The 53,874-nt window shown below is 72.0% G+C and carries 45 protein-coding genes and 1 pseudogene; 22 read left to right on the top strand and 24 right to left on the bottom strand.

Annotated elements, in window-relative coordinates:
• Positions 1-145: 145 nt before the first annotated feature.
• Entirely contained in the window at positions 146-1,294 is a 1,149-nt protein-coding gene (locus ACWGJY_RS27925; RefSeq protein ID WP_453263617.1) for a glycerate kinase, read from the bottom strand.
• A 212-nt stretch (positions 1,295-1,506) separates the two neighbouring features.
• On the opposite strand from ACWGJY_RS27925, the gene ACWGJY_RS27920 reads away from it, so the two are divergent.
• Together ACWGJY_RS27920 and ACWGJY_RS27915 are read left to right on the top strand one after the other, a co-directional pair.
• Entirely contained in the window at positions 1,507-2,040 is a 534-nt protein-coding gene (locus ACWGJY_RS27920; RefSeq protein ID WP_453263616.1) for an NUDIX domain-containing protein, read from the top strand.
• An 88-nt stretch (positions 2,041-2,128) separates the two neighbouring features.
• Positions 2,129-2,938, top strand: coding sequence for a nucleotidyltransferase domain-containing protein (locus tag ACWGJY_RS27915; protein WP_453263613.1), 810 nt, complete (start codon positions 2,129-2,131; stop codon positions 2,936-2,938).
• Positions 2,939-3,391: 453 nt separating this feature from the next.
• Here ACWGJY_RS27915 and ACWGJY_RS27910 read toward each other — a convergent pair whose 3' ends face one another.
• The 8 genes from ACWGJY_RS27910 to ACWGJY_RS27875 form a co-directional block, all read right to left on the bottom strand.
• Positions 3,392-3,982: a methylated-DNA--[protein]-cysteine S-methyltransferase gene (locus ACWGJY_RS27910; protein WP_453263612.1), complete on the bottom strand. Its 591-nt coding sequence runs from the start codon at positions 3,980-3,982 to the stop codon at positions 3,392-3,394.
• A gap of 10 nt (positions 3,983-3,992) precedes the next feature.
• A complete protein-coding gene (locus ACWGJY_RS27905) occupies positions 3,993-5,465 on the bottom strand; it encodes an AlkA N-terminal domain-containing protein (protein ID WP_453263611.1) in 1,473 nt (490 codons plus the stop codon).
• Positions 5,466-5,567: 102 nt separating this feature from the next.
• Positions 5,568-6,527, bottom strand: coding sequence for a prolyl aminopeptidase (gene pip, locus ACWGJY_RS27900; RefSeq protein WP_453263610.1), 960 nt, complete (start codon positions 6,525-6,527; stop codon positions 5,568-5,570).
• 220 nt (positions 6,528-6,747) lie between these two features.
• Entirely contained in the window at positions 6,748-8,061 is a 1,314-nt protein-coding gene (locus tag ACWGJY_RS27895; RefSeq protein WP_453263609.1) for a diacylglycerol/lipid kinase family protein, read from the bottom strand.
• 54 nt (positions 8,062-8,115) lie between these two features.
• Positions 8,116-8,628, bottom strand: a complete 513-nt coding sequence (locus tag ACWGJY_RS27890; protein WP_453263608.1) for an O-acetyl-ADP-ribose deacetylase — start codon at positions 8,626-8,628, stop codon at positions 8,116-8,118.
• A gap of 44 nt (positions 8,629-8,672) precedes the next feature.
• Positions 8,673-10,085, bottom strand: a complete 1,413-nt coding sequence (locus ACWGJY_RS27885; RefSeq protein ID WP_453263607.1) for a phytoene desaturase family protein — start codon at positions 10,083-10,085, stop codon at positions 8,673-8,675.
• A gap of 49 nt (positions 10,086-10,134) precedes the next feature.
• The gene (locus ACWGJY_RS27880; protein WP_453263615.1) at positions 10,135-10,950 is read right to left on the bottom strand and encodes an inositol monophosphatase family protein; all 816 of its coding nucleotides are present in this window, start codon (positions 10,948-10,950) and stop codon (positions 10,135-10,137) included.
• A 384-nt stretch (positions 10,951-11,334) separates the two neighbouring features.
• Positions 11,335-13,212, bottom strand: coding sequence for a gamma-glutamyltransferase family protein (locus tag ACWGJY_RS27875; protein WP_453263606.1), 1,878 nt, complete (start codon positions 13,210-13,212; stop codon positions 11,335-11,337).
• A gap of 511 nt (positions 13,213-13,723) precedes the next feature.
• On the opposite strand from ACWGJY_RS27875, the gene ACWGJY_RS27870 reads away from it, so the two are divergent.
• Positions 13,724-14,500 carry an SIR2 family NAD-dependent protein deacylase gene (locus ACWGJY_RS27870; RefSeq protein WP_453263605.1) on the top strand — a complete coding sequence of 259 codons (777 nt, stop codon included), beginning with the start codon at positions 13,724-13,726 and terminating at the stop codon, positions 14,498-14,500.
• A gap of 21 nt (positions 14,501-14,521) precedes the next feature.
• Here ACWGJY_RS27870 and ACWGJY_RS27865 read toward each other — a convergent pair whose 3' ends face one another.
• Positions 14,522-14,968: an MmyB family transcriptional regulator gene (locus ACWGJY_RS27865; RefSeq protein ID WP_453263614.1), complete on the bottom strand. Its 447-nt coding sequence runs from the start codon at positions 14,966-14,968 to the stop codon at positions 14,522-14,524.
• A 6-nt stretch (positions 14,969-14,974) separates the two neighbouring features.
• Positions 14,975-15,331 (bottom strand): helix-turn-helix domain-containing protein, encoded by a 357-nt coding sequence (locus ACWGJY_RS27860; protein WP_453263604.1) that lies wholly within the window; start codon positions 15,329-15,331, stop codon positions 14,975-14,977.
• A gap of 122 nt (positions 15,332-15,453) precedes the next feature.
• Here ACWGJY_RS27860 and ACWGJY_RS27855 point away from each other — a divergent pair, with 122 nt between their 5' ends.
• From ACWGJY_RS27855 to ACWGJY_RS27840, 4 genes are all read left to right on the top strand, one after another.
• Positions 15,454-16,308 (top strand): oxidoreductase, encoded by an 855-nt coding sequence (locus ACWGJY_RS27855; protein WP_453263603.1) that lies wholly within the window; start codon positions 15,454-15,456, stop codon positions 16,306-16,308.
• Complete coding sequence (locus tag ACWGJY_RS27850; protein ID WP_453263618.1) at positions 16,305-16,523, top strand: hypothetical protein; 219 nt, start codon at positions 16,305-16,307, stop codon at positions 16,521-16,523. The genes ACWGJY_RS27855 and ACWGJY_RS27850 overlap by 4 nt, the downstream gene beginning before the upstream one ends.
• A gap of 1,034 nt (positions 16,524-17,557) precedes the next feature.
• A complete protein-coding gene (locus tag ACWGJY_RS27845; protein ID WP_453263602.1) occupies positions 17,558-18,400 on the top strand; it encodes a DUF5753 domain-containing protein in 843 nt (280 codons plus the stop codon).
• On the top strand, positions 18,397-18,606 hold the full coding sequence (locus ACWGJY_RS27840) for a DUF397 domain-containing protein (protein ID WP_453263601.1): 210 nt from the start codon (positions 18,397-18,399) through the stop codon (positions 18,604-18,606). Before ACWGJY_RS27845 ends, ACWGJY_RS27840 begins: the two co-directional genes overlap by 4 nt.
• 223 nt (positions 18,607-18,829) lie before the next feature.
• Here ACWGJY_RS27840 and ACWGJY_RS27835 read toward each other — a convergent pair whose 3' ends face one another.
• A complete protein-coding gene (locus ACWGJY_RS27835; protein WP_453263600.1) occupies positions 18,830-19,882 on the bottom strand; it encodes a trypsin-like serine peptidase in 1,053 nt (350 codons plus the stop codon).
• A 225-nt stretch (positions 19,883-20,107) separates the two neighbouring features.
• Positions 20,108-21,109 carry a TIGR03842 family LLM class F420-dependent oxidoreductase gene (locus ACWGJY_RS27830; RefSeq protein WP_453263599.1) on the bottom strand — a complete coding sequence of 334 codons (1,002 nt, stop codon included), beginning with the start codon at positions 21,107-21,109 and terminating at the stop codon, positions 20,108-20,110.
• Between the two features lie 815 nt (positions 21,110-21,924).
• Between ACWGJY_RS27830 and ACWGJY_RS27825 the strand changes: the two genes are divergently transcribed.
• Positions 21,925-23,184 carry an MFS transporter gene (locus tag ACWGJY_RS27825; protein WP_453263598.1) on the top strand — a complete coding sequence of 420 codons (1,260 nt, stop codon included), beginning with the start codon at positions 21,925-21,927 and terminating at the stop codon, positions 23,182-23,184.
• Between the two features lie 294 nt (positions 23,185-23,478).
• On the opposite strand, the gene ACWGJY_RS27820 is transcribed toward ACWGJY_RS27825, so the two are convergent.
• The 3 genes from ACWGJY_RS27820 to hydA all read right to left on the bottom strand — a co-directional run bounded on the left by ACWGJY_RS27820 (position 23,479) and on the right by hydA (position 27,682).
• On the bottom strand, positions 23,479-24,633 hold the full coding sequence (locus tag ACWGJY_RS27820) for an ABC transporter substrate-binding protein (protein WP_453263597.1): 1,155 nt from the start codon (positions 24,631-24,633) through the stop codon (positions 23,479-23,481).
• A gap of 615 nt (positions 24,634-25,248) precedes the next feature.
• Positions 25,249-26,271: a TIGR03842 family LLM class F420-dependent oxidoreductase gene (locus tag ACWGJY_RS27815; RefSeq protein ID WP_453263596.1), complete on the bottom strand. Its 1,023-nt coding sequence runs from the start codon at positions 26,269-26,271 to the stop codon at positions 25,249-25,251.
• Positions 26,272-26,290: 19 nt separating this feature from the next.
• Positions 26,291-27,682 (bottom strand): dihydropyrimidinase, encoded by a 1,392-nt coding sequence (gene hydA / locus ACWGJY_RS27810; protein WP_453263595.1) that lies wholly within the window; start codon positions 27,680-27,682, stop codon positions 26,291-26,293.
• Between the two features lie 588 nt (positions 27,683-28,270).
• Here hydA and ACWGJY_RS27805 point away from each other — a divergent pair.
• Positions 28,271-29,155 carry an ABC transporter substrate-binding protein gene (locus ACWGJY_RS27805; RefSeq protein ID WP_453263594.1) on the top strand — a complete coding sequence of 295 codons (885 nt, stop codon included), beginning with the start codon at positions 28,271-28,273 and terminating at the stop codon, positions 29,153-29,155.
• Between the two features lie 76 nt (positions 29,156-29,231).
• On the opposite strand, the gene ACWGJY_RS27800 is transcribed toward ACWGJY_RS27805, so the two are convergent.
• Together ACWGJY_RS27800 and ACWGJY_RS27795 are read right to left on the bottom strand one after the other, a co-directional pair.
• Positions 29,232-30,554, bottom strand: a complete 1,323-nt coding sequence (locus ACWGJY_RS27800; protein ID WP_453263593.1) for an aspartate aminotransferase family protein — start codon at positions 30,552-30,554, stop codon at positions 29,232-29,234.
• A complete protein-coding gene (locus ACWGJY_RS27795; RefSeq protein ID WP_453263592.1) occupies positions 30,551-31,393 on the bottom strand; it encodes a nitrilase-related carbon-nitrogen hydrolase in 843 nt (280 codons plus the stop codon). Before ACWGJY_RS27795 ends, ACWGJY_RS27800 begins: the two co-directional genes overlap by 4 nt.
• A 182-nt stretch (positions 31,394-31,575) precedes the next feature.
• On the opposite strand from ACWGJY_RS27795, the gene ACWGJY_RS27790 reads away from it, so the two are divergent.
• From ACWGJY_RS27790 to ACWGJY_RS27780, 3 genes are all read left to right on the top strand, one after another.
• Positions 31,576-32,007: a MarR family winged helix-turn-helix transcriptional regulator gene (locus ACWGJY_RS27790; protein ID WP_453263591.1), complete on the top strand. Its 432-nt coding sequence runs from the start codon at positions 31,576-31,578 to the stop codon at positions 32,005-32,007.
• Entirely contained in the window at positions 32,004-32,171 is a 168-nt protein-coding gene (locus ACWGJY_RS27785; RefSeq protein WP_453263590.1) for a hypothetical protein, read from the top strand. Before ACWGJY_RS27790 ends, ACWGJY_RS27785 begins: the two co-directional genes overlap by 4 nt.
• A 136-nt stretch (positions 32,172-32,307) precedes the next feature.
• Positions 32,308-32,862 (top strand): isochorismatase family protein, encoded by a 555-nt coding sequence (locus ACWGJY_RS27780; RefSeq protein WP_453263589.1) that lies wholly within the window; start codon positions 32,308-32,310, stop codon positions 32,860-32,862.
• A 32-nt stretch (positions 32,863-32,894) separates the two neighbouring features.
• On the opposite strand, the gene ACWGJY_RS27775 is transcribed toward ACWGJY_RS27780, so the two are convergent.
• A complete protein-coding gene (locus ACWGJY_RS27775) occupies positions 32,895-34,382 on the bottom strand; it encodes an amidase (protein WP_453263588.1) in 1,488 nt (495 codons plus the stop codon).
• A 220-nt stretch (positions 34,383-34,602) separates the two neighbouring features.
• Positions 34,603-36,444, bottom strand: a complete 1,842-nt coding sequence (gene ggt / locus ACWGJY_RS27770; protein WP_453263587.1) for a gamma-glutamyltransferase — start codon at positions 36,442-36,444, stop codon at positions 34,603-34,605.
• 229 nt (positions 36,445-36,673) lie between these two features.
• Between ggt and ACWGJY_RS27765 the strand changes: the two genes are divergently transcribed.
• Entirely contained in the window at positions 36,674-37,417 is a 744-nt protein-coding gene (locus tag ACWGJY_RS27765) for a hypothetical protein (protein WP_453263586.1), read from the top strand.
• A 90-nt stretch (positions 37,418-37,507) separates the two neighbouring features.
• Here the strand turns inward: ACWGJY_RS27765 and ACWGJY_RS27760 are convergent, their stop codons facing one another.
• Positions 37,508-39,457 carry an APC family permease gene (locus tag ACWGJY_RS27760; RefSeq protein ID WP_453263585.1) on the bottom strand — a complete coding sequence of 650 codons (1,950 nt, stop codon included), beginning with the start codon at positions 39,455-39,457 and terminating at the stop codon, positions 37,508-37,510.
• A 582-nt stretch (positions 39,458-40,039) separates the two neighbouring features.
• Here ACWGJY_RS27760 and ACWGJY_RS27755 point away from each other — a divergent pair.
• Complete coding sequence (locus ACWGJY_RS27755) at positions 40,040-41,488, top strand: SWIM zinc finger family protein (protein WP_453263584.1); 1,449 nt, start codon at positions 40,040-40,042, stop codon at positions 41,486-41,488.
• Entirely contained in the window at positions 41,485-44,142 is a 2,658-nt protein-coding gene (locus ACWGJY_RS27750; protein ID WP_453263583.1) for a DUF7824 domain-containing protein, read from the top strand. The genes ACWGJY_RS27755 and ACWGJY_RS27750 overlap by 4 nt, the downstream gene beginning before the upstream one ends.
• Positions 44,143-44,331: 189 nt before the next feature.
• Here the strand turns inward: ACWGJY_RS27750 and ACWGJY_RS27745 are convergent, their stop codons facing one another.
• Positions 44,332-45,069 carry an SDR family NAD(P)-dependent oxidoreductase gene (locus ACWGJY_RS27745; protein ID WP_453263582.1) on the bottom strand — a complete coding sequence of 246 codons (738 nt, stop codon included), beginning with the start codon at positions 45,067-45,069 and terminating at the stop codon, positions 44,332-44,334.
• A 369-nt stretch (positions 45,070-45,438) separates the two neighbouring features.
• Between ACWGJY_RS27745 and ACWGJY_RS27740 the strand changes: the two genes are divergently transcribed.
• From ACWGJY_RS27740 to ACWGJY_RS27720, 5 genes and pseudogenes are all read left to right on the top strand, one after another.
• Entirely contained in the window at positions 45,439-45,777 is a 339-nt protein-coding gene (locus ACWGJY_RS27740) for a hypothetical protein (protein WP_453263581.1), read from the top strand.
• Between the two features lie 79 nt (positions 45,778-45,856).
• Positions 45,857-46,063 (top strand): annotated as a pseudogene (locus ACWGJY_RS27735) (hypothetical protein); the annotation flags it as partial.
• Between the two features lie 99 nt (positions 46,064-46,162).
• Positions 46,163-47,134 (top strand): non-homologous end-joining DNA ligase, encoded by a 972-nt coding sequence (gene ligD / locus ACWGJY_RS27730; protein WP_453263580.1) that lies wholly within the window; start codon positions 46,163-46,165, stop codon positions 47,132-47,134.
• Between the two features lie 142 nt (positions 47,135-47,276).
• Positions 47,277-48,425, top strand: a complete 1,149-nt coding sequence (locus ACWGJY_RS27725; protein WP_453263579.1) for a glutathione S-transferase family protein — start codon at positions 47,277-47,279, stop codon at positions 48,423-48,425.
• Between the two features lie 289 nt (positions 48,426-48,714).
• Positions 48,715-49,014, top strand: a complete 300-nt coding sequence (locus tag ACWGJY_RS27720; RefSeq protein WP_453263578.1) for a hypothetical protein — start codon at positions 48,715-48,717, stop codon at positions 49,012-49,014.
• Between the two features lie 19 nt (positions 49,015-49,033).
• On the opposite strand, the gene ACWGJY_RS27715 is transcribed toward ACWGJY_RS27720, so the two are convergent.
• Positions 49,034-50,362, bottom strand: a complete 1,329-nt coding sequence (locus ACWGJY_RS27715; protein WP_453263577.1) for an aminotransferase-like domain-containing protein — start codon at positions 50,360-50,362, stop codon at positions 49,034-49,036.
• A 105-nt stretch (positions 50,363-50,467) separates the two neighbouring features.
• Here ACWGJY_RS27715 and ACWGJY_RS27710 point away from each other — a divergent pair, with 105 nt between their 5' ends.
• A complete protein-coding gene (locus tag ACWGJY_RS27710) occupies positions 50,468-51,295 on the top strand; it encodes an alpha/beta fold hydrolase (protein ID WP_453263576.1) in 828 nt (275 codons plus the stop codon).
• Positions 51,296-51,325: 30 nt separating this feature from the next.
• Here ACWGJY_RS27710 and ACWGJY_RS27705 read toward each other — a convergent pair whose 3' ends face one another.
• Positions 51,326-51,775, bottom strand: coding sequence for a hypothetical protein (locus ACWGJY_RS27705; protein ID WP_453263575.1), 450 nt, complete (start codon positions 51,773-51,775; stop codon positions 51,326-51,328).
• A gap of 426 nt (positions 51,776-52,201) precedes the next feature.
• Between ACWGJY_RS27705 and ACWGJY_RS27700 the strand changes: the two genes are divergently transcribed.
• Complete coding sequence (locus ACWGJY_RS27700; protein WP_453263574.1) at positions 52,202-53,806, top strand: CocE/NonD family hydrolase; 1,605 nt, start codon at positions 52,202-52,204, stop codon at positions 53,804-53,806.
• Positions 53,807-53,874 lie beyond the last annotated feature (68 nt).

The raw sequence follows: 53,874 nt of genomic DNA, 5'->3' as shown, positions 1-53,874 counted from the left end.
GGCGAGGAAGAAGAGCAGCAGGTCGAGGACGGCGAAGGTGGCGAGGGTGCCGGATTGCAGGACGAGGACGAGGGCGGTGAACGCCTTCGGTGAGGGGCCCGCGGCGTTGTGGTGGGTACGGCCCCACGGCGGGCCGCACCTCGCCTCAGAGCAGGAAGTCGCGCGCCAGCTGCTCCGCCGCCCGCTCCAGGAGCGGGCCCGCCCCGGCCATGCAGCGGGCCGGGTCGGACTCCAGATCCGTCAGGGCGTAGGCCCGCAGGATCCCGGCCGCGCCGAGTGCCTCCGGCGTCAGCTGGAGCCGGCCGCAGACCGCGACCACGTCCAGGCCGGCCGCACAGGCCGCGGCCGCCACGCCGGCCGGCGCCTTGCCGTGCAGCGTCTGCGTATCGAGCGAGCCCTCGCCGGTGATGACGAAGGTGGCCTTCGCCAGTGCCGGGGCAAAGCCCAGGACGTCGAGCATCACGTCGATGCCCGGCCGGAACGCCGCGTCCAGACCGACCAGCGCGCCGTAGCCGATCCCGCCCCCGGCGCCCGCGCCGGGCGCCTGGGCGTACTCCGCGGCCTTCGGGCCCACCGCGCGCCGCAGCACCTCGGCGTAGTGCGCCAGCGCGGCGTCCAGCGTGGCCACGTCCGCCTCGCTCGCGCCCTTCTGCGGGCCGTAGACGGCCGGGGCGCCCTTCGGGCCCGTGAGCGGATTGTCGACATCGCCGGCGAGCACGATCCCGGTCTTCGCCAGCCGCGGGTCCAGTCCCGACAGGTCGGCCGTGGCCAGCTCGCCGAGCGGGCCGCCGCCGGGGGCGACCGGCTCGCCGTCCGCGTCCAGGAACCGCGCGCCCAGCGCCGCGAGCATGCCCGCGCCGCCGTCGGTCGTGGCGCTGCCGCCGACGCCGAGGACGATCGAGGTCGCGCCCGCGTCGAGGACCGCGCGCAGCAGCTCACCGGTGCCGTACGTGGTCGCCGTCAACGGTGCGAAGACGCCCTCCGGAAGGTGCTGGAGCCCGGAGGCCTCCGCCATCTCCACCACCGCGGTGCCTCCCCCGGCTACCGCTGGGGATGCCCCCTCGCGCAGCGCGAAGGTGGCCGTCACCGGCACGCCGGTGGGGCCGGTGACCCGGGCCTCATGGCGGGTGAAGCCGGCCGCGAGGGCCGCCGCGACCGTGCCGTCGCCGCCGTCCGCGACCGGGACGGCGGCCACGTCCAGACCGGGGACCACCCGCCGCAGACCTGCCCTGACATGCCCGGCGACCTCGACGGCCGTGAGCGAACCCTTGAATTTGTCCGCGGCGATCAGCACCCGTGCTGTGGATGTCCTTGCTGCGTCCGCCACCGTGTTTCCCCTTGCTTTCGAACTGGCAGTCGCGCCGCTGTGACCATATCCGGCGCACGACCCGGCGAACAGGGCACTTGGGCGGGCGCGCTGCCGAGCGCCCCCGGGGTGCGCCGCCAAGATCCACCGGGCCGGCGTGGCAGGGCACCCTTTCCGTCTAGGCTCGCGCCGTGACCACCATGGACTACGCCACCTACATCGCCGGTCTGCCCCGCGTGCTCGCGGGCGCGGGCGTCATCTTCCGCGACGCGGAGGGCCGTCTTCTGCTCGTGGAGCCCAATTACCGCGACACCTGGATCCTGCCGGGCGGCACCGTCGAGTCGGACCGGGGCGAGTCGCCCCGTCAGGCGGCCCGCCGCGAGACCACCGAGGAGATCGGCCTGGACGTGGAGCCCGGCGCGCTGCTCGCCGTCGACTGGGTACGCGGAAAGGACCGGCCGCCGCGGGTGTCGTACCTCTACGACGGCGGCGTGCTGGACACCGCGCAGCTGGCCGCGATCCGGGTGCAGGAGGAGGAACTGCTCTCATGGCGGATGGTGCACTGGGACGAGGCCCAGACCCTGGTGAACCGGGAGATGGCCCTGCGCATCGGCGGCGCGTTGCAGGCCCTCGCGGACGGCCGTGGGCCGGCGGAACTGGAGGACGGCGTTCCACCGGTGGGGGCGGGCGGTACGCCGGAACAGGCCGGGCAGCGGGCGTACCGCGCCACCTGAGGGCTGTCCCGTAAACCCTCGTCGTGCGCCCGCCAGGGATCAGTCGTGCGCCCGCCACGGATCGCGGGAAAACCCTTAGCCTGCCGGGATGGATGACATTGCCGCGAAAGTCGCGCAGGTGCCGGGAGTTGTCGGGGTGATGCTCGGGGGCAGCCGGGCACGGGGCACACAGCGGCCGGACTCCGACTGGGATCTGGGCGTGTACTACCGGGGCGAGCCGGATCTGGCGGCGCTGGAGGCACTGGCCGCGGAGGTGACCGGCGGGCCCGTCGAGGTGTACGGGCCGGGTGCCTGGGGCACGTGGGTCAACGGCGGGGCCTGGCTCGTCCTGCCCGACGGCCGCCATGTGGACTGGATCCTGCGGGACGTCGACCGGGTGCGGCAGGTGTGGGACGAGTGCCGCGAAGGCCGCTACGAGATCGGCCGGCAGACCGGTCACCCCCTCGGCTTCTGGTCCCCCGCCTACCCGGGCGAAGCGGCGCTGGGCCGGGTGCTCGCCGACACCGACGGGGAACTGGCCCTCCTGCGGCAGGAGACCCGCACCTATCCCGAGGCCCTGCGCAAGGCGCTGACCGGCGGCGCGGTCTGGGACGCCGGGTTCTCGGTGGCGATGGCGGGCAAGTCCTCCGGCGCCGCGGACGTGCTGCATGCGGCCCTGTGCCTGTCCCTGGCCGTCGGTGACCTGGTCCAGGCGCTGCACGCCCATCACCGCATCTGGTGCCTCAATGAGAAGGGCGCGCTCGCGGCGGCCGCGGCGATGCCGGAGACACCGCCCGGCTTCGGTGCCCGAGCCACCGCGCTGCTCGGCGGCATCGGGCGCGGGGAGGCGGAGTTGACATGTGCGCTGGAGACGGCGGCGGAGCTGGTCGACGCGGTGCGCGGCGTCGTCGGGGGCTGATGCCGGTGGTGGCCCGGCGGGACGGCGTGTGGCGGACGGAACCAGGACGCGTATCCGTGCCGGGTCACCGGAGGGACGGCCTCAGCGGCTGATGCCGACCGCACGGCCGAAGGTCCGCGCGTCGATGACGAAGCCGGGCATGGCGTGGGCCACGTCGGCGCGGGCGAGGACGTCGCCGGCCCCGGACCGGCCTCGACGGCGTGGGGGTGGCGGCCCTCGCCCGGCGTGCCGACGAGGCGGGGCGGGCGGACCGCCGTCCGGCCGAGCCCGCTGTCGCGCAGTACGGTCCACAACCGACCTGTTCTCCGGCGCCGAGGCACCGGCCGGTGCGCTGCTTCCGGCGAGCGCGACGGACTTCGCGGCAGAGACCGTACCGGCCCTGTTCGACGGCCTCGCCCCTGCGGCGGGGCGGCCCTGAGGTCTTCCCCTCCGGACCTCGGCCTCGACGGCCCGTCACCCGCAGCCCTCCACCGGGAACAGGCCGTCGTCCTCCGTGCGCTCGAAGGCGAGCAGCCGGCGCTTGCGGTCGAGGCCGCCGCCGTAGCCGGTGAGGCTGCCGTTGGCGCCGACGACACGGTGGCAGGGGACGATGATGCCGACCGGATTGCGTCCGTTGGCCAGGCCGACCGCGCGGGACGCCGCCGGGACGCCGATGCGTGCGGCGAGCTGCCCGTACGAGAGGGTCTCGCCGTACGGGATCGTGCACAGCGCCGCCCAGACGCGGCGCTGGAAGGGCGTGCCGCGCAGGGCGAGCGGCAGGTCGAAGGTGGTCAACTCACCACGGAAATAGGCCCGGAGCTGGGCGATGGCCGCGGCGAACGGCGGGTCGCCGGGGTCCGCCGGGTCGCCGAAGGTTTCCTGGGGCGGGCGGTGACGCTGGTCGGTCATGTAGAGGCCGGCGAGCGCATGACCGACGGCGACCAGGGTGAGCGGCCCCACCGGGGTGCCGTCCAGGACGGTGTGGGTGACGGGGGCATCGGGCGCGGGCGCGGGTGCAGGTGCGGGTGCGGGTGCAGGTGCAGGTGCGGGCGCGGGATCAGTCATGACTGCGGGCTCAGTTCGTCGGAAGGTGATTGATGGGGTGGTCGTCGGTCGCCCAGAGGTACTGGACGGCGTAGGCGCGCCAGGGGCGCCAGCGCGCGGAGTGCCGGGTCAGGGCCGCCGGGGTGTGCGGCAGCCCGAGCCCGGCGGCCGCGCGGCGCAGACCGAGGTCGGTCGGGGTGAAGGCGTCCGGGTCGCCGAGCGCACGCATGGCGATGCATTCGACGGTCCAGGGGCCGATGCCCGGCAACGAGGCGAGCTGTGCGCGGGCCTCGTCCCGGTCGCTGCCGACGCCCAGTTGCAGCGCGCCGGAGCAGAGCGCGGCGATGACGCCCGTAAGGGTGGCCCGGCGGGTACGGGGCATCGCCAGCGCCTCCGGGTCCAGTCCGGCGAGCGCGGCGGCGGAGGGGAAGAGGTGGCTGAGGCCGCCGCCCGGGTCGTCGACCCGCTCGCCGTGCGCACGGACCAGCCGTCCGGCGTGGGTGCGGGCCGCCGCGGTGGACACCTGCTGGCCGAGGACGGCGCGGACGGCGAATTCCTCGGCGTCGACCGTGCGCGGGACCCGTCGTCCCGGCGCCTTGTCGACGAGCGGCGCCAGCAGCGGATCCTCGCGGAGCAGCCCGTCGACCGCCTCCGGGTCGGCATCGAGGTCGAGCATCCTGCGGCAGCGGGCGATGGCCCCGGCCAGGTCGCGCAGATCGGTGAGGGAGAGGCGGCAGTCGATGTGCTCGGGGCGGGGGGAGAGCGCGACGATGCCGTGCCCGTAGGGGAGGCTCAGGGTCCGGCGGTAGGCGCCGTCCCGCCACTCCTCGACCCCGGGGACCGCGGTGGCGGCAAGGTGTCCGAAGAGGTTGTCGGGGTTGAGCGGCCGGCGGAAAGGCAGCCGCAGCGCGAGCGAGCCGGGCACCGCGGCACGGGGGCCGGGCCGGGCGCGCTGCCGCAGCTCCGTCGGGGACAGCGCGAAGACCTCCCGCACCGTCTCGTTGAAGGTACGGATGCTGGCGAATCCGGCGGCGAAGGCGGCATCGGCCATCGGCAGGGCGGTGGTCTCCACCAGGAGCCGGGCGGTCTGTGCGCGCTGGGCGCGGGCCAGGGCGAGCGGCCCCGCCCCCAGCTCCGCCAGCAGCTGGCGCTCTATCTGCCGGGTGCTGTAACCGAGCCGGGCCGCGAGTCCGGGCACGCCCTCACGGTCGACGAGGCCATCGGCGATCAGCCGCATGGCACGCGCGACGAGGTCGGCCCGCTCGTTCCACTCGGGCGACCCCGGGCTGGCGTCCGGGCGGCACCGCTTGCAGGCCCGGAACCCCGCCTGCTGGGCGGCGGCCGCACTCGGGTAGAAGCGCATGTTCTCCGGCTTGGGTGGCACCACGGGGCAGCTGGGACGGCAGTAGATACGGGTCGTGACCACGGCGGTGTAGAACCAGCCGTCGAAGCGGGCATCCTTGGACTGCACGGCCCGCAGACAACGCTCGGTGTCGGTGTGCATGACCTCAGGATTCCTCAGTCGGCGGCATCCGGCTGGCGAGAATCCGACATCAACGTCGGGCCACCAGGGACGGCGCGGGTCACCTCAGCCGCCGCTCGGTACTCACCCGTCGGCGAACCGGTCGAGCGCCCCGATCACCTCGTCACGTGTCGCCTCGCTCCCCTTGTGCCCCGCGTCGGGGATGACGGTCAGCCGGGCATCGGGCCAGGCGCGGGCCAGCTCCCAGGCGGTGTACGGCGGTCCCCCCATGTCCTGACGCCCGTGGACGAGCACTCCCGGGATACCCGCCAGCCGCCCGGCGTCCCGCAGCAGGGCGCCCTCCTCCAGCCATGCCCCGTGCGCGAAGTAGTGCGAGCAGATCCGGACCAGGGCCACCCGGGCGTCCGGGGGGCGGTCGCCGTAGGGGCGGGGGGCACCGTACCGCTCCAGGGAGAGCACCGTGTCCTCCCAGGCGCACCAGTCGGCAGTGGCCCGCTCGCGCACCCCGGGGTCGGGGTCCGCCATCAGGCGCGCATAAGCCCCGACGATGTCACCGTCCCGCCCCACCCCCGGAGCGCCGGCGAGGAAGCGTTCCCACGCCTCCGGGAAGAACCGGCCGACACCCCGGTAGAGCCAGTCGATCTCCGAACGCCGGGTCATGGTGACGCTGGGGATGACGATCTCCGACACCCGAGCCGGGTGCCGCTCCGCATACGCCAGGATCAGCGTCGAACCCCACGATCCGCCGAACAGCAGCCAGCGGTCGATGCCCAGGTGTACCCGCAACTGCTCCATATCGGCGAGCAGATGACCGGTGGTGTTGTGCCGCATGTCCGTGGCCGGGTCACTGGCATGCGGGGTACTGCGCCCGCAGCCGCGCTGGTCGAAGAGGACGACGCGATAGCGGTCCGGGTCGAAGTGCCGCCGCGCACCCGTACTGCATCCCGACCCCGGCCCGCCGTGGACGACCAGCGCGGGCTTCCCCTCGGGGTTGCCGCAGACCTCCCAGTACACGCGGTTGCCGTCGCCGACGTCGAGCAGCCCGGTGGCGTACGGATCGATTGCCGGGTAAGGCTCCGTCATCTCGGTTCCCCTCTCGTTGTTTCACCTGACGGGCATGCTGCCTCCTTCCTCCGGTCGATGTGCTGGGTTCTGCGTACGGGGCTTCGGTCCGCGTACGGGCTTCGTGCCGCCCTCAGAGCTTCGGGCTCCTCCAGGGCTTGGGGTTCTTCCTGGGCTTGGGGCTCCTCCGGGGCTTGGGGCTGCTGCCTCCGGGGCTTGGGCGGGCCGGGGCGGACCGTACTCAGCCGGCGGTGCGCCCCCGTGCCGCCCGTCCCATCCGTACCGCCAGCCGCCGTACCCGCCGCCAGTTCATCGTCGGTGCGCTGTGCGGCACTCCGGGGCGGTGGCGGGGCACCCGTACCCGCAGGGCGCCGGCGGCGATCCGGCAGCGGACCGGCGTGGGCAGGGTGAGGGCCTCGCCGTCGACACCCGCCTGGACGACGGACGCGTCGGCGTCGATGACCACCTCCGGGGCGGTGAACGAGGTCAGCCCGGGGCCGCGGCGGCCGCGCAGCATCCAGGCCGCCTGCGCCGCGTTGTCGACGTGCACGCCCAGCACGCCCAGGAGGCCGGAGTCCAGCCGCTGCCGGCGTCCCAGGCCCGCCGGATCCCCCATGCGGTAGGGGTTGTTGCTCACCAGTACGGCCTGCGGCCCGTCGAGGGCCGTGGTACCGGCGCGGACGGTCAGTCGTGGGCCGCTGTGCCGGGTCAGCAGGTCCGGCAGCATGTCGAGGATCGTACGGGCCTTGTCGTCGCGGTACGCCGGGCTCTGCACCACCGCGGCATAGGCGCCGAAGGAGGCGTTGTTGACGAAGACGCGGTCGCCGACGTAGCCGAGGTCGACCCGCAGTTCGGCGCCGTCGGTCAGCGCCTCCAGGCAGGTCGAGGGGTCCTCGCGGTCGAGGCCGAGGTCCAGGGCGAAGTGGTTGCGGGTCCCCGCGGAGATCACCAGGAACGGGATGCCGCGCTCCGCCGCCACGCCCGCGACCAGCGCCTGGGTGCCGTCACCGCCGGCCACCCCGAGCAGGTCCGCGCCGTCGTCGGCGGCCCGGCGGGCCAGGCCGGCCACGTCCTGCGGGTGCGAGGGATCCAGCACCACGACCTCGGCGCCCAGCGCTTCCGCCTTCCGCACCAGCTCGAACTTCCCGACCTTCCCGCCGCCCGAGCGCGGGTTCATGATCAGGAAGGGGCGTGCGGGGGGCTCGGCCGGCGCCTCCCGCGGGCCTGCCCGGCCGGTCTCCCCCGCCAGCGCGGCCCGGCCCGCGGAGACGGCCAGCGCCCACAACCCGAGCGAGACCAGCACCACCCAGAGCAGCCCGGCGGCGACGTAGAGCACGAGGACGGCGAGCGGCGCCGCCACGACCAGGACGAGAGCGAGCGCCCGCACCACGCCCCTGTGCGAGAGCACCCACCACACGCCGATTGCGGTGACGGCCAGACCGGCCGCCCCCACGCCCACCAGGACGATGCTCCGCAGCCCGGCGAACAGCAGCAGGACCAGCACCGCCACCGTCCCGGCCACCAATGACAGGCGGGCGAGCCAGCGTCCGTCCATGGCCTCGAACCTCCCTCCGCTCAGCTGCCGCCGGCCGGCCCGCGCGGTCCGCGGTCAGCCGGTCTGCGCGGCGAACGCCGCGTACGCACGGTCGTCGAAGAGGACAAAACGCACCTCTTCGACGGTGGTGTCCGCGTCGCGCACCGTCTCGACGGCGATGCGCGCGGCGTCGTCCATCGGCCAGCGGTAGACACCGGTGGAGAGGGCCGGGAGGGCGACGGTCCGCGCGCCCAGTTCATCGGCCACCCGCAGCGCCTCGCGATAGCAGGAGGCGAGCAGCTCACTGCGGTCCTCGCTCTCGGAGTGGACCGGGCCGACGGTGTGAATGACCCAGCGGGCCGGCAGCCGGCCGGCGGTGGTGGCGACGGCCTGGCCGGTGGGCAGGCCGCGGGCGTAGCGGGAGTCGCGCAGGGCGCGGCACTCGGCGAGGATCTCCGGGCCGCCGCGCCGGTGGATCGCGCCGTCCACGCCCCCGCCTCCGAGCAGCGAGGAGTTGGCGGCGTTGACCACGGCGTCCACCGCCTGTTCGGTGATGTCGCCCTGGACGAGGGCGAGGGAGGTGCTCATGGTGTCCGAGCCTAGGGAGGGGCGGACCGGGCGGCCACTCGGATTCAGCGGCGGTTCGCGCGCAGCCGCCGCCAGACGGTCCTGGCGGCGTAATGGCCGGACATGCCGTGGACACCGGGGCCGGGCGGGGTGGCCTGGGAGCAGAGGAAGACGGCGGGGTGGGCGGTTTCGTAGGGGACGCGGGCGAGCTTGGGGCGGATGAGCAGCCGCAGCCCGGCCGCGGAGCCGGTGGCGATGTCGCCGCCGACGTAGTTGGCGTTGCGGGCGGCGAGTTGGGGCGGGCCGGCCACCGCGCGGGCCAGGACGAGGTCGCGGAAGCCGGGGGCGAAGCGCTCGATCTGTCGCTCGATGACCTCGGTGGCGTCGCCCTCCCAGCCGTTGGGGACATGGCCGTACACCCAGAAGGTGTGCTTGCCCTCGGGGGCGCGGGTGGGGTCGATCAGGCTGGGCTGAGCGGTGATCAGGAAGGGTACGGAGGGGGCCTGGCCCCGTGTGGCGGCATTCAGCGCGGCGGAGATCTCGCCGCAGGTGGGGCCGATGTGGACGGTGCCGGCGCGGTGGGCCTCCTCGGCCGTCCACGGCACCGGGCCCGACAGGGCGTAATCGATCTTGAAGACGCTGGGGCCGTACATCACGTCACGGTAGGCGTTGCCCAGGCCCGCGATCCGGGCGAGCGCGGTCGGTGAGGTGTCGAAGACATAGGCACGGGCCGGCGGCAGGTCGTCCAGGCGCTTGACCTCGAAGTCGGTGTGCACCGCGCCGCCGTGGGCGCGCAGCAGACCGGCGAGCGCGTCGGAGATGGCCTGGGAGCCGCCGCGCGGCACCGGCCAGCCCTTGGCATGCGCGGCGAGTGCGAACATCAGGGCCATGCCGGAGGTCCCGAAACCGCCGAGCGGAGCGTTGGCGTGCGCCGCGAGCCCGGCCAGCAGTCCGCGGGCCTTCTCGTCCTGGAAGCGGCGGTTGAGGAGGGTGACGGGCTGGGCCGCGACCAGGCCGAAGCGGGCGTAGGTCAGCGGGTCCTGCGGCAGACCGAGCCACTGTGTGCGCAGGAAGTCATGGGCCATCGCCTCCCACTTGCCGGTGAAGGGCTCGACGAGCCTGCGGTAGGTGCCGGCGTCGCGGGGCCCGAAGGACATGGCGGTCTCGCCGACGGAGTGGCCGAGCACGGCGGCCGTGCCGTCCGGGAAGGGGTGCGCCATGGGGAGGTCGGCGTGCAGCCATTCGAGGCCGTAGCGGTCCAGGGGCATGGCGTTGAAGGCGGGCGAACCGATGCCGGTGGGGTGCACCGCCGAGCAGGGGTCGTGGCGGAAGCCGGGGAGGGTCAGCTCTTCGGTACGGGCGCCGCCGCCGATGGTGTCGCGGGCTTCGAAGACCTCCACGGACATACCGCGGCGGGCGAGTTCGACCGCCGCCGTCAGGCCGTTGGGCCCCGCCCCGATCACCACGGCATCGAGCATCCTCGGCACCTGCGCCACTCCCCTCAAGTCCGACCCTCGTCGGTGAGGGTCAGTTGGCGGCTGCCAGCAGTCCGAGGATACGCCGCGCCGTTGCGGTGTCCCGCGCCGCTGTGAAGGGCAGCGCATTGCCGCCCTCGATACGGAACGGCTGTCCGGCGACCGTGCCGCTCGCGCCGCCCGCCTCATGGACCAGCAGCAGCCCCGCCGCGTGGTCCCAGACGTTTTCCCAGCTGAAGGCCGTGGCATCGATCTCGCCGCGGGCGACGTACAGATACTCCAGGCCCGCCGAGCCGCAGGGGCGCGGGGCGATACCGCCGGTCTCCAGGGCGGCGAGCACCCGCTTCTCGTCGTCGGTGGTGAAGTCGTAGTGCGAGGTGGCGACATCGAGGACCGCACCGGACGACGGGCTGCCGGCCCGGAGCGGTATGCCGTTCAGCTCGGCGCCGGCGCCGCGGCGGGCGACGGCCATCAGGCCGAGCGCGGGAGCATAGGTCCAGGAGGCCAGCACCTCGCCGCGGTGGGCGAGCGCGACGAGCGTGGCGAATCCGGGGTCGCCGTGGACGAACTGGCGGGTGCCGTCGACCGGGTCGACGATCCATACGGGGGCGTCGCCGTGCAGCGCGTCGAGCACGCCGGGGTCGGCGTGCACCGCCTCCTCGCCGACCACACGGGAGCCGGGCAGCAGGTCCGTGAGCGCGGCGGTGAGGTGCTCCTCGGCGAGCCGGTCGGCGACCGTGACGAGGTCGTGCGGCCCGCTCTTCTCGACGATGTCCTCGGCGGCGAGCTGCCGGAAGCGAGGCATGATCTCGTCGGCCGCGGCGCGGCGGACGGCGGCCTCGACGGCGGCCAGGTCGAGCGTCGACATGTCGAACGACAGAGCCTCGGGGGCACCGGACGGGGTCGCGGCGGCCGGAGTGGCGACAATCGGGGAATGCGGGGTGACCGGGGCATCCGGGGTAATCGCGGAGTCTTCCGAATCGTGAGTACGAAGTGCTTCGAGCATGTATCCATCGAACCACGAGCCACTGACACGACAGCTGGACTCCGGGTGAACTCCGGATGCCGCGGAAGGCACGGGGCAGGGCGGGCCGCCCTCGGTCCCCGCGGGCGGCCGGCGGGATGGCTTCCCTGCCCGCGCCTCGCACGCCGGCTTCCGCCCGCCTCTCAGCACCCGGACCCGCCCGGCCCCGCCTGTCGCCACCGGCCCGCCCGTCAGCCCCCGACCCGCCCTTCGGCGCCCGGCAGGCCCTCAGCGGCCGACCGCGTACCCCTGCATCCCCCGGGGATTCGCCGCGGCGGACAGCACCCCGGTCTCCGGATCGCGCGCCACCGCACAGAGCCGCCCCTCGGACCAGGCGTCACCCACCGTGACGTGATGCCCACGCCGGCGCAGCTCCCCGATCACGCCCGCCCCGATGCGGGACTCCACGGTCACGCTCCCCGGCCGCATCACCCGGGGGAAGAACGAGCCGGGGAAGGAGTCGTTGTGCCAGTTCGGGGCGTCGACGGCGCCCTGGAGGTCGAGGCCGCCGCGGACCGCCGCGCGCAGCGCCACGGCCAGGAAGAAGTGCACCTGCCACTGGTCCTGCTGGTCGCCGCCCGGGGTGCCGAAGGCCATCACCGGGACGCCGTCGCGCAGTGCGAGGGACGGGGTCAGGGTGGTGCGGGGGCGGCGTCCCGGGGTGAGGGAGTTGGGCAGGCCCTCCTCCAGCCAGGCCATCTGCAGCCGGGTGCCGAGCGGGAAGCCGAGCGCCGGGACGACGGGGTTGGACTGCAGCCAGCCGCCCGAAGGGGTGGCGGAGACCAGGTTGCCCCAGCGGTCGACGACGTCGATATGGCAGGTGTCGCCCCGGGTGGCGCCGTTGCGGTCGGTCTCCGGCGCGGCATCCGCGGAAGTGCCGCCGGGCGCGGCCTGCGTCGTCGCGCCCGCCCCGGCACCGCGCGCGACGGTCGGCTCGCCCGCTCCGCTGCCGGAGATGCCCATGGCTCCGAAGCGCTCCTCCCCTGCCGCTGCCGCCCTCGCATGCTTGCTCAGCCGCGGGGTGCGGCCGTCCGGGCTGCCGGGCCGCAGCTCGTACGAGGCGCGCTTGCCGACGAGGGTGCGGCGGGCGGCGTTGTACCCGTCGCCGAGGAGAGTGCCGAGCGGTACCTCGGCGGCATGGCCGTACCAGGCCTCGCGGTCGGCCATCGCCAGCTTGCAGCCCTCGATGAGCAGATGGACGTAGTCGGCGCTGCCGTACGCGGGCAACTCCGGTGGCAGCAGGGCGAGTTGCTGGAGGAAGGCCGGACCCTGGGACCAGCCGCCGGCCTTGGCGACGGTCCAGCCGTTCCAGTCGTGGGTGACCGGTGCCTCGTACGTGGCGCAGAAGGCGGCCAGGTCGTCGCCGGTGAGGGTGCCCGCGTGGCGTTCGCCGGAGGTGTCCATGGCCGGGCGTGCCGCGAAGCCGGCGAGCGCCGCGCCGATGAAGCCTTCGCGCCAGATGCGGCGGGCGGCGTCGATCTGCGCCTCACGGCCCGCCGAGGCGGCCTCCGCCTCCGCGAGGAGCCGGCGCCAGGTGGCCGCCAGCGGCCGGTTCCTGAGCAGTCCGCCGGGAGCGACGGACTTACCGTCCGGGAGGTAGATCTCCGCGGAGGAGACCCACTCCGTCTCGAAGAGTTCGCGCACCGTCTCGACGGTCTCACCGATCCGTTCGACGGCAGGGTGGCCGTGCTCGGCGTAGCCGATGGCGTAGCGCAGCACCTCGGCGAGGGACTTGCTGCCATGGTCGCGCAGCAGCATCATCCAGGCGTCGAACGCGCCGGGGACCGCGGCGGCCAGCGGCCCGGTGCCGGGCACCAGGTCGAGGCCGAGCGAGGTGTAGTGCGCCACGCTCGCGCCGGCCGGGGCCGGGCCCTGCCCGCACAGCACCTGCACGGGCCCGCCGGCGGGCGCCAGGATGATCGGCACCTCGCCGGCCGGACCGTTCAGATGCGGCTCCACCACGTGCAGCACGAACCCGGCGGCCACGGCCGCGTCATAGGCGTTGCCACCGTCCTCCAGGACGGCCATCGCGGACTGGGACGCCAGCCAGTGCGTGGTGGAGGCCATCCCGAAGGTGCCTTGGAGGGTCGGGCGGGTGGTGAACACGGAGGACTCCTCTGTGGTGCGACGGGAGCGGGGTGCGGGTGGCGCGGGCGGGTCGACGGGACAAGTGGCGCGGGCAGGAGGGCGAGGCGGGTGGCGCGGGCGGTTGGGCCAGGCGGGTGCGGCGTGCGATGTGCGGTGGGGACCGCGGCGGCCCGCCGGGCTGTGCGCGGTCGTCGTATGGCTTACGGAGTCGGCCGACCGTATGCCGCATACGGCCCACCAGCAAGTGGCCGTCCGGGTCTTGGCCGTACCCCCCTGCCATGGTGAGCGGCTCGGTGCCCGCAATCCCCTGCAGAACCGGGGCGGAACGGCATGAGGACCGGCCCGCCCGCGGCTACCGGCCGAAGTCACCGACGGGCGGCGGCTGGTGCTCCTCCAGGGAGACCGGGTCGTACCGCCGACACGGCAACGCGTCACCGGCCGGCAGCCGGACACCGGCAGCTGACGGACCACACCTCCGCATCGCCCGAATCCCTTCGCGCCCGCCGCCCCCGCTGCATACGCTCACCCCATGACCGGCACCGACGCCTCCCCCGACCGGCCGACCCGCCGCCCCCTCGTCGCGATCCTCACCGGAGCGGGCATCTCCACCGACTCCGGGATCCCCGACTACCGCGGGCCGAACGGGCTGTGGCGGCGGGATCCGGAGGCGGAGAAACTCGTCACCTATGACACATATATGGGCGATCCGGAGATTCGGCGGCGGTCGTGGCGGATGCGGCAGGAGAGCCCGGCGTTCCGGGCCGAGCCGAATGCCGCGCACGAGGCGGTGGCCCGGCTGGAGCGGTCCGGGACGCCGGTGCGGGTGATCACTCAGAATGTGGACGGGCTGCATCAGCTCGCCGGGATGCCCGAACGCAAGGTGCTCGAACTGCACGGCACGGTGCGGGCCGTGACCTGCACCCGCTGTCATGCCCGTTCGTCGATGCAGCAGGCGCTGGCGCGGGTGGCCGCGGGCGAGGCCGATCCGCCGTGCCTGGTGTGCGGGGGGATCCTCAAATCGGCAACGGTGATGTTCGGGGAGCGGCTGGACCCGCAGGTGCTCGGTACGGCGCTGGGGGTGGCGAAGGCGGCGGAGATCTTCTTCGCGGTCGGGACGACGCTGCAGGTGCAGCCGGCGGCCTCGCTCGCCGGGGTGGCCGCGGAACACGGCGCACGGCTGATCATCGTGAACGCCGAGCCGACGCCGTACGACGAACTCGCCGCCGAGGTGATCCGCGAGCCGATCGGCAGCGCACTGCCGAGGCTGCTGGCCCTTGAGGAGTACCGGAACGGAAGTGAGCGGTAGCCGATGGGTACGGCCGGTCCGTCAGGCAAGGCCGCGCAGCGCTTCGTCCTCTGTGCTACCGGGCCGGGGGAAGTACACGTACAGGACATGGCCCTCGGGGCCGGCGAGCCCGAAGGTCTCGAAGCTCAGGCGGAGGATGCCGACGCCGTCGACATACAGCCGCTTCTCGCCCATCACGCGCTCGTAGACGTCGTGCGAGTCCCACAGAGCACGGAACGTCTCGCTGCGCTCGCGCATGTGCGCCACGAAGCCGTCGAGTTCCGCGCGGCGCGTGGCGGCGGTGGCGCGCAGACCTGCGACGGCCTGCAGGCTGATCGCTTCCCAGTCGGGATAGACAATCCGCGCACGCGGATCGAGAAACGTGAACTCGATCAGGTTGTGCCCCGTGCTCCAGGCAGGGTTCACCCGGGCGGCGAGCGCGGTCCCGGCCAGTACGTCGCGCCCGGGGCCGACGACGAACGCGGGCAGGTCGGCCTATCGCTCCAGCAGGTGCAGTACCCCGGGCCGCACAGGAGCGGCGGCCGGTGCGGTGCCGTTGTCCGCCGGTGCCAGCGGCGGCATCGCCAGGGACCACAAGTACGCCCGCTCGGTGTCGTCCAGTCGCAGCACACGGGCGAGAGCTTCCATGATCTCGCGGGAGGGATGCCGGTCGCGGCCCTGCTCGATCCGGGCGTAGTAGGACGGGCTGAGCCCGGCGAGCAGGGCCAGTTCCTCACGGCGCAGCCCTTTGACCCGCCGTCTCGTGTTGTCGACGACACCGGCGGAGGCAGCGTCGATCTTCTCCCGGCGAGTGCGCAGAAAGGAACCGAGCCGTGCGTCGTCAGGTGTCATGCAGATCGACTTTACCGCCGCCCACTCGCGCGACGGCTCCGTCCCGCACGCGAAGCTGACCCTTGCAGAGACTGCCTCAAGGGGGTGTGGCACGTCCGTCGGCCTGCTGGTGCCATGGAGGCATGTCGAACGAAACGAATGCATCGCCGGTTTGGCTGATCACCGGGTGCTCCAGCGGCCTGGGCCGGGCCTTGGCCGAGCACGCCTTGGAGCGAGGCGACCGAGTCGCCGTCACCGCCCGCAGCCGCGCCACCGTGACCGGCCTCGCCACCGAGTACGGCGACCGAGCCCTGGCTCTGGAGCTGGATGTGACCGACCCCGCGTCGGTGACCACAGCCGTCCAGGCGTGCGAGCGGAAGTTCGGGCGGATCGACGTACTCGTCAACAACGCCGGATACGGCTACCTGGCGGCGATCGAAGAGGGCGAAGAGGCCGCTGTTCGCGCCTTGTACGACACCAATGTGCACGGTGTGGTGACAGTCCTCAAGGCCGTGCTGCCCGGCATGCGGGCCCGCCGCACGGGGCGCATCGTCAACGTCTCCTCCTTCGGTGGCCTGGCCGCCTTTGCCGCGACCGGCTACTACCACGCCACGAAGTTCGCCTTGGAGGGGCTGTCGGAGTCGCTGGCCGCGGAACTCGCCCCGCTCGGCATCACGGTGACGATCGTGGAACCCGGCGGTCTGCGCACCGAGTGGGCCGGGGCCTCGATGCGACAGTCTCCGATACGCCTGGACGACTACGAGCAGACCGCCGGCAAGCGCCGTGCGGCCACACTGGCCGTGTCCGGCCGTCAGCCCGGCGACCCGGTCCGGGCTGCGGCGGCCATCGCCGCGGCCGTGGACACAGAGGTACCTCCGCTGCGGCTGCTGCTGGGCTCCGACGCGCTCGCCGGAATCCGCGCCCGCCTGGAACGGACGCGTACTGAGACCGATGCCAACGAGGCACTGACCGTGAGCGTGGACCTGGAGGAAAGGTGAGCGGCAAGGGCGCGTTCGTGGTGGTCGGCGCCGGACCCGGTCTGGGTGCCGCGGCGGCCCGCCGGATCGGCCGCGAGGGACATGACGAACAGCGAGTCGCGCCGCGTGCCGGGCACCACCACCCCGCCCAGCCCCCTCACCTGATCGTTGGTCACGTTCAGCAGGCCTCTTGCTCGACGGACTGGGCTCAACTGACCTGCGAGGACCCGATATGACGCTATGACCAGCAAAACACTGTCGTCGTCGAACCAGGCTTGCCCTGGATCCGCTCCCGCATCCGGTCCAACAGGCTGGCCCTTTCAGCGCGTTGCCTGCCCGCGTTCCGGTCATCCCTGGTCACGGCCTTGGTCTGCTTCCCGTCGCCCCGCGGCTTGCGGGCGCTGCGAGGCCTACTCATTTCGTGCCACCTGCCTTCCGGGCACGTGTACCGGACTCCACGGGTACGTCGTCGTGTTGCGGATGGCGTCGGAGCAGGACGCGGCAGTCCACGGCCCGGGACCAGTCGTCCGCCTTTTCGGCCGCCCGCAACTCCCGTTCCAGATCGGCACACTTCGTGCAGCTCACGGCTTACCCCGCAGTACGGCCATCATGTCGGCATCCCGGTCGGGGACGACGGACCCCACCGTGATCTGTTCGGGCGACGAGTAGCACGCGGAGGGTGCCTTCGTCCTGGTCACGCCCGTACCTCCCTTCCGTGGGGATGGCCCGCGATCACGCCGTTCAGGCTCCGGACCTCCAGTGCATGACCCGCCTGGCGGGCCGACTCCCGCTCCTGGCCACAGGGTTCGCACACATCGCACCCTGGCACCGGGACAGGCTCCAGCTTCGAACCGGCCAACGCCGGGCCTCCGTTCTCACTCCGACTCATCGCGCATCCGCTCCAGTCCGGCAACGTGCCGCTTCAGGAGTTCATGGTTCGGCCGGGTGTACGGGCCCCGCGGGATGCCGGCGGGAAGCGGAATCCACGGAGCGAACGTCACGGTGTCCGGCGTCGGCTGCCCGGGTTCCCCTTCAACTCCGGCCACTCCCCGGTCCGCCACGTCGGTGGACGCTGATACGCAATGCCCAGCCATCCGAACCCCTCACTTTCTGCGACTGATTGGTGACAAGAGTGGGGTAGAAATCGGTACGGTGAGGAGAGATTCAGCGCCCAACCTGGGCGTTGGTCAGACTGGCATATGCGTACGCCATTGACCGGCGTAAATGACGCGACGACCACACGTGACCAGGTCCATGGTCAGGGGGAGTTATGGACTCCAACGGAGACGAAACAGAGGGCGCAGAGGGCTCATACGACCCGCGCCGGCAGTTCGCGGAAGAGTGCCGGAGCGGCAGAGAGCTGCACCTGCAAGGGCCCTTGAACCAGACTCAACTGGCCAAGCTGGCCAGCACGTCAAAGAGCGCAATCAGTCGCGTGGAGACGTGCGCGGGACCCATCCCGTCGGGCCTGCCTGCCCGGTTGGACCAGGTCTTTTCGACAGACGGACTGTTCAAGCGGCTCTATGAGGAGATCACCGCCCAGTCGTTCCCGGTGCACTCCCGCCGACGGATTGAGCTGGAGCCGAAGGCGGTCAGCATTGCGGCGTGGTCGCCCACGGTGGTGCCTGGACTCCTTCAGACGGCGCCGTACGCGCGGGCTCTTCTCCGGGAGGGTGACCCGCGGGCCAGTGACGACGAAGTGGCCACGCTGGTCCGGGCGCGAATGGCGAGACAGGAAGTGCTGAAGGGCACTTCCCCGCCGGACTTCTCCGTGGTCATCTGTGAGTCCGTGCTTCGGCGGAACGTCGGGGGCCCCGACGTGATGCGGGAACAGCTCTCCGCGTTGCTCGCCCACGGTTCCCAACGAACCACCGTGCTACAGGTGATGCCGCTATCTGCGGAGACTCACGGACTCATGGACGGTTCCATGTCCATTCTGACCACCGCGGACAGCCCGCCCGTGATCTACACCGAGGGCATCAGGTCAGGAACGATTATCGAAGATCCCTCCACGGTGCGGCTCCTCGCGCGGTCTTACGATGTACTCACCGCTTCAGCTCTCTCGCGTGACGCGTCCGCCAGCATGATCCGCAAGCTTATGGAGGCATCGTGACCGCCCTAACTCACCCCTGGGTCAAGTCCAGCTACAGCAGCCAAGATGGTGGCGACTGCCTGGAGTGGTCCCCGGCGCATGTCTGCGCCCACGGCATCGTTCCCGTCCGAGACAGCAAGGACCCCCACGGCCCGGCCCTGATGTTCGAGCCGGCAGCGTGGTCGGCGTTCGTCACCGGCGTACAGGCCGGCGACTTCCCCGCGTAAGCGCGCACACCGAAACGCACACCGCCCGTCCCGCATGCTTGAGTTCTAGTGGGTGCTGGAAGCCCATGATCACCGGCTCAGGGTTCAACCGCTGTACCGACGTCCCCCGAGGCCGCGGTCAGTGGTGGGCCGGGCCACTCCCGCCGCAGTCGTCCTGGGCGGCCTGCTCGGCGAGCAGGCCGCCGGCCCGCGCCCTCCACCGCGGCGGGGGCTCGGCAAGAGGTCAGGCCTGGCGCGCCTGTGCCCAGTCGTAGAGGCGGTGAGCACTGTCGCCCAGGCGTGTGGCGTAGAGCGTGCTGGGCTCCCCGCCGGCGAGATCCTCGGCGGTGGTCGTGACGCCCACGACGGTGCCGGTGCCCGTCCGGGTGTCGAACTTCGCGAAGTGGGGGCCGCCGCTCGCCCCGTGCGACATGTCGCAGGACTCACCCCACAGGAGGGGCGCCTTGGGGCCGGGCTTGGCCGGCCCGGCGCAATGGATCATGCGTGATCCGGCGTACTTGGCGCTGGGGTCGTTGAGCCGGTCCTTCGGATACCCGAAGGTGTGGATGAACTCGCCCTCGGCCGGCTTGGTGAACGCGATCTTCTGGCTTCCCGTGACGTCCGCGATCCGCCGTCCCCCGGCTGAGGGATTCGCCACGAGGACTCCCGTGTCGTAGCCGGCGACGGCCACTTCGTCCGAGGACGTCTTGCTCGCATCGGCGTCCCAGCGGGAGGAGGTGGCCATGGTCTTGATGCTGAAGCCGCCGAGCGGCTTCGTTCCATTACGGTAACCCGGCACGAAATAGAGGTTGTGGTTCCACGTGTCGTCGGCGGCGGGGGCCCCGACCCCCCGCAGACAGTGCGCCGCCGTGATGACGGTGCTGCGATTCGCACTGTTGACGACCGTCGCGGTGCAACTGCCGTCATAGCCGTCAGAGAAGGTGAAGAAGAGCCGGCCGACGCTCTTGTTCACCGCTCCCCCGTGGCTCCAAGTGGCCCCGGGATCGGGCGTGTTCGAGGGAAGCGGACGCGGATCGTCAGGGGTGTTGTCGTCCTCGGGCACGGGGGTGACCTCGGGAACCAGGGCGCCGGCCAGTTTCATCCGGGTCGGGGTCCAGTAGGTGTCGATCCGGCTGCGCTCCTGTTCGGTCGTGGCGCCGGAATGCGTCGATATCGACTCCGATTCCGCGGCGATGGCCTCCGCCGGCAGGAGCACTGCCGCCGTGGTCGCGCTCAGCAGGACGGCTCCCACGGTCGCGAGTTTGCGGGAGAACGCTCGGTGTGTGGCTGACATCATTGCCCTTCTCAGTTCTTTCTGAGGTGCCTGCTGGGCGCGAGTGCGCCCCTTATCCCCTACGACGCGCGACCCTTCGCGAGGTTGCACGTGTCCTGGATCACTTCCCGCATCCACATCGCCGGCCGGTTGCGGGAGAAGGCCATCGACCGCGCCATTGCGGCCGATCCGGGGCGCTCCCGGGCCGCACGCCGAAGGCGGGGTACGCCACCTGGTGCCGGCGCCCGTTCAGTCGGCGAACGCGGGAAGGATCTCTGCTCCGTAGGCGTCGAGGGTGGCTTCCTTGGCGTCGTGCATGGCGTAGACCGCGAACTGGTCCACGCCCAGGGCCTTGAGCTGCCGCAGCTTGTCGAGGTGCGCGGCGGCCGGGCCGAGCAGGCAGAAGCGGTCGATGACCGCGTCCGACACGAAGCCCGCGTCCGGGTGTCCCGACCGGCCGTGGTACGCATAGTCGTAGCCCGCCCGGGACTCAATGTAGGCAGTCAGCTCGTCCGGCACCATTCCGGAGTGTTCGCCGTAGCGTGCGACGAGGTCGGCGACGTGGTTGCCGACCATGCCGCCGAACCAGCGGCACTGCTCGCGGGCGTGCTCCAGGTCGTCGCCCACATAGGCCGGTGCGGCCACGCAGATCGTGATACCGGCCGGGTCGCGGCCGGCGTCCGCCGCGGCGGTCCGTACGGCCTTGACCATCCATTCGGTGAGGAAGGGATCGGCCAGCTGGAGGATGAAGCCGTCGGCCAACTCGCCTGCCATGGCGAGGGCCTTGGGCCCGTAGGCGGCCATCCACACCGGAAGCTTGCCGTCCTTGATCCAGGGGATCTTGATCCGGTGGCCTCCGAGGTACGCCTCCCGCCCCTCGGCCAGTTCGCGGATGACGCCGATCGCCTCACCCAGCCGGGCCAGGGTGTTCGGCGGCCGCCCGGCCACCCGCATCGAGGAGTCGCCGCGGCCGATGCCGCAGACCGTGCGGTTGCCGTACATCTCGTTGAGGGTGGCGAAGGTGGAGGCGGTGACTTCGGGGGTGCGGGTGTAGGGGTTGGTGACCATCGGGCCGACGATCAGCCGCTCGGTGTGCTCCAGAATGCGGCTGTAGAGGACGAACGGTTCCTGCCACAGCACGGCCGAGTCGAAGGTCCAGCCGTAGCGGAAGCCGTTGCGCTCGGCCCGGCGCATCAGGGACACGACGGCGGAGGAGGGCGGGTCGGCCTGCAGGACAACTCCGAAGTCCACAGCGGCGCTCCTTAAATGAGGCACTGGCATGTGCCACGCGGGATGTACGGTCCGTGCCCGGCATGCCCGGTCAACTCCCGCCGGTCGATGACGAGGCCGGCGTCGGCACCAGCACCGGGGGTGCCCCCGAACCGGCCGGAACCACCGGCCCCGGCGAACCTGACCTGGATATCCGAAGGCCGCTCCCATGCCGGTACCGCTTCCGCCGGCTCGCCCACGAGCACCTCCCCGTATCCGTCACCCAGGCAGTGCGAGGGTGGAGCATACTGCGGATCGCCGTGGCCGAAAGCCGGGTACGGCCAGGCAAATGGGTGACAATCCGCCTCACCCCATCCGGTCGGTACAGCCCGGCAGAGGTGCCACCGCCCCCCGCCGTCGTCAGGGCCGGAGCCGGCGCGCCTGCGGGTCGCAAGAGTGCAGCCCCATCGAGGAAGCAGCCTCCGGCCCGTAGGCAGATGCCTCCGCCGCCATGCTCCCGCGCATATCGGTGACCAGGCCCGGCCGGAAACCGGACGGGCAACCGGCCTGGACCGCAGAAAAACGTAGGGAACCACGGACAGCGGCTGATTCGGCGGATGGTGAGCCGAAAAAGCGGGCCGGCGGACTCGGCCTCAGCGACGTCGACGCACGGTGGCCCTGCCTGGCGACGAGGCTCACCGAGGCCGTTTTCCCGCGGCAGTCCGGGCCGAGCACAGTGTGTGCACAACGAATGGTTGTGCTTGCCGGTTAACCGGTTGTTTGCTCTCGCCGTCCGCTGCTCGCTTGGATGCCGGTGGTCAGCGTGTGGTGGTTCAACGGTGAGAGGCGTGTGGGTTATGACGGGCAGACGGGCGCTGGGGCGGCGGTTCGGGTGGTTGTGGGCGGCGTATGCGGTCAGCTCGTACGGCACGGGGCTCGGGTTCGGCGCGTTTCCCCTGATCGCGGTCCTCGTGCTGCACTGCGGGCCGACCGAGGTGGCGGCGCTGGCTGCCGCGGGGCGGGCAGTGGGAGCCCTGATCGCGGTGCCGCTCGGTCCCTGGGTGGAGTTCCGGCACAAGCGGCCGGTCATGGTGGCGATGGACCTGACCCGGTTCGCGGCGCTGATGAGCGTCCCCGCCGCGTTTGCGCTCGGCCGGCTCGGCTTCGCCCAGCTCCTCGTCGTCTCCGTCGTCGTCGCCGCGGCCGACATCGCCTTCAAGGCGGCCAGCGGTGCGTATCTGAAGGCGCTCGTCCCACCGCAGGACCTGCTCGTCGCGAACGGCCGGTTCGAATCCACGACGTGGACCTCGACCATGGTCGGACCACCGCTCGGCGGGGCCGCGTTCGGACTGTTCGGTCCGGTGGCGACCGTGATGGCCAATGCGGTCAGCTTTCTGCTCTCGGCGCTGGGCATCCGCGCCATCGGCGGGACGGAACCGCGCCCCGCGCGAACCGGTGCACCGCGGCTGCGCGCAGGCGATCTGCTCGAAGGCTGGCGCTACCTGCTCACCCACCCCACGCTGCGTCCGCTGTTCTTCAACTCGATCGCGGTCAACGGCCTGATCATGGCCTCCGAGCCGCTGCTCGCCGTCCTCCTGCTGGGCCGCCTCGGGTTCGCACCCTGGCAGTACGGTCTCGTATTCGCGGTGCCGTGCGTCGGCGGCCTCGTCGGCTCGCGCCTCGCGTACCGGCTCGCGGCGCGGTTCGGGCAGCACAAGGTGCTGTTCACCGCGGGGGTGCTGCGTGCGTGCTGGCCTGTGGGGCTGGCGTTCGTCCGGCCCGGTGTCCCAGGGATCGTGCTCATCATCGCCGTCCAGCTCGGCCTGGTGACCTGCTGCAGCCTGTTCGCCCCGCTGCTGTCCACCTACCGGCTCGACCACACCGACCCCGACCGGGTCGCCCGCACCCTGTCCGCCTGGGCGATCAGCAGCAGCGCCGCCATCGCAGCCCTGACCGCCCTGTGGGGTCTGCTGGCCGCCGTCACCAGCCCCCGCACTGCGATCGCAGTCGCCGGCGTCCTTCTCCTGGCCACCCCGCTGCTGCTCCCGCGCCGCGAGAACCTGCCCCGGAACGAGCCCGCCGGAGTCCGAGAAGTGATTGATATCGATCGCGTGTGAGGCCGGAGCCCCGGTCAGTTCTCCAGCCGGAGGCGGATCGAGGCCGCCGTGACGAGCCCGGGTCCGGGTCCGGGTCCGGGTCCGGGTCCGGGTCCGGGTCCGGGTCCGGGTCCGGGTCCGGGTCCGGGTCCGGGTCCGGGTCCGGGTCCGGGAAAGGCTGCCAGGACGCGCCGGCCGCTGCCGTCCTACGGCTCGGCGGTGCTGCGCCCGCCGAGCCAGGCGGGCCGGCCGGCCGCGCGGTGCCGCGCTGGGTGGAAGCGGCGGGCACCACATCGGCCCTGGCGCGAGCCGCGGTCATCCGGACATGGCACTGCCCCAGCTCTGGGCAATGACGCCCTTGGCATTGCTCTGCTGGGTCTCGGTCGGGAAGCTCGGCGTACCGGAAACCTTCGGCAGCTTCGCCGCCGCGGTCTTGTCGAGCGTGCCGGCGTCCTTCATGGCGGTCATCAGAGCCGGGCGGGCGTATGCCTTGAGCCTGAGGTTCTGGCCCTCGGCGCTGTAGAGGTACTCCAGCCACAGGCGCGCGGCCGCGGGGTGCGGCGCATCCTTGTTGATGACCTGCGAGTAGTACTGGGCGAACTTGCCGTCCGAGGGGACCACGACCTTCCAGTCGAGGCCCTTGGCCTTGAACTCGTCGTTGTGCCCGGCGTTGAGGAAGTCCCAGTCGATGGTGATCGGCGTCTTGCCCTTCTCGATGGTGGCCGCGCTGGATACGACGGGCGTGTAGTTGCCGCTTTTCTTCAGCTCGGCGAAGAAGTCTATGCCGGGCTGGATGTCGTCGAAGGAGCCGCCGTCGGCGAGGGCGGCCGCGTACACGGCGCCGAAGGCAGCACCCGACTTGGTGGGGTTGCCGTTGAGCGCGACCTTCCCCTTGTACTGCGGCTGGAGCAGATCCTTGAAGCTGGTCGGGCAGGTCTGCACATGCTTGACATCGCAGCCGAAGGAGACATAGCCGCCGTAGTCGTTTGCCCAGCGGCCGATCGAGTCCCTCTGGACATCGGGGATGTCGGCGAAACCGGCGACCATGTACGGCGCGAGCAGCCCATCCTGGGCGGCGCTCTGCGCGAAGGAGCTGCCCAGGTCGAGGACATCGGGCGCGTTGCCCTGGCCCTTGCGCGAGGTGACGGCGCTGATCTCGTCCTGGCTGGCGGCGTTCGGGTTCTCGACCTCGACCTTGATGCCGTACTTCTTGGTGAAGCCGTCGATCAGGGCGCCGTAGTTGACCCAGTCGCGGGGCAGCGCGATCGCATGCAGCGTGCCCTCCTTCTTGGCCGCCGCCGCCAGGGCGTCGATGCCGCCGAGGGCCTGGGCCGTGGTCGCGGTGGCCGCGCTCTTTCCGCCGGCGGTGCCCGACGCGTCGGAGGCCGCGCCACAGGCGCTGAGGGCGAGTGCAGCGGCGACGACGAGGACGCCGGTGAGGACGGCGGTTCTCGGCAGGACAACGGTCACGGTCTCTCCAGGGGTGCGCACAGACAATTGAGGGGATTCATGCGGGGGCCACACAGGGGATGTACGTGGGGGGTGAGCACTTGTCCGACGACTTGTCTGACAAGTTGGGCCTCAGTAGGCCCAACTATGCTGTCCGCCAGGTAAACATTGGTAAAACTGACGACTCCGATTCCCTCACAGTCGCAGCTCGCAGAGGTCACCACGGCATCTCGTCCAGGCCGGGCCGCGCTGCACACCCGGCGCACAGCTCCGCGCGAAAGAGGAAGCGCGGCGGCACGGCACGAGAAGATCGCCGAAGAGCTGAGGCGGGCGAGCGACCGCGAGGAGCAGCGGTACGAGGCCCGGAGCGCCGATGCGGGGCCGCGAGGACGGTGCTGCCGTCCCTACCAAGGCGCAGACGACTCCAGGGCGGGGCAGCCTGCATGCGGCATCAGCGGACGGAACATGCACGATCGAACTGCACGGACCAGCACGACACCGGCCAGCGCGTTCCTGCATCCTCCAGCTGGTTTCGGGGCCCGGCCGCCACCACGGAAAGGAAGGACGGGTGGGAACTCGGGGCAAGCCGATGGGCCTGAGTTGCCAGGCCTCGTGGAGGTGTTGCTGACTCGCCGGTCATGCGTTCACCACGGGAATGACATCTGTCGCGTACGCGTCGATCACCGCCTCCTTCGCGTCGTGCATCGCGTACAGCGCGAACTGGTCGACGCCCAGGTCCCGCAGCCTGCGCAACTTTTCGATGTGCGCGGACGCCGGACCGATGAGGCAGAAGCGATCGACGATCTCGTCCGGGACGAACTGGGTGTCGGGGTTGCCGGAGCGGCCGTGGTGAGCGTAGTCGTACCCTTGGCGGGCTTTGATGTAGTCCGTCAGCTCCTGCGGGACCACGCCCGAGTCCGCACCGTATGTGGACACCAGATCGGCTACGTGGTTGCCGACCATGCCACCGAACCAACGGCACTGCTCGCGCGCCTGGGCAAGCTCCTCGGCCGAGTCGCCCTCGGTGACGTACGCCGGGGCCGCGACGCAGATCTTGACGTCGGACGGGTCGCGGCCCGCCGCCACCGCGGCGTTGCGGACCGCCTTCACCATCCACTCCGTGAGGTACGGGTCGGCGAGCTGCAGAATGAAGCCGTCGGCCTCCTCTCCGGTCATCTTGAGCGCCTTGGGTCCGTAAGCGGCCATCCAGACAGGGAGGCCGGCGCCTTCCCGCACCCACGGGAACTTCACGAGGGTGCCGCCGCCGAGGTCGGCCTCGTCACCGCGGCCGAGCGCCCGTATGACCTTCATGGACTCACTGATCCGCGCGAGCGTGGTGGGTTTGCGGCCCGCCACGCGCAGGGCGGAGTCGCCGCGGCCGATGCCGCACACGGTGCGGTTTCCGTACATGTCGTTGAGCGTGGCGAAGGTGGAGGCCGTGACTTCGCAGGCACGGGTGCTCGGGTTCGTGACCATCGGGCCGACGATGAGGTGGCGTGTCTCGCCCAGGATGCGGCTGTAGATGACGAACGGCTCCTGCCACAGCACACACGAGTCGAATGTCCAGCCATGCGTGAAGCCTGCTGCCTCCGCGCGCTGCATGAGGCTGACGACCCGCGAGGCCGGCGGGTCGGTCTGCAGGACGAGTCCGAAGTCCATGGTGATTCCCCTTGGTTCCTCAGTTCAGGTACTGACAGGTGCCGCGCGGTGTGTACGCGCCGTGGCCGGCATGGCCCGTGAACTCGCGCTCGGTGACGACGAGTTCGCCGCGCGACAGGACCGTCTCCACCCGTCCGGTCAGGCGCTTGCCCTCATACGCCGAGTAGTCGACGTTCATGTGGTGCGTGGCCGCCGAGATGGTCTGCTCGGCGTGCGGGTCGTAGATCACGATGTCGGCGTCGGCGCCCGGCGCGATGGTGCCCTTCTTCGGGTACAGGCCGAACATCCGGGCAGGTGTCGCGCAGGCGATCTCGATCCAGCGGCGGCGCGAGATATGTCCGTCGACGACGGCCTGGTGGAGCAGGTCCATGCGGTTCTCGACGCCGGGCAGCCCATTCGGGATCTTGGAAAAGTCGCCGCGGCCGAGCTCCTTCTGCCCCGAGAAGCAGAACGGGCAGTGGTCCGTCGAGACCACCTGGAGGTCGTTCGTGCGCAGGCCGCGCCAGAGCGCCGCCTGGTGCTCCTTGGGGCGAAGTGGCGTACTGCAGACGTACTTCGCGCCCTCGAAGTCCGGCTCGGCGAGGTTGTCCGTCGACAGAAACAGGTACTGCGGGCACGTCTCGCCGAAGACCGGCAGGCCCTCGTCGCGGGCGCGCGCCAGCTCGGCGAGGGCCTCCTGCGCCGACACATGCACGACGTACAGCGGCGCCCCGGCGACCTGGGCCAGCTTGATCGCGCGGTGCGTCGCCTCCGACTCCAGGAGCGCCTTTCTGACCTCGCCGTGATACCGCGGGTCGCTCTCGCCTCGCTCCAGTGACTGCTGCACGAGCACATCGATCGCAATGCCGTTCTCGGCGTGCATCATGATCAGGCCGCCGTTCTCGCCGGCCCGCTGCATGGCGCGCAGGATCTGCCCGTCGTCGGAGTAGAAGACCCCCGGATACGCCATGAACAATTTGAACGAGCTCACGCCTTCGGCGACCAGCCCGTCCATTTCCTTGAGCGTCGACTCCTTCACGTCGGACACAATCATGTGAAAGGCGTAATCGATCGCGCACTTGCCGTCGGCCTTCGCATGCCAGGCGTCCAGCCCCGCTCGCAGCGCCGCGCCCTTCGACTGCACCGCGAAATCGACGATCGTGGTCGTCCCGCCCCACGCCGCCGCCTTCGTGCCGGTCTCGAAGGTGTCCGAGGCGAAGGTGCCGCCGAACGGCAACTCCATATGCGTGTGCGCGTCGACCCCACCCGGGATCACGTACTTGCCGGTGGCATCCAGAACGCGGTCTGCAGTCCACTGCTGACTGCCCGGTGTCGCCACCGCCTCCACACGACCGTTCTCGACCAGCACATCCGCGTGCATCTCCTCGGCGGCCGTGATCACAAGGCCGCCGGTGATGAGAGTCCGAGTCATTCCGAGAGTTCCCTTCGCATCGCACCCTGAGGAGTACAGCCGGACAGCCCGTCACCTCGCCCACGACGGGCGGCCCGGCCATCCGGGCGGTGGTAGCGCGAGCTGATGCCGGTGCGGCCGTCGCGCCACTCCCCCGGCCGGACCACGCGCCTCAAGCCGCGGCGCACCAGGCGTCCTGCGCCACCGGCCACAGCGGACGACCGTACGGCTCACGGTCCTTGCTCCTTCCACACCAGCGACCTCGACGGCACGGGAAGCGGAGCCCGACGCGCACCATCCCCTCGGCAGGTCCGCTCCGCTGACGCCACGCCACGCCACGCCACGCCACAACCGGTCTACCCCCGTAGATCACGGTCGAGAAGGAGACCGTAGAAGCATGTCACCCACGGTGGCAATACCGTGACCGGTAATCAGCGGAGTCGTTCGTGTTGCGCCGACGATCAGCTGGACGGTTCAACGGCGGGCACGGGCGCCGTGGGTGCGGTAGGGGTGCGAGGGTGGCGCGATGGGCAGATATCCGCCGACGCCGGCGGACCGTCCTCGCGAGCGCCACGGCATCCTGACGGACGAGGCAGAGGGGCGACAGGCATGGAGCAGAGCACACCGTGGGAGTTCTCCGACGACCGGGGGCGCCTTGCGGTGTCCGGGGAACGGCCGGTGCGGATCGTGGCGTACATACAGGCGGGGGCGACCCTGTGGGACCACGGCATACGTCCCGTGGGGCTCTTCGGGTCCCAGCATGACGGCGCCGCCCCCGACCCCGCCAAGGGCGGTGAGCTGCCGCTCGCGGAGATCCCCTACCTGGGGTCGGGCGGTGCGCTGCACCCGGACACCCTGCTGGAGGCGGAACCGGACCTCGTCGTGGCCGTGACCTACGACGGCGAGCAGGTCTACGGGCTGGAGCAGAAGACCGCGCTGGAGCTGGAGGCCCATGTCCCCCTCGCGACGGTCGCGGTGGGCCCCGGCCGCAGCCTGGCCGAGGTACGCGAACGGTTCGCCGCGCTCACCGGTTCGCTCGGCCGGGGCGAACCCCTCGGCGCCGCCCGCGAGTTGGATGCCGCGGAGGACGCCTTGCGGCAGGCGACCGGCGGCGCCGCGGGCCCCCGGGTGCTGGCGCTGTCGCCCGCGGGCCCGGAGCGGGTGCATCTGGCCCGGCCCAGCTCCTGGCCGGACCTGCGCGCGCTGGCCGAACACGGCCTCGGGCTGCTGGAGCCGGCCGCCGGCGCCGGGGTGAACTGGTCCACCGTCGGCTGGGCGGACGCCGCGGCGATGGCCCCGGACATCGTGCTCATGGACGTCCGGGCCAACGCCGCCCGGCCCCAGCAGCTCCGGACCGACGCACACTGGCGCGCGATCGAGGCCCGTGCCCGGCTGCTGCCGTGGAACCCGGAGGCCCCGTGCAGCCGGCGCGCGCACACCCGTTTCTTCACCCTGCTGGCCGACACCGTGCGCGCGTCCGCCGGGACGGAGTGAGGCGGACCGGGGCCCACCGCGAAGGAGCGGGGGCGTCGCCGGTCACGAAGTCCCCGCCCCGGCCGCGGCGGTGCCGCTACGCAGCGGCCAGCTTCCCCTGCGCCGACCGCAGCGCGTCCGCGAGCAGATCCGCGCCCTCCTCCGCCTCGGCGACGGTCAGCGTCATCGGGGGTGCGATCCGCAGCGAGGCGCCGCCCTGACCGCCCTTGCCGACCAGCAGGCCGCGTTCCCTGGCGGCCTCCACGACCAGCGAAGCGGCCTCGGCAGAGCGCTCGTCGGTGCCGGGCCGGACCAGTTCGATGCCGATCATCAGGCCGCGGCCGCGCACCTCCCGTACGACATCGAGCCCGGCCGCGACCGCCCGCAGCCGCTCGATGAGCAGGCCCCCGACCCGGCGGGCGTTGCCCTGGAGGTCGTGTTCGAGGAGATAGCCGAGGTTGGCCAGGCCCGCGGCCATGGTGACCGGGCTGCCGCCGAAGGTGGAGATGGAGTTCGCGGAGAGCGAGTTCATCACTTCGGCACGGGCCACCACCCCGCCGATGGACATGCCGTTGCCGATGCCCTTGGCGAAGGTGAGCATGTCGGGCGGGCCGTTGCCGTCGTGCGCCTGCCAGCCCCAGAAGTGGTCGCCGGTGCGGCCCCAGCCGGTCTGTACCTCGTCGCTGATCCAGAGGATGCCGTGCCGGGCGAGCACCTCGCGGAACGCGGCGTAGAGACCGTCCGGCGGCATGGTGAACCCGCCGACGCCCTGGACCGGTTCGGCGATCAGTGCGGCGACGCCGCCCGCGGTCTGCTGGAGCATGTCTTCCAGGTCGGCGACGCAGGCAGCGGTGTACTCACCGTCGCTCAGCTCCGCGTACGGGCCGCGGCTGCGCACTCCGCCGTGCACATAGAGCGTCTGCAGCGGCGAGAGGCTGGTCGGCGACCAGCTCTGGTTGCCGGTGATGCCGACGGTGGAGAAGGACCGGCCGTGGTAGCTGTTGCGCATCGCCAGGATCTGGTTGGAGCGGCGGTGCGTGGTGGCCAGCAGCAGGGCCGCGTCATTGGCCTCCGTACCGGAGGTGGTGAAGAAGACCCGGGCATCGGGGATGCCGGAGAGCGCCACGATCCGCTCCGCCAGCTCGACCATGGGGCGGGAGAGGTAGAGCGTCGAGGTGTGGATGATCCGGCCGGCCTGCTCGCTGACGGCCTTGGTCACCTCGGGCAGCGCATGGGCCGTCATGGTGGTGAGGATGCCGCCGAAGAAGTCGAGGTAGCGGTTGCCCTCGGCGTCCCAGACGTGGCGGCCCTCGCCGTGGGTGAGTTCGAGGGGCCGCTCGTAGTAGAGGCTGAGCCAGGAGGGCAGGACGGCCTGGTGACGGGCGTGCAGGCTCGCCGCGTCATGGGGGGCGTGGCTCATGGCTGCACCAGCCCGTCGTAGGCGTCGGGGCGGCGGTCGCGGTAGAACGCCCACTGCTGGCGGACCTCGTCGATCAGCGCGAAGTCGAGGTCCCGGACGACCAGTTCCTCCTTGGAGTCACTGGCGACGTCGCCGACGATCCGGCCGCGGGGGTCGACGAAGTAGCTGGTGCCGTAGAAGTCGTTGTCGCCGTACTCCTCGACGCCGACCCGGTTGATGGCCGCGATGAAGTACTCGTTGGCGACCGCGGCCGCGGGCTGCTCCAGCTGCCAGAGGTAGGCGGACAGTCCGCGGGAGGTGGCGGAGGGGTTGTAGACCAGCTGGGCGCCGTTGAGGCCCAACTGCCGCCAGCCCTCCGGGAAGTGGCGGTCGTAGCAGATGTAGACGCCGATCTTGCCGACGGCGGTGTCGAAGACCGGCCAGCCGGCGTTGCCCGGCTTGAAGTAGTACTTCTCCCAGAAGCCCTTGACCTGCGGGATGTGGTGCTTGCGGTAGGTGCCCAGGACCGTGCCGTCGGCATCGATGACGGCCGCGGTGTTGTAGTAGAAGCCGGACTGTTCGACCTCGAAGACCGGGACGACGATGACCATGCCGGTCTCGCGGGCCAGGTCCTGCATCCGCCGTACGGTCGGCCCGTCGGGCACCGGCTCGGCCCAGCGGTAGTGCTCGGGCTCCTGCACCTGGCAGAAGTACGGAGCGTTGAAGACCTCTTGGAAGCCGATCACTTTCGCGCCCTGCGCGGCCGCCGCTCTGGCGTACTCCTCATGCTTCGCGATCATCGATTCGGTGTCGCCGGTCCAGGTCGCCTGGACCAGTGCGGCACGCACAACATCGGCCATGAGCTGCTCCTTTGTCGATGCGTCAGCCTGCAGCCCGCGCGGGGATCTACGCGTGTGGAGGTGACCGTAAGCCCGTCCATGCACCGTGGCAAGACCATCTCCTCCGTGGCGCGTCCTGCCCTGCCCGGCAGGCACAACAGGCAAACTTGCAAGTTTGCCTGTCGACCTCGTAGGCTGGAGGTATGCCGGAAAAAGACCAGGAACGCCTGGCGGCGGATCTGGCCGCAACGGTGTCGCAGCTCATGCGCCATCTGCGTGCCGCCTCGCCCCAGGCTGAGCTCACCCCGACCCAGCGTGCGGTGATCTCCAGGATCGACACCGACGGGCCGGCCACCATCGCGGCGCTGGCCCGCGCCGAACTGGTCCGCCCGCAGTCCATGCGGCTGACCGTCGGCGCGCTGGAGGAGTGCGGCGTCCTCGGCCGCAGCCCGCATCCGACGGACGGGCGCCAGGTCGTCTTCTCCCTCACCGAGGAGGGCCGGCGGATGCTCGCCGTCGTACGGCGGGCCAAACAGAACTGGCTGGCGGTGGCCATCGCCGACCGGCTGACCGCGGAGGAACAGCAGACCGTGGCGACGGCGGCCGGGCTGATGCGGCGGCTGATGCCGGAATGAGCGACCGCTCTCCCGCCCGGCGCGGCGACGCGGCGGATGCCGTCATGGCCCCGGCGGCCGGCGCCGCTCCGCACGGCGTCGGTGCGCCCGCCGGCACCGGCACACCGACCGGCCGCACCGGCCCCGGTGAACCCACCGGCCCGAGCGGCTCCACCGGCGGCTGAAACCGGCCACCGCTTCCCCGAATCACACCGACCCCGGCGTCTACACCAGCCCCACCCCTCCCCCGGCAACCGGTCACCGGCCGCGCCGGACACACCCGCACCGCCACAACACCCGTGCTCACCCCCAGGAGTCTCCATGCCTGCCACCACCCTCGACGCCACGACCGCCCTGGTGCTGATCGACCTGCAGAAGGGCATCGCCGGGCTGCCCGTGGCCCCGGTGCCCTCCGCCGAGGTCATCGAGCGCGGCGCGCAGCTGGCCGCCGCGTTCCGCAAGCGCGGGCTGCCGGTCGTGCTGGTGAACGTCACGGGCGGCGCCCCGGGCCGTACGGAATCCGCGAGGGGCGCCGGCAGCCCGCCCGCCGACTGGGCCGAGCTGGTGCCCGAGCTCGACCGGCAGCCCGGCGACCTCACCGTCACCAAGCAGCAGTGGGGCGCCTTTCACGGCACCAGCCTCGATCTGGAGCTGCGCCGCCGGGGCGTGACCCAGGTCGTCCTCGCCGGCATCGCCACCAGCATCGGGGTGGAATCCACCGCCCGCGCCGCGCACGAGCACGGCTACCACGTCACCCTCGCCACCGACGCGATGACCGACCTGGACGCCGACGCGCACCGCAACAGCCTGGAGAAGATCTTCCCGCGGCTGGGCGAGACCGACACGACCGAGGCGATCCTCGCCCTCCTCGGCTGAGGCCCGCGGCCGTACGCGCGGCGGCCTGCGCCTCAGGGGCGTACGCCGTCGCGCGGCGCCGGGTGTCCGGCCGGCCGCCGCTCGTGCCAGCGCAGATCGTCCTGGAGCTGGGCGGCAAGGGAGATCAGCCGCGGTTCGCCGTGGGCGGGGCCGAGCAGCTGGGCGCCCAGTGGCAGGCCGTCGCTGCTGAATCCGGCGGGGACGCTCACCCCCGGCCAGCCGAGCACATTCCACGGCCAGGCGTACGGACAGGCGGCGATCATGGCCTGATCCGTACGCCAGCCGCTGAGCTTGGCAAGGGTGCCGATGCGCGGGGGCGGGGTGGCGGTGGTCGGTGTCAGCAGGATGTCGTAGGGGCCGAACAGGGCGCCGATCCGGCGCTGTTGACGCCTTTCGGCGGCTCGTGCCCGGCGCAGTAAGGGCCCGCCGAGCAGTCGGCCCATCCGCGCCGCCTCCCGTGTACGGCGGTCCAGGAGGGAGCGGTCGGGGACCCGGTCCGCCCACTCCCCCACCCCGGCCGTGGCGCGCGGGACGAAGGCCAGCCCGACCAGCCCGTAGTCCGGTTCCGCCTCCTCGACGAAGTGGCCCAGGCGGGCCAGGGTACGGGCCACCGCGGTCACCGCCTTCCGGACATCGGGGTGCAGCGGCTTGGGGGTGAAGGTGAAGGCCGCCTTCCACGACAGTGCGATGCGCAGCCGGCCCGGGTCCCGGCCGGCGGCCTCGCGCGCCGCGATGGCGGGCGGCCGGTGCAGATCACCGTCGTGGTTGCCGCTGGCCACGTCCAGCAGCAGCGCCGCGTCCTCGACCGTACGGGCCAGCGGCCCGATGCCGGTGATCCCCTGGAAGGCCTCCGGGTCCGGCCAGGTGGAAATCCGGCCGCGCTGGGGCTTGATGCCGACGAGGTGCGACCAGGCGGCCGGGATCCGGACCGAGCCGGCGCCGTCAGTGCCGAGGGCGGCGGGAACCAGTCCGGCCGCGACCGCGGCGGCCGAGCCGCCGGAGGAGCCGCCCGGGGTGTGGGCGAGGTTCCAGGGATTGCAGGTGTTCCCGAAGGCGGGTCCCTCGGTGAACGGCCACTGCCCCAGTTCGCAGGCGTTCGTCTTGCCGACGATGACCGCGCCGGCCGCGCGCAGCCGCCGGACGACCTCGGCGTCGCGCTCCTTGGGCGGGAATTCGCCGGCGCAGCCGAACGCGGTCGGCTCGCCTGCCACATCGGTGTCGTCCTTGACCGCGACCGGCACTCCGAGCAGCGGCAGCCGCTCCCCGGCCGCCAGCCTGCGGTCGGCCTCCGCGGCCTCCGCCATCGCCGCCTCGGCCCGTACCCGCCGGAAGGCGTTGACGCTGGCCTGGGTGGCCTCGATGCGCTCCAGCGACCGCCGCACCAGCGCGGTCGAGGTCACCCGCCCCTCGGCGAGCGCCCGTGCCTGTTCGGCGAGGCCCTCCAACTCCCCGGCCGTGGCACCGATGTGCCGGGCCGGGACCGGACCGGTCTCGCTTTCCTGGCTCTCGTCAACGCTCACGCTGCGCGCCCTCCCTGGGACCGCTCATTCGAACGAACGGTCCCAGGAGGTTAATCGTCACGGTGATGGCCATCAACGACGCCGCGCGGTGCGCCACATCGACGACACACGGACGGCACACAGCGGCCGGACGTGTCCCGGCGGTGTGACGCCCGGTGCACGGACCGGGGACGGGACGGCCAGTGCACGGACCGGGGAGGGGACAGCCGGTGGATGCCCCTTATGACCGGTGGACGACCATCGCCGAGCCGCCGCCGCGCCGTACCTTCTCGGCGGCGGCCAGCCAGCGGCCGTCCGGCAGCCGCTGGATGCCGGTCGCCGCGCCGATCTCCGGGTTCTGCTTGAACGCATGTCCGATCGCTTCGAGTTGCCGCCGGACCGGGCTGTTCCACAGGCCGGGTTCGAGTTCGGTCGTCGCCGCGTTGCGCTGACTGGCGCGCGGCGCGGCGATGGCGTCGACCAGCGGCATACCCCGGTCGAAGTGGTTCACCAGGGTCTGCAGCACGGTCGTGATGATGGTCGCGCCACCGGGCGAGCCGAGCGCCAGCACCGGCCGGCCGTGCCGCAGCACGATCGTCGGCGAGATCGAGGAGCGCGGCCGCTTGCCGGGCCCCGGAAGGTTGGGGTCGTGGACAGCCGGGTCGGCGGGCGTGAAGGAGAAGTCGGTGAGCTCGTTGTTGAGCAGGAAGCCGCGGTGCGGGACGACGATGCCGCTGCCGCCGGTCTGCTCGATGGTCAGGGTGTAGGCGACGATATTGCCCCACTTGTCGGCGACGGTCAGATGGGTGGTGTTCTCCCCCTCGTACGTCGTCGGCGCGGCCTTGCCGGCACTCGCGCAGCGCTTGGGATGGCGCGGGTCGCCGGGCGCGAGCGGGCTGGTCAGCGCCTTGTCGTCGTGGATGAGGCAGGCACGGGCATCGGCGAACCGCTGCGAGGTGAGGGCCTTGGTCGGTACGTCCTCCTGCGCCGGGTCGCCGACCCAGCGGCCGCGGTCGGCAAAGGCGATCCGGCTGGCCTCCAGATAGCGGTGGAGGTACTGCCGCTCGCTCAGCCGGGAGACATCGCTCTTCTCCAGGATGTTGAGCGCCTCGGCGACGCTGGTGCCGCCGGAGGAGGACGGCCCGATCCCGTAGACGTCGAGGCCTCGGTAGCGGGTGTGGGTCGGGGCCTGGCCAAGGGCCCGGTAGGCGCGCAGATCGCCCGCGGCCAGCTTGCCGGGCCGCACCGTGCGGGTGGACCCGGCGCGCACCGGCGGCTTCCGGACGGTGCGCACGATGTCCCGGCCCAGGGCGCCGTCGTAGAGGGCGCGGACGCCCTTCTTCGCCAACTCCCCGTATGTACGGGCCAGATCGGGGTTCTTCAGGGTCGAGCCGACCGCCGGCAGCTTGCCGCCGGGCAGGAAGAGGCCGGCGGTCGCTGGGAAGTCCCGGAAGCGCGCCTCGTTGTCCGCGGTCTGCTGACGGAAGGTCGCATCGACAGTGAAGCCGCCCGCGGCCAGCTTCCGGGCGGGCCGCAGGACCTGGTCCAGGGACCGGCTGCCCCAGGTGCGCAGTGCGGTGTCCCAGGTGGCGGGGGTGCCCGGGGTGCCGATGCTCAGCCCGCTGGTGACGGCGTCGGCGAACGGGATCGGCTTGCCGTTCTCCAGGAAGAGGTCCTTGCCGGCGGAGCGCGGGGCGGTCTCCCGGCCGTCGAGCGTGCGTATGGTCTTGGCCTTGGCGTCGTAGTAGACGAAGTAGCCGCCGCCACCGATGCCTGCGGAGTAGGGCTCGGTGACGCCGAGGGCGGCGGCGGTGGCGACCGCCGCGTCCACGGCGTTGCCGCCCTTCTTGAGCACCGCGATACCGGCGGCCGAGGCATCCGCGTCGACGCTGGAGACGGCCCCGCCGGAGCCGATGGCGAGCGGGGTCTTCGCCGGTGTGGCGGTGGCGGTGGTGGCGCCGTCCCGGGCCGCGGGAGCCGGCCGCGCGGGCGCGGGGGAGCCGGCGGCGGCCGGGACCGCCACCAGGGAGCCGGCCAGCGCGGCGGCCGCTCCGAGGACGGTGAGACTTCGGACTGTGGTCATACCGGGGTTTCCTCCAAGGGCGGGCGAGGGGGGCGGCAGGGGCCGGAGCCTACTCGGCGCAACAGCGCGCCGACAGAGGGCATTTCACCTGCTGCCGCTCTGACGGCGGCAGCGACCAGCTGCCTGTTCACGTACGGATCAGGTATGTCCGTACGGACCGGGACAAGCCGCTCCGGCACCCCGCCCCGCCCTCGAACACCCACCCGGTGAGCCGCTACGCTCCCCGGCCATGGACGACACCCTGCTGCTTCTGACCGTGGCGGCCGCGGCCCTGCTCGTGGGCCTGGTGGCCGGCTGGGCCGTGCAAGCGGCGACGGTCCGGCGGAAGCTGACCCGCGAACAAGGCTTCTTCGGGCTGCCGGACGGTTCGGAGTGCGTGCTGGTCACCCACCGGGACAGCTCCTCGGCCCACTGGAGCATCCCCCGTCATGACGCGCTGGCACTGCTGGGGCTGGCCGCGGTGGTCGAGAACTGCGGTGCGCACCCCGAGGTCGCCCCGCACGACACCGGTCTGCAGGGCTTCGGGGCGCGTACCGAGTTCTGTGTCGGCGACCCGACCGCGCACCGCCGGCTGGCGGCCCATCTGGCCAATCTGCTGCCGGGGGTCGCGGTGCATCCGGGCGACGAGTCCGGCGCGGGCCGCGGCACCTTCACGATCGGCGGCTCGACGTACCGGATGGAGCCCGGTGCGGTCGAGTATGTCCTGCTGGCCCGGGTGACCGCCGGGGAGGGCGACCGCCCGGTGTTCCTGGCGGCCGGCCAGCGCCCGGTCACCCACCGGGCCGCGGTCCGTCATCTGGTCCGCAACCGGGCCCGGCTGGCCCGTAAGCACGGCGTCGAGGGCCAGTTCTGTCTGCTGCTGAAGGTGGTCAGCTCGCAGGCGTACGGGCCCGATGTCGTCGAGCTGGTCGCCGATGTCACCAAGGCCGCGCTCACCGCCCCGGAGCCGAAGGGGCACCGGGCGGCGGCCTGAGAGCGGGCACCGGCGGGCCGGGCCGCCACGGGCCGGGGCGGTGCCGGCGGCCCTTACCTCGTGCCGGCGGTCAGTCCGTAGGGCCGGCCCCTAGAGACCGGACACCCGCCCGCCCTCGTCCGGCCCCCCGCCGGACGGGAGCCGGTAGGGCACACTGACCACGGCCACCCCCGGGGTGAACAGCAGCCGGGCCTTGAGCCGGAAGGCGCTCTGGTTGTGCAGCGGCTGTTCCCACCAGCGTCCGACGATGAATTCGGGGATGACGACGGTGACGGCGCCGCCCGGATGCCGTGTGCAGACATCCCGGACGTAGTCGGTCACCGGCCGGGTGAAGTCCCGGTAGGGAGAGCTGAGCACCCGGAGGGGGACGTCGATGCCATGGGCGTCCCACTGCTCGCGCAGCCCTTGCACATCGGCGGGATCCACCGCGACGATCAGCGCGTCCATCGAGGTGGGACGCATCGCGCGGGCATAGCCGAGGGCCTTGAGTGTGGGTGCGTTCAGGGCGTTGACCAGCACCAGCACATGGTTCCCGGCGGGCTCCCAGGGCCGCGCGCCGGGTGCGACCGCCAACTCCCGCCCGACGCGCTCGTAGTGCTGGTGCACCACGCGCATCCCCATGAAGAGCAGCGGCATGGCGATCACCACGATCCATGCGCCATGCGTGAATTTGGTGATCAGGACGACGATCAGGACCACCCCGGTGAGCACCGCGCCGACCGCGTTGATCGCCTGGGAGCGCCGGTGGCGGACCCGTTCCCGGGCCGGCAGCCCCGGTGCGGCGAGCATGGTCCGCCAGTGCCGGACCATGCCGGTCTGGGACAGCGTGAAGGAGACGAAGACGCCGATGATGTAGAGCTGGATGAGGTGGGTGAGTTCCGCTTTGAACAGGATGATCAGGCCGATGGCGGCCAGCGCGAGCAGGATGATGCCGTTGGAGAAGACCAGCCGGTCCCCGCGGTTGTGCAGCTGCCGCGGCACGAAGAGGTCCTCGGCGAGGATCGAGGCGAGCATCGGGAAGCCGTTGAAGGCGGTGTTGGCGGCGAGGACCAGCACTCCGGCGGTGAACGCCTGCAGCAGATAGAACAGCGTGGTGGCGCTGCCGAAGCTGGCCCGTGCGATCTGGGCGAGCGCGGTGGGGGTCGGGGTGTCCGGCGGCAGCCCCAGTTCGGTCGGCTCCACCGCGACATGTACGTCGTAGAGCATGGCCAGCACCGTGATCCCGCTGAACATGGTGACGGAGAAGAAGCCCATGATCAGCAGCGTGGTCGCGGCATTGCGGCTCTTGGGCTTGCGGAAGGCGGGCACTCCGTTGCTGATCGCCTCGACACCGGTCAGCGCGGTGCAGCCGGACGCGAAGGCGCGCATCCCCAGCAGGACCAGCGCCGCCCCGGTGTACGTGGATACGGCGTGCAGCGGCAGATCCGCGGACTCGGCGCGGGGGATGGCGCCGGTGGCCATCCGTACGGCCGCGAACGCGAACATCAGGTAGATGAAGAAGACGAACCCGTAGGTGGGCACGGCGAAGACCCGCCCCGATTCCCGTACGCCGCGCAGATTCACCAGGGCCAGCAGCGCGACGGACCCGACGGACAGCGCCACCTCGTGGCCGCCCAGGGAAGGAATCGCGGAGGTGATCGCGGCGACACCGGAGACGACGGAGACCGCAACGGTCAGCACATAGTCCACGAGCAGCGCACTGGCCGCGGTGAGCGCCGCGTTCCGCCCCAGGTTCTGCGCGCTGACGATATAGGCCCCGCCGCCCCCGGGGTACGCGTAACAGGTCTGCCGGTAGGACGCCACCACGACCATCAGCACCAGCACGATGGCGGCCGCGGCGTACCAGGCCAGATGGAGCAGTGCGACCCCGCCGAGGCCGACGACCAGCAGGATTTCCTCGGTGGCATACGCGACCGAGGACAGCGGGTCGCTGCAGAAGATCGGTAGCGCCAGTCGCTTCGGCAGCAGCGTCTCGCCGAGCCGCGCGCTGTCCAGCGGACGCCCCACCATCATCCGCTTCGGCCTGAAGAATTGACTCATAGGCGGACAAACTATGGGCCGCCCGGCAGGAGGAGAGGGAGGCTCGCGCAGCCGCGGCGCATCGTGGCCACGGGCCGGAAACCCCCTGCCACGGCGCCTCCCGGACCGTCGAAGCGCTGGAGTGGTCACTGCCGCGCCTGCGGGACGACGGCTGCCTCCCGGGCCGTACCGAGCCCTGACCAGGAGGCCGGATCAGGAGCCCGCGAGGCCCGCACCGCCGGCGCCGGGTGAGAGCGGTCACCCGGCGCTCCGGAATCCCACCTCATGGTTTATCGTTCAATAGGAAGCGGGCACCGCACGACGGCGCCCGAGGGCCCTCCCCCAGGGAAGCCGGCCCCCGCCACACGCCGGCAGGCCCTGAGCCCGCCGCCGTCACCGCCCGCGCCCCCGAAAGCCGCCCCGGCCGAATTCCCCCGTTCGGCCGGGGCTTCCCTTTCCCGGCCCAGTTCTCGTACAGCGCCAGGTGGCGTGTAACGCCGAGTAGCCGTCTCGCGTCGAGGGGATGGTGATGGCAGGGTGCCGGGCCCGGCGAGGGGATTTGGCAGCTCAAGCGTTGTCAGTGGTGGCGTTTAGGTTTCGACCATGACACAGGCCGCACAGACGTACGCCTATCTCCGCCCCTCCGCCGTGCACCGCACCGCGGAGGGCGGCACACTCAGCCTCCAGACCTCCGGCGGCGCCACACCGGCGGGTCAGCAAGCCCATCCGAGCTTCTTCCACGGCTTCCTGACCGGCCCTCAGATCGCTGCGGCCGGCCTGCTGTGCGTCGCGGACATCGCCGCCGCCCGTTACTACCAGCCGCTGCGCCCCGCATGGCTTGACCCGGTGGTCACCGGGAACGGGGACCGGCTGCGGTTCGAGTCGTTCTCCGGCTGCTGCGGGGTGTACGCGCGGCTCGACATGCTGGGCGACGCCCTCGACGGCGACGACATCGGACACGGCACGACCAACGTCGATGTGAACAGCCCGCTCCGGGAAGCCCTGACCCGCGTGGGCCCGGCCGATCCGCTGCATCTGGAGGTCGGGCCCGACGAACTGGCCGTCACCACCTTAGACGGGCCGGTGGTGGAGAAGAAGGTGCCACTGCCCGACCGCTGGCTGCGCGGCTTCGCCGAGACACAGGTGATCGCCTCGGGGTTCGACCTGCGCGCCGAGCTCTCCGCGGCCGAGGCCGTGCGCTTCCTCCGCTCGCTGCCACGTCCCGGAGCCTCCAGCGGCGCGTCGCGGGGAGCGCGCTGGGTCGTCCCGGCGGGCCGTTCGCTGCGCGCCACCACCCGGCCGGTCCCCGGAGCGGTCTGTCTGCCGGGTCCGGAACGGCTCGGCGCGCTGGCCCGGGTGCTGCGCCATGCGACGGGCCTGCGGGTCCACGGGCCGGCCGTCACAGCGGGCAGCGGCCCCGTGGCGAGCGCCTGGGAGGTTCAACTCCCCGGGATGCGCCTCACCCTCACCCTGTCCCCGGACGCGTCGCGGGGCTTCTCCGGCGAGGGCGCCGTCCTGGACGACCTGGCGGCGGAGGAGGCGGCCGGGGACGCCGATCTGGTGTCGGTGCTGCTCGCCTGGGACCCCGCCGTCGACATCGCCGACCTGGCCGCGCAGTCCGGGCTCACCGCGCCGCGCGTACGGGCGGCGCTCACTCGCCTTGCAACGGCCGGGCGCATCGGCTACGACGTGGCGGAGGCGGCGTACTTCCACCGGGAGCTGCCGTACGACACCGGGCGGGCCGAACGCCACAACCCCCGGCTGCGCGCCGCCCACGCCCTGGCCGAGGCGGGCGCGGTGCGACTCGACGGTGAGCTGGCCACGGTCACCGTCGACGACCACATCCACCGTGTCAGGTCCGCCGAAGGGCGCCTGACCTGTACCTGCCGCTGGTGGGCCGAATACCGCGGCGGCCGCGGACCGTGCAAGCACGCCCTCGCCGTCCGCATCGTCCGCCGCGCGGCGTCCCACCGCACGAGCGCACACCGCAGCACCGCCGCCACCCGGCACACGACCGACACTTCCACCGCTTCCACCGGAGCCTCCTCATGAGCGTGATCTCCACCCACGGCATCCCCGACGGAGCCACCGAGGGCATGTGCGAGCTGCTGCACGCCGTGCGCGAGGGGTGCGCCGAAGCCGTCCCCGGTTTGGTCGGCACGCTCACCGACGCCGAGCGGCGCAAGTGCCTGCCGGTGCTCAAGACGTATCGCAAGGCCATGCGGAACAACTGGCGCGACGGGCACATGGCCGTGCGCGCGGCACTGCTGCTTGCCGGGGCGGGGTGCTGCACCGGTGCGGCCGCCGCGGCCCAGTGGCTCGCCAGCGCCGACCTGCGGTGGGGCGGCAGCGATCCCTCGCTGGTCCTCGACGCGATGGCTGACCGTGACCGCGAGTGGCTGGGCCAGGTGGCGCACCGGCTGGCGGAGCGCCGCACCGCCGCGGAGGAGGAGTACCCGCTGATCGCACGGCTGGTGCGCGCCGCCGGCTGCGAACCTCCCACGACGGACGGTTTCGTCCTCGGTTGGGAAGACAGCATCCCGAGCCGGGACAGGACGGTCAAGGACACACTCCGGGACGACCCGTTCCTGACGGTGATGGTCCCCCGGCTCTTCGAGGTGCCGGAGGCCGGACCGGACATCCAGCGCCAACACAGCACGCCGGACGACCCCGGATGGCCCGACGCGCTCGCCGGGCTCGCCGAGGAGGGGCGGCTCAGCCGAGAGATGCTGATCGACGGCTGTCTGTCGCGGCTGCTGCGCGGTGGCCGGCTCGGCATCATGAAGGGGTTCCTCGCCCTGCTGACCGCTCTGGACCTGACCGAGGACGAGCGGGCGACGCGCACGCTCACCTGGGTGCGGATGCTGCCCGACGCCCACGCGCTGGTGGCGGCGCGTGCCCAGGAGGTGCTGGCCGGGCTCGATGAGGCGGGCCGGATGGAGACCGAGCACCTGGCCGAGGCATCGCGGGCCGCCCTGTTCCGGCCCGAGAAGAAGATCGTGCGGGCTCAGTTGGCCATGCTCGACAAGGCGATGAAGCGTGACCGGTCGCGCACGGACGAGTTGCTTCCCGCGGCCGCCGAGGCCTTCGGCCACGAGGAGCACAGCCTCCAGGAGCGGGCCCTCGCCCTGGTCGTCCGCCACCGCAAGCACACCGGCGCAGCCGCCCTGGCCGAACTTGCGGCGAGCGCCCAGCAGCTCGCCCCCGACCTGCGCAAACGCGCGGCTGAGGCGTTCGGCGGCACCCTGGTCGGCGATGCGGCCGATGCCCCGGCCGCCGAGGGCGACACACTGCCGCCCGTGCCGAGCGCCGAGCGCCTCGAGCCGGCACCGCTCACCTCCGCCGAACTCGCCGAGGAGGTTGGTGCGCTGCTGCGTGGCGGCGGCACCCCTGCGCAGTGGGAGCGGGCGCTGAACGGTCTCGTGGTGCATGCCCACACCGACCTGGCGGGCCTCCGCGCTGCCCTGGAACCGGTCGTGGCCCAGAAGCCTGCGGTCTGGGACCCTATGTACCGTACCGAAACTCTCAACGGCTGGGATGGGCTCTTTTGCGTCGTCGTGTCCGTCATGGGCATGGCCTCGGAGAAGGACCTGAGCTTCATCCGCAACCGGGCCCTCGATCACCAGTGCCCGCACTCGGCGATCCGGTCCGTCCCCCGCATCCGCGCAGCCGAGATCGGGGCGCGGATGAGCGATGCCCCCTTGCCGTTCCTGCTGGCCACCCCCACCTGGTCGACGGGGACCATCGAAGCGTCGGAACTGGTGACGCGGCTCGCCGCATACGAGCGCACCGGCACCGAACCCGGCCAGGCCGACCTCGACCAGGCCCTGCTGCGGCTCGACCGGGAGGTGCCGCCCGAGGCACGGGCGGCCGCCGCGAAGCTCACGTCCCCGGCGGGACGGCGGCTCGCCGCCAGGCTCACCTCGGGCGGACTGCCCGATCCCGCGCTCTCCCGCGCCACCGAGCGACTGCGATGGCGGACTCCCCGCCCCGGAGTGCTGGTGAGCACCGAGGCCGTTCCCGGGTACGAGGACTATCCCGAGCCGTTCCGATCCCTGCTCGGTGCCCACGACCCCATCGGGAGGTCGTGCAAGTGCGAGGCCGGCGGGGAGTGTTCCCCGCACGCCTTGGCCCTCCTGCCCCAGCACCGGGAGATCATCGCGGGGCGGATGCTGGTGACCTTCGCGAACCTGGCCGAGTTCGACAACGTAGGCGAGGGCGCGCCCGTCCTGCCCGCGCTGGCCGAGTCGGGCGGACCGGCCGGGCCCGCGACCCACCTCCTCCTGGCGTACGGCCTCGGGGCACGGCGCGTGGAGGAGCAGCTGTTCGCCGTGGACGCGATGCTCGTCCTGGCCGCTCGCGGACAGCTCGACGCGGCCCAGCTCGGCCGGGACATCGTCGAGCTGACCGGCCTGCGCCGGCTCAAGCTCCAGCGAATCGTGGCGGCGCTGCGGGAAGCGGTGCGCACCGGCGCGTACGCCACGGTGTGGGCGGTGCTCTCGGCCGCCCTCCCCCTCCTGCTGACAGGCGAAGCGCCACACGGCCTCCCCGCCGTGCTCACGATCGCGGCCGAATGCGCGGAGCGGTCCGGAGCCCGTGGGGCGATACCGGAGATCAACGAGCTGGCGGCGCGTTCGGGCTCGTCACAGCTGGTCAAACAGGCGCGGCGCATCAAGAGTGTGACCGAGATACCGGCCACAGGGTAATGAGATTCTCCCGCGCGTCGTGCAGCTGCTGCGCGACGCGCGGCCTGGTCGGGGTTGAGCTTCGGCCGGCGCCCGCCGCCCCGGCCGCGGGACCGCGGGACCGCGCGGAAGCGAGCCCGTCGTTCAGCGCCGGCGGCGCGAAGGCATCCCGTACGAGAACTGGGCCTTTCCCGCGCAGGGACGGCCTTCTCAGCGCAGATGCGACGCCCCGTTCACGTCGAGCACCGCCCCGGAGGTCCAGACCGCCTCCGGCGAGGCCAGATAGTGGACGGCGGACGCCACCTCCTGCGGCGAAGCGACCCGGCCGAACGGGCTCTGCTCCCGCACGTCCTCCGTGAGACGCTCCGCGACCCGCTCGGTCGCCACGAATCCGGGAGCCACCGACGCCACGCCGATGCCGTACGGCGCCAGATGGACCGCCAGCGACTGCCCCATCGCATGCAGCGCCGCCTTGGACGCGCCGTACGCCGGGTGATCCGGCTCCCCACGGAACGCGCCACGCGACCCGATGTTGACGATCCGTCCCTCCACCTCGCGCTCGATCATGCTCCGCGCCGCGTGGTAGGTGACATGGGCCGCCCCCAGCAGATTCACGTCCACGACCTGCCGCCAGGCGCTCTGCCAGTCCTCGAACGACGTACGGTCCAGCGGATGCGCCACATTCGCGGCGGCGTTGTTGACGAGCACATCGACGCCGCCCAGTCCGTCCACGGCCGCCTCAACGACCGCCGCCGCCCCCTCCGGCGTGCTCACATCCCCCTGCACCAGCACATGGCCGCTGCCGGCCAGCCCCGCGAACGCCTCCTGCGCCGCCGCGCGCCGCGACGCGTAATGCAGCGCGACCCGGTCCCCATGGGCGGCGAAGAGCTGGGCAACTGCCCGGCCGATCCCCCGCGAGGCCCCGGTCACCAGCACCGCCCGGCTCATCGGACCCCCTCCGCCCCGGCGCGCGGACGGCGGTCCCGGCCGGAACCGCTACGGGACCGCAAGAACTCAGCAAACGACCAGGGACGGTTCATCAACAGATCAATCCTTACCTCGTGCCGTGGCACAAACGATCGTAAGGAATCGTAGGGAATCGTTGGGAGCCACAGGGGAGCCGCAGGGGAGCCGCAGGGGAGCCGCAGGGGAGCCAAGCAGCTGCGGGCCGCGCAGGGCCGATCCCCCACACCTCAAAGAGTGCTCGGCATAGAGTCCGTGAATGCCGTTCCACCACAACGATCACTACCACCGCCTGCTGTTACGTCATCTGCCGCGGAAGTGCCGTTCATCTCGTGCCTGGCGAGCATCCACCACATGCCCTTCGGCACCGTCACCGCGCTGCGCAAGGCGCTCGCGCCGGGCGGTGGGCTGGTCATCCTCGGCTGCTACCCGGAGAAGTCGCCGGCCGACTGGGCCTGGAGCCTGGCGGCCGTGCCGGTCAATGCGGTGGCCAGGCTCGCCATCGCCGTCGCGGAGCGGCTCCGCCCGGCCGCTGCCGCCGCGGTACGGGCACCCGTCGCGCCGCCGGAGGTACCGCTGTCCCGGATCCGCCGGGAGGCCGCCGTGCTGCTTCCCGGCTGCCGGATCCGCCGGCTGCTGTTCTGGCGCTATCTGCTGGTGTTCCGCAAGGACGGGCCCCGTACGGACGGGTGACCGCGGCGGCGCACCCGTCCGGACGCCACCCGTCTCCCCCGGTGGGCAGGACGCGGCGGCCGAACCGCCGTTGCATGCAAAGATGCTGGGCCTCGGCCTGGCCGTGAGCGTGCTGATCGATGCCACCGTGGTCCGGCTGCTGCTGGTCCCCGTGGTGATGACGCTGCTGGGCCGGGCGGCCTGGTGGACGCACCGGTGGCTAGACCGGATCCTGCCGCAGGTGCGGACGGAGGGCGAGGAGCAGCTCCCCACGACCGGTCCAGCCGGACCGGTCGTGGGGAGCTGACCGGCCCGACCTGACCGGCCCGGCCCGACCTGACCGGCCCGGCCTGACCGGCCCCGCGTCCGATCTGCGGGCGCGCCCGGATCCGACGACCATCGGCATATGGCCCCGTCCGCCGAGCGTGGCTCGGCCCCGTACCCCGTGATCCGGCCGATGCTGGCCACGGTCGGCCCGCTGCCCGCCGGGCACGAGGAGGTGGCCTGGGCGTTCGAGGCCAAATGGGACGGCGCGCGCTGCATCGTCGACACGCCCGGCGACGGAACGATCCGGCTGGTCACCCGGGCGGGCAACGACGCGACCTCGACCTACCCGGAACTGGGGCCGCTGGGCGAACAGCTGCGGGGCCGGCCCGCGGTGCTCGACGGCGAGGTGGTGGTGCTGGACTCCCGCGGGCGGCCCGACTTCGGGCTGCTGCAGCGCCGGATGGGCGTGGTGAACCCGCGCCGTACAGCCCGGCTGGCCATGGAGCACCCCGTTCACCTCGTGCTGTTCGACCTCATGTACCTGGGCGGACCGCTGCTCGGGGCGCCGTATTACGAGCGTCGGCGCCTCCTGTCCGGGCTGCGGCTGCGCGGCCCGAACTGGTCGGTACCGGGGTATGTGGAGGGCCATGGGCAGCAGGCGTGGGAGGCCTCGTTGCAGGGCGGCCTCGAAGGGGTGGTGGCGAAGCGTCTGACCTCCGCGTACCTGCCGGGCGTCCGGTCACCCGAGTGGCGCAAGACGAAGCATCTGATGACCCTCGACGTGATCATCGGAGGCTGGACCGAGGGCCAGGGCGGGCTGGCCGGCCTGCCCGGTGCCGTCCTGGCGGGCCTCGCCGAACCCTCGGGGCTGCGCTACGTGGGCTCCGTCGGCTCGGGGCTGTCCCACCGGGAGCGCCAGGAGCTGGCGCAGTACCTGGGGGTGATCCCGCTCGGCCACTCCCCTTTCCTCAACCCCGTGGACGCACCGGGAGCGCACTGGGCCGAGCCCCGGCTCGTCGCCGAGATCACGCTCAGCGGCTGGACCTCGGGCGGCCGGCTGCGGCACCCGATCTGGCACCGGCTGCGCCCCGATCTCACCCACCTCGGCTGAGCGAAGGGATACCTCCGGGAAGAGATACCTCCAGGAAGGGACACCTCCGGGAAGGGATACCCGCCCGGGAAGGGATACCCGCCCCGCTCCGGGAAGGCTCGCCATGAGGACTCCGCGCCACCGCAGACGGAAGGAGCCGGTGATGCCCCACCCCACCAACGGCAACACCGACAGCAACACCGACAGCAATGCCGACACCAATGCCGGCGGCGACTCGGCCGCCGGTACGGACCGCGCGCCGGACGGCACCCCGCCCGCCGCCCCTGACGGCAACACGGCGTACGGAAAGAAGCCCTTCAAGCGCTCCAGAAGTCACTTCGCGGACCGCATCACGGCGGACGGCCGCGACGGCTGGCCGGTCGAGGCCGGCCGCTACCGCCTGGTGGCCAGCCGCGCCTGCCCCTGGGCGAGCCGCGCCGTCATCTCCCGGCGGCTGCTCGGCCTGGAGGACGCGATCTCGCTGGCCGTCACCGATCCGGTCCAGGACGACCGCAGCTGGCGTTTCACCCTGGAACCGGACGGCCGCGACCCCGTACTGGGCATCCGCTTCCTCGCCGAGGCCTACGACGCTCGCGAGAAGGGCTACCCGGGCGGCGTCAGCGTCCCCGCCGTCGTCGACGTACCCAGCGGGCAGCTCGTCACCAACGACTACCAGCAGATCACCCTGGACTTCGCGACGGAGTGGACGGCGCTGCACCGGCCCGGCGCCCCCGATCTGTATCCCGAGCCGCTGCGCGAGGAGATCGATGTCGTCATGGCGGGCGTCTACCGCGACGTCAACAACGGCGTGTACCGGGCCGGATTCGCCACCGGGCAGAGCGATTACGAGGCCGCCTTCCACGATCTGTTCCGGCGCCTGGACCTGCTGTCCGACCGGCTGTCCGACCGGCGCTACCTCGTGGGCGACACCCTCACGGAGGCCGACATCCGGCTGTTCACCACGCTGGTCCGCTTCGACGCGGTCTACCACGGACACTTCAAGTGCAACCAGTTCAAGCTGGCCGAGGACCCGGTGCTGTGGGCCTACGCCAAGGACCTGTACCAGACCCCCGGCTTCGGGGACACCGTCGACTTCCACCACATCAAGCAGCACTACTACCGGGTGCACACGGGCATCAACCCGACCGGCATCGTCCCGCTCGGACCGGACCTGTCCGGCTGGCTGACCCCGCACCACCGCGAGGAGTTGGGCGGACGGCCGTTCGGCGACGGCACCCCGCCCGGCCCGGTACCACCGGCCGAGGAGGTCCCGGCCGGCGGCCGCCCCGAGCCCTTCCTGACCGGACTCTGACCGGCCTCTGACCGGCCCCGGCCGGTTCACTGCCGCCCGGCCGCTTCAGCGGCCCCCGGCTGCCGGATCCGACCGCCGGTCCCGGACCATGAGACCCTGAGAACAGACAAGGACAGACGAGGACAGACTGGGGCAGGCAAGGACAAGAGCGACGACCAGGTGGCACGCAGACCCGCCGAGCACACGGGCTCCCGGTCCGCCACCACGCTCCGCCCACCACCGCTCTCCGCCCACCGCCGCGACCCACCCGCCCCGCGCGATTGCACGCACTCCATCCGAGGAGTGAACGATGAGGATGGTCCTGAAGGCCCGGATACCTACCGAGACAGGCAATGAACTGATCCAGAACGGCGAACTGTCGAAGATCATGGAGTCGGCCATCGCCGCCCTGCAGCCGGAGGCGGCCTACTTCACCCTCGACGACGGCGAGCGCACCGCCTTCTTCTACTTCGACCTGAGGGAGTCGTCGCAGATGCCGACCCTCCTCGAATCGTTCTTCATGGACCTGCATGCGAACGTCTCGCTGCAGCCGGTGATGAACATGGCGGATCTGCGCACCGGACTCGGGGAACTGATGAGCGGCACCTGAACGGCGCCCGGCGCTCCCCTCACTCCGGCACGGTGTCCTCCGGTGTCCCCCGCGCCAGCCCGGCCAGCACATCGAGCGCATCGGCCAGCGCGTCGAGGGGCGGCGAGGCGAGGGCCAGACGTACGGCGTTGGGCGTATGCCCCGGGCCGACGGCGAACGCACCGGATGGCGTGACGGCGATCCCGCGGCGGGCAGCGGCGGCGACGAAGGTGTCGGCCCGCCATGGGTCCGGCAGCTCCCACCAGCAGTGATACGCCTGCGGGTCGGCCCGGACCCGGAAGCCGGCCAGCCTCTCGGTGACGATCCGCTGGCGCGCCGCGGCATCGCCGCGCTTCGCCTCCTCGATGGCCGCCGCGGTGCCGTCGGCCATCCAGCGGGTCGCCGCGTCGAGCGCGAAGCGGGAGGCCGTCCAGGTCCCCGACCTGAGGGCCGCCGCGAAGTCCTGTGCGGCGCCCGGGGGCACCGTGAGGAACCCCAGTGACAGTCCGGGCGCAAGCCGCTTGGACAGGCTGTCGACGACCACCGTGCGCTCCGGCGCGAGGGACGCGAGCGGCGGCAGGTCGTCGCGGAGGAAGCCGTAGATGGCGTCCTCGATGGCGTGGATGTCCAACTCCCGCAGCATTGCGGCGAGTTCGGTACGGCGTCGGCCGGGCATGGTGATGCCCAGCGGGTTGTGCAGGGCCGGCTGGACGTAGACGGCGCGCAGCGGAGCGGCGGTCCGCAGCGCCTCGGGGGTCAGGCCGTGCGCGTCCATGGCGAGGGGGACGAGCGTGACACCGAGGCGGGCCGCGATGCCCTTCACCACGGGGTAGGTGAGCGCTTCGACGCCGAGGCGTTCACCGGCCGGGACCAGTGCGGCGACCGCCGCGGCCAGCGCCTGCCGGCCGTTGCCCGCGAAGAGCAGCTGCCGGGGGTCCGGTGCCCAGTCGGCGCGGGCGAGGTGGGCGGCCGCGGCCCGGCGGGCCACGGCCGTACCGACGGCGCCCACCGGGCGGAGCGCGGCGGCCAGCGCGTCGGGGCGCACCAGATGCGCGAGGCTCTTGGCGAGGAGCGCGGGCTGATCCGGCAGAACGGGGAAGTTCATCTCCAGATCGACCCGGGCCCCGCCCGGCTCGGCCAGGGCGGGCTCGTCCGAGGGCGGGGCGGTGCGGACGAACGTACCGCGGCCGACCTCCCCCACCGTGAGACCGCGTCGGCTCAATTCCCGGTACACCCGGGCCGCCGTCGAACTGGCGATCCGCCGGTTACGGGCGAACCGTCGCAGCGGTAGCAGCCGGTCCCCGGGGCGGAGCCGGCCGGCAGCCATGTCGGCCGCAAGCTCATCGGCAATCACACGATAGTCGTCCACCGGCCACTCCCACCATATTGCACCGAGTGCATTTTCCTCATTGTGCCGAGAGATTGCCTTCTATAGCATCGAGGCGTCAAGTCGCAGCAGAGGGGATGTCTCCGTATGGGATCGGTCTTTCGCCGAGAGATCACTGTGGGGTACGAGGACGAGGGCAGCGGCGAGCCGCTGGTGCTCATCCATGGCCACCCGTTCAACCGCTCGATGTGGCGTCCACAGACCGAGCACTTCAGCCGGGCCGGATGGCGGGTGATCGTCCCCGACCTGCGGGGCTACGGGGACACCACGGTGGTCCCCGGCAAGACCCCGCTGGCGACGTTCGCCCGGGACATCACCGGCCTGCTCGACCACCTCGGGATCGAGCGCTGCGTCCTCGGCGGCCTGTCGATGGGGGGCCAGATCGTCATGGAGTGCTACCGGCTCTTCCCGGAGCGGATACGGGGCCTGCTGTTCGCCGACACCTTCGCCACGGCGGAGACCGAGGACGGCCGGACCGCGCGATACGACATGGCGGAGCGGCTGCTCCGCGAGGGCATGGACGGCTATGCGCGCGAGGTGCTGGCAAAAATGGTCTCCCCGCACACACTCGCGACCCAGCCGGCCGTCGCCGCCCATGTCCTCGCCATGATGACCACCACACCCCCCGCCGGTGCGGCCGCCGCACTGCGCGGGCGCGCCGAGCGCCCCGACTACACCGCGCTGTTGTCGCGGATTCCGGTGCCGGCCCTGGTGGTGGTCGGCGCGGAGGACGCCTACACCCCCGTGAGCGACGCCCGCGATATCCACGAACGCCTCCCGGATTCCCGGCTGACGGTCATCGAGCAGGCGGGCCACCTGCCGAATCTGGAACGGCCGGACGAGTTCAATGCGGCGCTGGGCACTTTCCTCGACTCGCTGCCCCGAACCGCGGGACCGGCCGCGCCCCAGGCCTGAGCGCCACGACCGCCGCTCGCACGACGGCGTTCACCGCCGAGCCGCGGGAACCGGCAGGTCATCGCAGCGGGACACCTCCGGCCCGGCCACCCGCCCGGACGCCAACAGTGCCGTGTGCGGCAGCACCAGCCACCCGTCGTTGTCGGTGAACTCCTGTGCCGGCACGGCGAATTGCTGCCGGATGCGCTCGGTCACGGCCGCTCCCCCGCTGAGCACGATCCGGCCGATGGCCGCCACCCCCGCCGCCGGGCCGCTCCACCACTCCCGCGGGGTGGTGCGGTGGTCCCAGGACAGCGGCCGGCAGGCCACATCCGCCAGACCCGCGCCCCGCAGCAGGCCGACGAGGCCGTCCTCGGTGCGCGGGAAGTCGTCCTCGGGGACGAGCGCGGGCACGGACGGCGGACGGGTCACACCAGCCGCCTCTACGGCCTGGCCGAGCAGGACCTGCCCCGGCGCGGCGGGGGCCACCCAGAGCGTCACCGACCCTCCTCCCCCGGTCGGCGACGCGACCGGCAACCAGACTCCGACACCCCGGATCCGGCACCTCGGATCCCGCAACTCGACCTGCCACCCGACCGACGAACGACGACCGACAACCAGCAACGAGCGACCAGCGACCAGCGACCAGCGACCAGCGACCAGCGACCAGCGACCAGCGACCGACAATCAGCCACCGGATGGCATTCGGCATCATCCTCCCCGGTCGCCCCCACCCTCCTCCCTCCCCCCTCTCCCCTCCGCACTCCCGACTCCCCCTGGACCCAAGGGCGTTACCCAGCCGTAACCTACTGATGGGTTACCTCGGGTAAGGAGTGGACCTTACTCTCCAGTCACCTCGGGTCGCCGTACGCCCCTCCTGTCCCCGGACAGCGTGCGGCCGGCCCGCATCGAGATCTGGAGCAGAAGATGAGGCCCTCCCGTACGACCCTGCGCGCCGCGGTCAGCACCGTGTCCGCGGCGGTGCTCGCCACCACGGTTCTCGCCGGGACACCGGCCACCGCCGAGGCGGCGGCGCCGGATTCCGCCCCCACCGCAGCAGCGTCGGACGGCTCGCCCTCCGTCAGGTTCGTCGACATCACGGGCGACGGCGGCATCACCCTCAAGGCGAACGTCTTCACACCGGCCGGCGCCGACGGCACCCGGCGCTACCCGGTCATCGTGCTGCCCACCAGCTGGTCGATGCCGCAGATCGAGTACATGGCACAGGCGAAGAAACTGGCCGAAGGGGGCTATGTCGTCGTCGGCTACAACACGCGCGGTTTCTGGCAGTCGGGCGGAGAGATCGACACGGCCGGCCCGAAGGACATCGCCGATGCGTCGAAGGTCATCGACTGGACACTGGCCCACACGCCGGCCGATCCGCAGAAGGTCGGCATGGGCGGGGTCTCCTACGGTGCCGGGATCAGCCTGCTGGCATCCGCGTTCGACAAGCGGATCAAGGCAGTCGCCGCGCTCAGCGGCTGGGGCGACCTCATCGACTCGATCTACAGCGGCCGCACCCAGCATCGGCAGGCCGTGGCGATGCTCGGCGGAACGGGCGGGCTGACGGGACGCCCCAGTCCCGAACTCCGGACGATCCTCAAGGACTTCCTCACCTCGAACCTCGCCAAGGAGCAGGACATGATCGCGTGGGGGAGGAAGCGCTCCCCCGCCACCTATCTCGACAAGATCAACGCCAATGGTGCCGCGATCATGCTGGGCAACGCCTGGGGCGATTCCCTGTTCCCGCCCAACGAATACGCCGACTTCTACGAGAAGCTGAAGGGGCCCAAGCGGCTGGAGTTCCGCCCTGGGGACCATGCGACGGCCGAAGGGCTCGGGCTGTTCGGACTGCCCAACGACACCTGGACCCACACCCGGCAGTGGTTCGACCACTACCTCAAGGGCGCGGACAACGGCATCGACCGCGAGTCACCGGTGCTGCTCAAGTCCCGTTCCACCGGCGCGTACGAGGGCTACAAGAGCTGGCAGGACGTGCCGTCCACGCACCGGAAGATCGAGCTGGCCGGCCGCACGCAGATCCGCACCAACTGGGACTCCGGCGCGGACGGCGGACTGATCTTCCTCTCCAGCATGATGGACCAGTTCTTCCGGCTGCCGCCGATGGCCTCCATCCCGCTGCTGCCACGTTCCCTGGCCGCCGTCTGGCAGTCCGAGCGCTACGGGACCGAGCAGCGGGTCAGGGGGACCACCACGCTGCACACCACCCTGACCAGCACCGCGGAGAGCGGCACCGCCATCGCCTACCTTTACGACGTGGGCCCGCTCGGCATCGGCAAGCTGGTCACCCACGCGCCGTACACCTTCCACGGCAAGACGCCGAACCAGCCCTTCGGCGTCGATCTGGAGCTGTTCTCCACGGCCTACGACGTCCCGGCCGGCCACCGTCTCGCGGTGGTCGTGGACTCCGTCGACCCGCTGTACATCGAGCACAACCCGAGCGGCGCCCGGCTGACGTTCTCCTCCCCGGCGGGGGATCCGTCGTATGTGTCGGTGCCGGTGCGCGACTAGGGCCTGTGTGTGGTTGTGATCAACCTTCGGGTTCCGTCCCCGCATGGGGACGGAACCCGGTAGGAAGC

This window comes from Streptomyces sp. NPDC054765 (assembly GCF_053612065.1).
This window is presented reverse-complemented; position numbering and strand designations above follow the sequence as displayed.

Coding starts and splice junctions, on each gene's coding strand:
- ACWGJY_RS27920 (WP_453263616.1), top strand. CDS start 1,507: ATGGACTACGCCACCTACATCGCCGGTCTGCCCCGCGTGCTCGCGGGC.
- ACWGJY_RS27915 (WP_453263613.1), top strand. CDS start 2,129: ATGGATGACATTGCCGCGAAAGTCGCGCAGGTGCCGGGAGTTGTCGGG.
- ACWGJY_RS27910 (WP_453263612.1), bottom strand. CDS start 3,982: ATGACTGATCCCGCGCCCGCACCTGCACCTGCACCCGCACCCGCACCT.
- ACWGJY_RS27905 (WP_453263611.1), bottom strand. CDS start 5,465: ATGCACACCGACACCGAGCGTTGTCTGCGGGCCGTGCAGTCCAAGGAT.
- pip (WP_453263610.1), bottom strand. CDS start 6,527: ATGACGGAGCCTTACCCGGCAATCGATCCGTACGCCACCGGGCTGCTC.
- ACWGJY_RS27895 (WP_453263609.1), bottom strand. CDS start 8,061: ATGGACGGACGCTGGCTCGCCCGCCTGTCATTGGTGGCCGGGACGGTG.
- ACWGJY_RS27890 (WP_453263608.1), bottom strand. CDS start 8,628: ATGAGCACCTCCCTCGCCCTCGTCCAGGGCGACATCACCGAACAGGCG.
- ACWGJY_RS27885 (WP_453263607.1), bottom strand. CDS start 10,085: ATGCTCGATGCCGTGGTGATCGGGGCGGGGCCCAACGGCCTGACGGCG.
- ACWGJY_RS27880 (WP_453263615.1), bottom strand. CDS start 10,950: ATGTCGACGCTCGACCTGGCCGCCGTCGAGGCCGCCGTCCGCCGCGCC.
- ACWGJY_RS27870 (WP_453263605.1), top strand. CDS start 13,724: ATGACCGGCACCGACGCCTCCCCCGACCGGCCGACCCGCCGCCCCCTC.
- ACWGJY_RS27860 (WP_453263604.1), bottom strand. CDS start 15,331: ATGACACCTGACGACGCACGGCTCGGTTCCTTTCTGCGCACTCGCCGG.
- ACWGJY_RS27855 (WP_453263603.1), top strand. CDS start 15,454: ATGTCGAACGAAACGAATGCATCGCCGGTTTGGCTGATCACCGGGTGC.
- ACWGJY_RS27845 (WP_453263602.1), top strand. CDS start 17,558: ATGGACTCCAACGGAGACGAAACAGAGGGCGCAGAGGGCTCATACGAC.
- ACWGJY_RS27835 (WP_453263600.1), bottom strand. CDS start 19,882: ATGATGTCAGCCACACACCGAGCGTTCTCCCGCAAACTCGCGACCGTG.
- ACWGJY_RS27825 (WP_453263598.1), top strand. CDS start 21,925: ATGACGGGCAGACGGGCGCTGGGGCGGCGGTTCGGGTGGTTGTGGGCG.
- ACWGJY_RS27815 (WP_453263596.1), bottom strand. CDS start 26,271: ATGGACTTCGGACTCGTCCTGCAGACCGACCCGCCGGCCTCGCGGGTC.
- hydA (WP_453263595.1), bottom strand. CDS start 27,682: ATGACTCGGACTCTCATCACCGGCGGCCTTGTGATCACGGCCGCCGAG.
- ACWGJY_RS27805 (WP_453263594.1), top strand. CDS start 28,271: ATGGAGCAGAGCACACCGTGGGAGTTCTCCGACGACCGGGGGCGCCTT.
- ACWGJY_RS27800 (WP_453263593.1), bottom strand. CDS start 30,554: ATGAGCCACGCCCCCCATGACGCGGCGAGCCTGCACGCCCGTCACCAG.
- ACWGJY_RS27795 (WP_453263592.1), bottom strand. CDS start 31,393: ATGGCCGATGTTGTGCGTGCCGCACTGGTCCAGGCGACCTGGACCGGC.
- ACWGJY_RS27790 (WP_453263591.1), top strand. CDS start 31,576: ATGCCGGAAAAAGACCAGGAACGCCTGGCGGCGGATCTGGCCGCAACG.
- ACWGJY_RS27785 (WP_453263590.1), top strand. CDS start 32,004: ATGAGCGACCGCTCTCCCGCCCGGCGCGGCGACGCGGCGGATGCCGTC.
- ACWGJY_RS27780 (WP_453263589.1), top strand. CDS start 32,308: ATGCCTGCCACCACCCTCGACGCCACGACCGCCCTGGTGCTGATCGAC.
- ggt (WP_453263587.1), bottom strand. CDS start 36,444: ATGACCACAGTCCGAAGTCTCACCGTCCTCGGAGCGGCCGCCGCGCTG.
- ACWGJY_RS27765 (WP_453263586.1), top strand. CDS start 36,674: ATGGACGACACCCTGCTGCTTCTGACCGTGGCGGCCGCGGCCCTGCTC.
- ACWGJY_RS27760 (WP_453263585.1), bottom strand. CDS start 39,457: ATGAGTCAATTCTTCAGGCCGAAGCGGATGATGGTGGGGCGTCCGCTG.
- ACWGJY_RS27755 (WP_453263584.1), top strand. CDS start 40,040: ATGACACAGGCCGCACAGACGTACGCCTATCTCCGCCCCTCCGCCGTG.
- ACWGJY_RS27750 (WP_453263583.1), top strand. CDS start 41,485: ATGAGCGTGATCTCCACCCACGGCATCCCCGACGGAGCCACCGAGGGC.
- ACWGJY_RS27745 (WP_453263582.1), bottom strand. CDS start 45,069: ATGAGCCGGGCGGTGCTGGTGACCGGGGCCTCGCGGGGGATCGGCCGG.
- ACWGJY_RS27740 (WP_453263581.1), top strand. CDS start 45,439: ATGCCCTTCGGCACCGTCACCGCGCTGCGCAAGGCGCTCGCGCCGGGC.
- ligD (WP_453263580.1), top strand. CDS start 46,163: ATGGCCCCGTCCGCCGAGCGTGGCTCGGCCCCGTACCCCGTGATCCGG.
- ACWGJY_RS27725 (WP_453263579.1), top strand. CDS start 47,277: ATGCCCCACCCCACCAACGGCAACACCGACAGCAACACCGACAGCAAT.
- ACWGJY_RS27720 (WP_453263578.1), top strand. CDS start 48,715: ATGAGGATGGTCCTGAAGGCCCGGATACCTACCGAGACAGGCAATGAA.
- ACWGJY_RS27710 (WP_453263576.1), top strand. CDS start 50,468: ATGGGATCGGTCTTTCGCCGAGAGATCACTGTGGGGTACGAGGACGAG.
- ACWGJY_RS27700 (WP_453263574.1), top strand. CDS start 52,202: ATGAGGCCCTCCCGTACGACCCTGCGCGCCGCGGTCAGCACCGTGTCC.